General features: G+C 69.5%; 56 protein-coding genes, 1 tRNA gene and 1 riboswitch (2 of these 58 only partly in view). Of the genes, 18 read left to right on the top strand and 39 right to left on the bottom strand.

The window, feature by feature from the left end; genetic code table 11:
• The 11 genes from ABD204_RS08870 to ABD204_RS08820 all read right to left on the bottom strand — a co-directional run.
• On the bottom strand, positions 1–16 hold the 5' end (the start) of the coding sequence (locus ABD204_RS08870; RefSeq protein ID WP_194425149.1) for a F0F1 ATP synthase subunit epsilon. Its footprint begins 245 nt before the window's first position; 16 of the gene's 261 nt are visible here — the first part of the coding sequence; the start codon lies at positions 14–16; its stop codon lies off the left edge, out of view.
• A 2-nt stretch (positions 17–18) separates the two neighbouring features.
• Complete coding sequence (atpD, locus tag ABD204_RS08865) at positions 19–1,467, bottom strand: F0F1 ATP synthase subunit beta (RefSeq protein WP_194425148.1); 1,449 nt, start codon at positions 1,465–1,467, stop codon at positions 19–21.
• A gap of 40 nt (positions 1,468–1,507) precedes the next feature.
• Positions 1,508–2,404: a F0F1 ATP synthase subunit gamma gene (locus ABD204_RS08860; RefSeq protein ID WP_194425147.1), complete on the bottom strand. Its 897-nt coding sequence runs from the start codon at positions 2,402–2,404 to the stop codon at positions 1,508–1,510.
• Between the two features lie 21 nt (positions 2,405–2,425).
• On the bottom strand, positions 2,426–4,063 hold the full coding sequence (atpA, locus tag ABD204_RS08855; protein ID WP_194425146.1) for a F0F1 ATP synthase subunit alpha: 1,638 nt from the start codon (positions 4,061–4,063) through the stop codon (positions 2,426–2,428).
• A 75-nt stretch (positions 4,064–4,138) separates the two neighbouring features.
• On the bottom strand, positions 4,139–4,930 hold the full coding sequence (locus ABD204_RS08850; protein WP_194425145.1) for a F0F1 ATP synthase subunit delta: 792 nt from the start codon (positions 4,928–4,930) through the stop codon (positions 4,139–4,141).
• Positions 4,930–5,481, bottom strand: coding sequence for a F0F1 ATP synthase subunit B (locus ABD204_RS08845; protein ID WP_194425144.1), 552 nt, complete (start codon positions 5,479–5,481; stop codon positions 4,930–4,932). Before ABD204_RS08845 ends, ABD204_RS08850 begins: the two co-directional genes overlap by 1 nt.
• 31 nt (positions 5,482–5,512) lie before the next feature.
• Entirely contained in the window at positions 5,513–5,749 is a 237-nt protein-coding gene (gene atpE / locus ABD204_RS08840) for a F0F1 ATP synthase subunit C (RefSeq protein WP_322597554.1), read from the bottom strand.
• Positions 5,750–5,795: 46 nt separating this feature from the next.
• Positions 5,796–6,608, bottom strand: coding sequence for a F0F1 ATP synthase subunit A (gene atpB / locus ABD204_RS08835; RefSeq protein ID WP_241748080.1), 813 nt, complete (start codon positions 6,606–6,608; stop codon positions 5,796–5,798).
• Positions 6,609–6,713: 105 nt separating this feature from the next.
• On the bottom strand, positions 6,714–7,214 hold the full coding sequence (locus ABD204_RS08830; RefSeq protein ID WP_194425143.1) for a Cg1360 family ATP-synthase-associated protein: 501 nt from the start codon (positions 7,212–7,214) through the stop codon (positions 6,714–6,716).
• Entirely contained in the window at positions 7,211–8,362 is a 1,152-nt protein-coding gene (locus ABD204_RS08825; RefSeq protein ID WP_194425142.1) for an MraY family glycosyltransferase, read from the bottom strand. Before ABD204_RS08825 ends, ABD204_RS08830 begins: the two co-directional genes overlap by 4 nt.
• Positions 8,359–9,075, bottom strand: a complete 717-nt coding sequence (locus ABD204_RS08820) for an L-threonylcarbamoyladenylate synthase (RefSeq protein WP_194425141.1) — start codon at positions 9,073–9,075, stop codon at positions 8,359–8,361. The genes ABD204_RS08825 and ABD204_RS08820 overlap by 4 nt, the downstream gene beginning before the upstream one ends.
• 60 nt (positions 9,076–9,135) lie before the next feature.
• Between ABD204_RS08820 and ABD204_RS08815 the strand changes: the two genes are divergently transcribed.
• The gene (locus tag ABD204_RS08815; protein ID WP_194425140.1) at positions 9,136–9,726 is read left to right on the top strand and encodes a GNAT family N-acetyltransferase; all 591 of its coding nucleotides are present in this window, start codon (positions 9,136–9,138) and stop codon (positions 9,724–9,726) included.
• A 9-nt stretch (positions 9,727–9,735) separates the two neighbouring features.
• On the opposite strand, the gene prmC is transcribed toward ABD204_RS08815, so the two are convergent.
• Complete coding sequence (prmC, locus tag ABD204_RS08810; protein ID WP_194425139.1) at positions 9,736–10,614, bottom strand: peptide chain release factor N(5)-glutamine methyltransferase; 879 nt, start codon at positions 10,612–10,614, stop codon at positions 9,736–9,738.
• Between the two features lie 138 nt (positions 10,615–10,752).
• On the opposite strand from prmC, the gene cysK reads away from it, so the two are divergent.
• Together cysK and epsC are read left to right on the top strand one after the other, a co-directional pair.
• On the top strand, positions 10,753–11,691 hold the full coding sequence (cysK, locus tag ABD204_RS08805) for a cysteine synthase A (protein ID WP_194425138.1): 939 nt from the start codon (positions 10,753–10,755) through the stop codon (positions 11,689–11,691).
• A gap of 4 nt (positions 11,692–11,695) precedes the next feature.
• Positions 11,696–12,265: a serine O-acetyltransferase EpsC gene (epsC, locus tag ABD204_RS08800; protein ID WP_194425137.1), complete on the top strand. Its 570-nt coding sequence runs from the start codon at positions 11,696–11,698 to the stop codon at positions 12,263–12,265.
• Positions 12,266–12,280: 15 nt separating this feature from the next.
• Here epsC and prfA read toward each other — a convergent pair whose 3' ends face one another.
• From prfA to ABD204_RS08750, 10 genes are all read right to left on the bottom strand, one after another.
• Positions 12,281–13,360 carry a peptide chain release factor 1 gene (gene prfA, locus ABD204_RS08795; protein ID WP_194425136.1) on the bottom strand — a complete coding sequence of 360 codons (1,080 nt, stop codon included), beginning with the start codon at positions 13,358–13,360 and terminating at the stop codon, positions 12,281–12,283.
• A gap of 15 nt (positions 13,361–13,375) precedes the next feature.
• The gene (rho, locus tag ABD204_RS08790) at positions 13,376–15,472 is read right to left on the bottom strand and encodes a transcription termination factor Rho (RefSeq protein ID WP_194425135.1); all 2,097 of its coding nucleotides are present in this window, start codon (positions 15,470–15,472) and stop codon (positions 13,376–13,378) included.
• A gap of 159 nt (positions 15,473–15,631) precedes the next feature.
• A complete protein-coding gene (gene thrB / locus ABD204_RS08785; RefSeq protein WP_194425134.1) occupies positions 15,632–16,576 on the bottom strand; it encodes a homoserine kinase in 945 nt (314 codons plus the stop codon).
• Positions 16,573–17,658 carry a threonine synthase gene (thrC, locus tag ABD204_RS08780; RefSeq protein WP_194425133.1) on the bottom strand — a complete coding sequence of 362 codons (1,086 nt, stop codon included), beginning with the start codon at positions 17,656–17,658 and terminating at the stop codon, positions 16,573–16,575. Before thrC ends, thrB begins: the two co-directional genes overlap by 4 nt.
• A gap of 1 nt (position 17,659) precedes the next feature.
• Positions 17,660–19,015 (bottom strand): homoserine dehydrogenase, encoded by a 1,356-nt coding sequence (locus ABD204_RS08775; RefSeq protein ID WP_194425132.1) that lies wholly within the window; start codon positions 19,013–19,015, stop codon positions 17,660–17,662.
• Positions 19,012–20,418, bottom strand: a complete 1,407-nt coding sequence (lysA, locus tag ABD204_RS08770) for a diaminopimelate decarboxylase (protein WP_194425131.1) — start codon at positions 20,416–20,418, stop codon at positions 19,012–19,014. The genes ABD204_RS08775 and lysA overlap by 4 nt, the downstream gene beginning before the upstream one ends.
• A gap of 116 nt (positions 20,419–20,534) precedes the next feature.
• Positions 20,535–21,359 (bottom strand): DUF2993 domain-containing protein, encoded by an 825-nt coding sequence (locus ABD204_RS08765; RefSeq protein WP_194425130.1) that lies wholly within the window; start codon positions 21,357–21,359, stop codon positions 20,535–20,537.
• A 4-nt stretch (positions 21,360–21,363) separates the two neighbouring features.
• Complete coding sequence (gene argS, locus ABD204_RS08760) at positions 21,364–23,025, bottom strand: arginine--tRNA ligase (RefSeq protein WP_194425129.1); 1,662 nt, start codon at positions 23,023–23,025, stop codon at positions 21,364–21,366.
• A 39-nt stretch (positions 23,026–23,064) separates the two neighbouring features.
• Positions 23,065–23,871, bottom strand: coding sequence for a transglutaminase-like domain-containing protein (locus tag ABD204_RS08755; protein ID WP_194425128.1), 807 nt, complete (start codon positions 23,869–23,871; stop codon positions 23,065–23,067).
• A 49-nt stretch (positions 23,872–23,920) separates the two neighbouring features.
• Complete coding sequence (locus tag ABD204_RS08750; protein WP_322597553.1) at positions 23,921–25,852, bottom strand: BCCT family transporter; 1,932 nt, start codon at positions 25,850–25,852, stop codon at positions 23,921–23,923.
• A 216-nt stretch (positions 25,853–26,068) separates the two neighbouring features.
• Here ABD204_RS08750 and ABD204_RS08745 point away from each other — a divergent pair, with 216 nt between their 5' ends.
• Positions 26,069–26,863 (top strand): SGNH/GDSL hydrolase family protein, encoded by a 795-nt coding sequence (locus tag ABD204_RS08745; RefSeq protein ID WP_194425126.1) that lies wholly within the window; start codon positions 26,069–26,071, stop codon positions 26,861–26,863.
• Positions 26,864–26,879: 16 nt separating this feature from the next.
• Positions 26,880–26,955: transfer RNA gene (locus tag ABD204_RS08740), tRNA-Arg, on the top strand.
• Positions 26,956–27,140: 185 nt separating this feature from the next.
• Here ABD204_RS08740 and ABD204_RS08735 read toward each other — a convergent pair.
• From ABD204_RS08735 to ABD204_RS08720, 4 genes are all read right to left on the bottom strand, one after another.
• The gene (locus ABD204_RS08735; RefSeq protein WP_194425125.1) at positions 27,141–27,461 is read right to left on the bottom strand and encodes a DMT family transporter; all 321 of its coding nucleotides are present in this window, start codon (positions 27,459–27,461) and stop codon (positions 27,141–27,143) included.
• 12 nt (positions 27,462–27,473) lie between these two features.
• Positions 27,474–27,539: riboswitch (guanidine-III (ykkC-III) riboswitch) on the bottom strand.
• A 33-nt stretch (positions 27,540–27,572) separates the two neighbouring features.
• Positions 27,573–28,442: a CPBP family intramembrane glutamic endopeptidase gene (locus ABD204_RS08730; RefSeq protein WP_194425124.1), complete on the bottom strand. Its 870-nt coding sequence runs from the start codon at positions 28,440–28,442 to the stop codon at positions 27,573–27,575.
• Between the two features lie 7 nt (positions 28,443–28,449).
• The gene (gene trmB, locus ABD204_RS08725) at positions 28,450–29,184 is read right to left on the bottom strand and encodes a tRNA (guanosine(46)-N7)-methyltransferase TrmB (protein WP_194425123.1); all 735 of its coding nucleotides are present in this window, start codon (positions 29,182–29,184) and stop codon (positions 28,450–28,452) included.
• Between the two features lie 9 nt (positions 29,185–29,193).
• On the bottom strand, positions 29,194–30,048 hold the full coding sequence (locus ABD204_RS08720) for a DUF3097 family protein (protein ID WP_194425122.1): 855 nt from the start codon (positions 30,046–30,048) through the stop codon (positions 29,194–29,196).
• Between the two features lie 149 nt (positions 30,049–30,197).
• On the opposite strand from ABD204_RS08720, the gene ABD204_RS08715 reads away from it, so the two are divergent.
• The 4 genes from ABD204_RS08715 to ABD204_RS08700 all read left to right on the top strand — a co-directional run bounded on the left by ABD204_RS08715 (position 30,198) and on the right by ABD204_RS08700 (position 34,463).
• Positions 30,198–32,156, top strand: coding sequence for a TPM domain-containing protein (locus tag ABD204_RS08715; protein WP_194425121.1), 1,959 nt, complete (start codon positions 30,198–30,200; stop codon positions 32,154–32,156).
• Between the two features lie 79 nt (positions 32,157–32,235).
• Positions 32,236–32,973, top strand: a complete 738-nt coding sequence (locus ABD204_RS08710) for a PspA/IM30 family protein (protein ID WP_194425120.1) — start codon at positions 32,236–32,238, stop codon at positions 32,971–32,973.
• Between the two features lie 267 nt (positions 32,974–33,240).
• Positions 33,241–34,056 carry an arginase family protein gene (locus ABD204_RS08705; protein WP_194425119.1) on the top strand — a complete coding sequence of 272 codons (816 nt, stop codon included), beginning with the start codon at positions 33,241–33,243 and terminating at the stop codon, positions 34,054–34,056.
• Complete coding sequence (locus tag ABD204_RS08700) at positions 34,053–34,463, top strand: Fe-S oxidoreductase (RefSeq protein ID WP_194425118.1); 411 nt, start codon at positions 34,053–34,055, stop codon at positions 34,461–34,463. Before ABD204_RS08705 ends, ABD204_RS08700 begins: the two co-directional genes overlap by 4 nt.
• Before the next feature lie 2 nt (positions 34,464–34,465).
• On the opposite strand, the gene ABD204_RS08695 is transcribed toward ABD204_RS08700, so the two are convergent.
• Genes ABD204_RS08695 through ABD204_RS08685 form a run of 3 tightly spaced genes read right to left on the bottom strand, consistent with a single transcriptional unit; the run spans position 34,466 to position 36,219 of the window.
• A complete protein-coding gene (locus ABD204_RS08695; RefSeq protein ID WP_194425117.1) occupies positions 34,466–34,939 on the bottom strand; it encodes an SIP domain-containing protein in 474 nt (157 codons plus the stop codon).
• A gap of 33 nt (positions 34,940–34,972) precedes the next feature.
• Positions 34,973–35,749 (bottom strand): tyrosine-protein phosphatase, encoded by a 777-nt coding sequence (locus ABD204_RS08690; RefSeq protein WP_194425116.1) that lies wholly within the window; start codon positions 35,747–35,749, stop codon positions 34,973–34,975.
• The gene (locus ABD204_RS08685) at positions 35,746–36,219 is read right to left on the bottom strand and encodes a carboxymuconolactone decarboxylase family protein (protein ID WP_194425115.1); all 474 of its coding nucleotides are present in this window, start codon (positions 36,217–36,219) and stop codon (positions 35,746–35,748) included. The genes ABD204_RS08690 and ABD204_RS08685 overlap by 4 nt, the downstream gene beginning before the upstream one ends.
• A gap of 26 nt (positions 36,220–36,245) precedes the next feature.
• Here ABD204_RS08685 and ABD204_RS08680 point away from each other — a divergent pair, with 26 nt between their 5' ends.
• From ABD204_RS08680 to ABD204_RS08655, 6 genes are all read left to right on the top strand, one after another.
• Complete coding sequence (locus ABD204_RS08680) at positions 36,246–37,202, top strand: alpha/beta fold hydrolase (RefSeq protein WP_194425255.1); 957 nt, start codon at positions 36,246–36,248, stop codon at positions 37,200–37,202.
• 156 nt (positions 37,203–37,358) lie between these two features.
• A complete protein-coding gene (locus ABD204_RS08675) occupies positions 37,359–38,873 on the top strand; it encodes an ABC transporter substrate-binding protein (RefSeq protein WP_194425114.1) in 1,515 nt (504 codons plus the stop codon).
• Complete coding sequence (locus ABD204_RS08670) at positions 38,870–39,820, top strand: ABC transporter permease (protein ID WP_194425113.1); 951 nt, start codon at positions 38,870–38,872, stop codon at positions 39,818–39,820. The genes ABD204_RS08675 and ABD204_RS08670 overlap by 4 nt, the downstream gene beginning before the upstream one ends.
• The gene (locus ABD204_RS08665; protein ID WP_194425112.1) at positions 39,817–40,713 is read left to right on the top strand and encodes an ABC transporter permease; all 897 of its coding nucleotides are present in this window, start codon (positions 39,817–39,819) and stop codon (positions 40,711–40,713) included. Before ABD204_RS08670 ends, ABD204_RS08665 begins: the two co-directional genes overlap by 4 nt.
• The gene (locus ABD204_RS08660; RefSeq protein ID WP_194425111.1) at positions 40,710–41,498 is read left to right on the top strand and encodes an ATP-binding cassette domain-containing protein; all 789 of its coding nucleotides are present in this window, start codon (positions 40,710–40,712) and stop codon (positions 41,496–41,498) included. Before ABD204_RS08665 ends, ABD204_RS08660 begins: the two co-directional genes overlap by 4 nt.
• Positions 41,495–42,295: an ABC transporter ATP-binding protein gene (locus ABD204_RS08655; protein ID WP_194425110.1), complete on the top strand. Its 801-nt coding sequence runs from the start codon at positions 41,495–41,497 to the stop codon at positions 42,293–42,295. The genes ABD204_RS08660 and ABD204_RS08655 overlap by 4 nt, the downstream gene beginning before the upstream one ends.
• 102 nt (positions 42,296–42,397) lie before the next feature.
• Here ABD204_RS08655 and ABD204_RS08650 read toward each other — a convergent pair whose 3' ends face one another.
• From ABD204_RS08650 to ABD204_RS08640, 3 genes are read right to left on the bottom strand one after another with little or no spacing between them, the layout of a single operon-like run.
• A complete protein-coding gene (locus tag ABD204_RS08650) occupies positions 42,398–43,015 on the bottom strand; it encodes a GNAT family N-acetyltransferase (protein ID WP_194425109.1) in 618 nt (205 codons plus the stop codon).
• Positions 43,016–43,024: 9 nt separating this feature from the next.
• Entirely contained in the window at positions 43,025–43,723 is a 699-nt protein-coding gene (locus ABD204_RS08645) for a uracil-DNA glycosylase (RefSeq protein ID WP_194425108.1), read from the bottom strand.
• A 1-nt stretch (position 43,724) separates the two neighbouring features.
• Positions 43,725–44,210: a phosphoribosyltransferase gene (locus ABD204_RS08640; protein WP_194425107.1), complete on the bottom strand. Its 486-nt coding sequence runs from the start codon at positions 44,208–44,210 to the stop codon at positions 43,725–43,727.
• A 74-nt stretch (positions 44,211–44,284) separates the two neighbouring features.
• On the opposite strand from ABD204_RS08640, the gene ABD204_RS08635 reads away from it, so the two are divergent.
• A complete protein-coding gene (locus ABD204_RS08635; protein WP_194425106.1) occupies positions 44,285–45,769 on the top strand; it encodes an MFS transporter in 1,485 nt (494 codons plus the stop codon).
• Here the strand turns inward: ABD204_RS08635 and ABD204_RS08630 are convergent, their stop codons facing one another.
• Positions 45,770–46,555: an SDR family oxidoreductase gene (locus ABD204_RS08630; RefSeq protein ID WP_194425105.1), complete on the bottom strand. Its 786-nt coding sequence runs from the start codon at positions 46,553–46,555 to the stop codon at positions 45,770–45,772.
• Positions 46,556–46,692: 137 nt separating this feature from the next.
• Here ABD204_RS08630 and ABD204_RS08625 point away from each other — a divergent pair, with 137 nt between their 5' ends.
• A complete protein-coding gene (locus ABD204_RS08625; RefSeq protein WP_194425104.1) occupies positions 46,693–48,015 on the top strand; it encodes a bifunctional o-acetylhomoserine/o-acetylserine sulfhydrylase in 1,323 nt (440 codons plus the stop codon).
• A 105-nt stretch (positions 48,016–48,120) separates the two neighbouring features.
• Here ABD204_RS08625 and ABD204_RS08620 read toward each other — a convergent pair whose 3' ends face one another.
• From ABD204_RS08620 to ABD204_RS08610, 3 genes are read right to left on the bottom strand one after another with little or no spacing between them, the layout of a single operon-like run.
• Positions 48,121–49,089 (bottom strand): NAD-dependent epimerase/dehydratase family protein, encoded by a 969-nt coding sequence (locus ABD204_RS08620; protein WP_194425103.1) that lies wholly within the window; start codon positions 49,087–49,089, stop codon positions 48,121–48,123.
• The gene (locus ABD204_RS08615; protein WP_206697540.1) at positions 49,086–51,740 is read right to left on the bottom strand and encodes an alpha/beta fold hydrolase; all 2,655 of its coding nucleotides are present in this window, start codon (positions 51,738–51,740) and stop codon (positions 49,086–49,088) included. Before ABD204_RS08615 ends, ABD204_RS08620 begins: the two co-directional genes overlap by 4 nt.
• A complete protein-coding gene (locus ABD204_RS08610; RefSeq protein ID WP_409263984.1) occupies positions 51,734–52,756 on the bottom strand; it encodes a 3-oxoacyl-ACP synthase III in 1,023 nt (340 codons plus the stop codon). The genes ABD204_RS08615 and ABD204_RS08610 overlap by 7 nt, the downstream gene beginning before the upstream one ends.
• A gap of 191 nt (positions 52,757–52,947) precedes the next feature.
• Between ABD204_RS08610 and metX the strand changes: the two genes are divergently transcribed.
• Entirely contained in the window at positions 52,948–54,150 is a 1,203-nt protein-coding gene (gene metX, locus ABD204_RS08605) for a homoserine O-acetyltransferase MetX (protein WP_194425101.1), read from the top strand.
• Between the two features lie 21 nt (positions 54,151–54,171).
• On the opposite strand, the gene ABD204_RS08600 is transcribed toward metX, so the two are convergent.
• The 3 genes from ABD204_RS08600 to ABD204_RS08590 form a co-directional block, all read right to left on the bottom strand.
• Entirely contained in the window at positions 54,172–55,395 is a 1,224-nt protein-coding gene (locus ABD204_RS08600) for an MFS transporter (RefSeq protein WP_194425100.1), read from the bottom strand.
• A gap of 96 nt (positions 55,396–55,491) precedes the next feature.
• Positions 55,492–55,800, bottom strand: a complete 309-nt coding sequence (locus ABD204_RS08595) for a thiamine-binding protein (protein ID WP_194425099.1) — start codon at positions 55,798–55,800, stop codon at positions 55,492–55,494.
• 12 nt (positions 55,801–55,812) lie between these two features.
• Positions 55,813–56,242 carry the final stretch of a glycosyltransferase 87 family protein gene (locus ABD204_RS08590; RefSeq protein ID WP_194425098.1) on the bottom strand. 779 nt of this gene lie beyond the right edge of the window, so 430 of the gene's 1,209 nt are visible here — the last part of the coding sequence; the start codon falls outside the window, past its right edge; its stop codon occupies positions 55,813–55,815.

The raw sequence follows: 56,242 nt of genomic DNA, 5'->3' as shown, positions 1-56,242 counted from the left end.
TCACCTTCAGCGGCATGATCAGCCGTTCTCCTTCTGGATGCGGGCCCAGTTCTCTTCGACGTCCGAGATGCCGCCGACGTTGAAGAACGCCTGCTCGGCCACGTGGTCGAGGTCGCCCTTGACGATCGCGTCGAACGACTCGATCGTCTCCTTGATCGGGACGGTCGAACCCTCCACGCCGGTGAACTTCTTCGCCATGTAGGTGTTCTGCGAGAGGAACTGCTGGATGCGGCGCGCGCGGGCGACGACGATCTTGTCCTCCTCGGAGAGCTCGTCGACACCGAGGATCGCGATGATCTCCTGCAGTTCCTTGTTCTTCTGCAGGATCTGCTTCACGGCGGTGGCCACCCGGTAGTGGTCCTCACCGATGTAGCGCGGGTCCAGGATGCGACTGCTCGAGGTGAGCGGGTCGACAGCGGGGTACAGACCCTTCGACGCGATCTCACGGGAGAGCTCGGTCGTCGCGTCGAGGTGCGCGAACGTGGTGGCCGGGGCCGGGTCGGTGTAGTCGTCCGCGGGGACGTAGATCGCCTGCAACGAGGTGATCGAGTGGCCGCGGGTCGAGGTGATGCGCTCCTGGAGCACACCCATCTCGTCGGCGAGGTTGGGCTGGTAACCCACCGCCGAGGGCATGCGGCCCAGCAGCGTCGAGACCTCGGAGCCGGCCTGCGTGAAGCGGAAGATGTTGTCGATGAACAGGAGGACGTCCTGCTTCTGGACGTCACGGAAGTACTCCGCCATCGTCAGGGCCGACAGCGCGACACGAAGACGCGTCCCCGGCGGCTCGTCCATCTGGCCGAAGACGAGGGCGGTCTTGTCGAAGACGCCCGCTTCGTCCATCTCGGCGATGAGGTCGTTGCCCTCACGGGTGCGCTCGCCGACACCGGCGAACACCGACACACCACCGTGGTCCTGCGCCACGCGCTGGATCATCTCCTGGATGAGAACCGTCTTGCCGACGCCCGCACCACCGAACAGACCGATCTTCCCACCCTGCACGTACGGGGTGAGGAGGTCGATGACCTTGATGCCCGTCTCGAACATCGTGGTCTTCGACTCGAGCTGGTCGAAACTCGGCGCCTGACGGTGGATGCCCCAGCGCTCGGTGATCTCGATCTGCTCGCCCGGCTCGGCGTTGAGGATCTCGCCGGTCACGTCGAACACCCGGCCCTTGGTGACATCGCCGACGGGAACCGTGATGGGGCCGCCGGTGTCGCGCACCTCCTGGCCGCGGACGATGCCGTCCGTCGGCTTCAGGGCGATCGCACGCACGAGGTCGTCGCCGAGGTGCTGGGCGACCTCGAGGGTGATCTCGGTCGACTCCTCGCCGATCGCGATGGTCGTCTTCAGCGCGTTGTAGATGTCGGGGATCGCGTCGTGCGGGAACTCGATGTCGACGACGGGTCCGGTCACCCGGGCGACACGCCCGACGACCTGCACGTCCGTCTTCTCAGCGGTGAGGCTCATGGCTTCTTCTCTTTCGTGATGGTCTGTTGCGCCGTGCCGGTCACTTGCCCGACGCGAGGGCGTCGGCGCCGCCGACGATCTCGGCGATCTGCTGGGTGATCTCGGCCTGGCGTGCGTTGTTGCGCAGTCGCGTGTAATCGGTGATCAGCTTGTCGGCGTTGTCGCTGGCCGACTTCATCGCCTTCTGGGTCGCGGCGTGCTTGGCCGCCGACGACTGAAGGAGGGCGTTGAAGACACGGCTTTGGATGTACACCGGCAGGAGGGCATCGAGCACCGTCTCGGCGTCGGGCTCGAACTCGTACAGGGGGTACACCTGGGAGTCGGCGCTCTCCTCGGCCTCGACGACCTCGAGCGGAAGCAGACGCACCGTCTCGGGAGACTGGGTGATCATGCTGACGAACCGGTTGTACACGAGATGGATCTCGTCCACTCCCCCGTCTTCCCCGCCTCGGTCGTACGCGTCGAGCAGCGTCGCGGCGATCTCCTCCGCGGTGTGGAAGTGCGGGGTGTCGGTGTCACCCGTCCACTGCGCCGCACTGTCCATCCGACGGAACTGGAAATACCCGACGGCCTTGCGACCGATCAGGTAGAACACCGGCTCGCGTCCCTCGGAGCGCAGCAGCTCGGCCAGTCGCAGGCCCTCGCGGAGGATCTGCGAGTTGAACGCGCCCGCCAGGCCCCGGTCCGAGGCGAAGATCACCACGGCGGATCGCCGGATGTCCTCACGCTCGACGGTCAGCGGGTGATCGACGTTCGAGTGCGTCGCCACGGCGGAGACGGCCCGTGTCACGGCCCGCGCGAAGGGCGAGGAGGCGCGCACACGCCCCATCGCCTTCTGGATGCGCGAAGCCGCGATGAGTTCCATCGCCTTCGTGATCTTCTTCGTGGTCTGAGCAGAATTGATCTTCTGCTTGTAGACCCGCAGTTGTGCGCCCATGGTTCCTGTCCCGGACGCGCCTTAGCGGCGGCCCTTGACGATCTTCTCCTGGTTGACGTCCTCGGCTTCCGCGGCGGCGACCTCTTCGTGGCCGGGCTGGTTGATGGCCTGCCCCTTGCCCGCCTGGAATTCGAGGACGAACTCGTCGGTCTTGGACTCGAGCTCGCTGAGGATCTCGTCCGTGAGGACGTTCTTCTCGCGCAGGTCGTCGAGGATCGACGTGTTGCGTCGGAGGTAGTCCAACAGCTCCCGCTCGAACGCGAGCACGTCCTCGACCTCGATCGTGTCGAGCTTGCCGTTGGTTCCGGCCCAGATCGACACGACCTGCTCCTCCACCGGGTAGGGCGAGTACTGCGGCTGCTTGAGCAGCTCGGTCAGACGCGCACCACGGGCGAGCTGACGACGCGATGCGGCGTCGAGGTCGCTGGCGAACATCGCGAACGCCTCCAGCGAGCGGTACTGCGCCAACTCGAGCTTGAGCGTCCCCGAGACCTTCTTGATCGACTTCACCTGGGCGTCACCACCGACGCGCGACACCGAGATGCCGACGTCGACCGCGGGACGCTGGTTGGCGTTGAACAGGTCGGACTGCAGGAAGATCTGGCCGTCGGTGATCGAGATCACGTTGGTCGGGATGTACGCCGACACGTCGTTGGCCTTCGTCTCGATGATCGGAAGACCGGTCATCGATCCCGCTCCCAGTTCGTCGGAGAGCTTCGCGCAACGCTCCAGCAGACGCGAGTGCAGGTAGAAGACGTCGCCGGGGTAGGCTTCGCGGCCCGGCGGGCGACGCAGCAGCAGCGAGACGGCACGGTAGGCCTCGGCCTGCTTCGACAGGTCGTCGAAGATGATCAGGACGTGCTTGCCGTCGTACATCCAGTGCTGACCGATCGCCGACCCGGTGTAGGGCGCGAGGTACTTGAAGCCGGCCGGGTCCGAGGCCGGGGCGGCGACGATGGTGGTGTACTCCATCGCGCCGGCGTCCTCGAGGGCGCCCTTGACCGAAGCGATGGTCGAGCCCTTCTGGCCGATCGCGACGTAGATGCAGCGGACCTGCTTGTTCGGGTCGCCCGACTCCCAGTTGTCCTTCTGGTTGATGATCGTGTCGATCGCGATGGCCGTCTTACCGGTCTGGCGGTCGCCGATGATGAGCTGACGCTGTCCGCGACCGATCGGGATCATCGCGTCGATGGCCTTGATGCCGGTCTGCATGGGCTCGTGCACGCTCTTACGCGACATGACGCCCGGAGCCTGGAGCTCGAGGGCACGGCGACCGACCGATTCGATGTCGCCGAGGCCGTCGATCGCGTTGCCGAGCGGGTCGACGACGCGTCCGAGGTACCCGTCGCCGACGGGGACCGAGAGCACCTCGCCGGTACGGGTGACCTGCTGACCGGCCTGGACGCCGGCGAAGTCACCGAGCACGACGACACCGATCTCGTGCTCGTCGAGGTTCAACGCGAGGCCCTGCGTGCCGTCTTCGAACACGACCAGTTCGTTGGCCATGACACCCGGCAGGCCCTCGACGTGGGCGATGCCGTCCGCCGCGTCCACGACGGTGCCGACCTCCGTCGCCGCGGCCCCGGTGGGCTCGTAGGCGGCGACGAAGTCCTTCAGCGCGTCACGGATGACGTCGGGGCTGATAGAGAGTTCTGCCATTGTCTTCCCTTTGTACTCACTACTTCTGTGTGGGGCCGTCGGCCCGAAGTCTCCGCCTTGCGGCGGGAAGTCTGGTTATCCGGCGAGTCTGTGCCGGAGATCGGCCAGGCGTGCGGACACGCTGGCGTCGATGACGTCGTTCGCGATCTGCACCCGGACACCGCCGACGACCGTGGGGTCGACGACGGAGTTGATGGAGACCTGGGTGCCATAGCGCGTCGACAACGTCGCGGCCAGGCGCTGAGCCTGTGCCTCGCTGAGCGGCGCGGCCGAGTACACCGTCGCCACGGTCCGACCGCGCTGGTCCGCGACCACCCGCATCGCGTCGGCCAACAGCTGCCGCACGCGACGCTCGCGCGGCTGCTGCACCAGCGACGAGACGATCAGTCGAGCCGCTTCGCTCGCACGCCCGTTCAGCAGCGTGTCGACCAGTGCGCCCTTCGCGGACACGTCGCCGAGGCGGCTGCCCAGTGCCAGTTCGAGGTCTGCGTTCTCGGCGATGGTCCGCGAGAACCAGAACAGCTCGTCCTCGACCGGAGCGGACGGGTCCGCCACAGCAGTGGCACGGACGGCGAGTTCCTCGAGTCCGTCGATCATCTGCGACGCAGACGACCAGCGCTGTTCGACGGCGGTGGTCAGCAGCGACACCGACACGGGGCGCAGCGTCGGGCCGAACACGTCGGCGACGACTTTCGCCCGCGCGGCCGGTGCGGCCGCGGAGTCGGCAAGCGCGCCGCTCAGCGCGGCCGTGTCACCGACCGCCCGGGCCGCGGCGAACAGCTCGCGTGCGACGTCGATGTCGACGCCGGACGCTGAGCTGAGCGCCGCGGTGGTGGCCGAGAGCGCCTGAGTGGTCGCGCTGCCCATTACTGGGCCGCCTTTTCGGATTCGAGGTCGGCGAGGAAGCGGTCCACGACGGCCTGAGCCTTCGCATCGTCGGACAACGTCTCGCCGATCACGCCGCCGGCGAGGTCGAGCGCAAGAGTGCCGACCTCTCCGCGCAGCGAGACGAGAGCGGCCTGGCGCTCCGCCTCGATCTGGGAGTGGGCGGACGCGGTGATGCGCGACGCCTCACTCGTGGCGGAATCCTTCGCCTCGGCGACGATCTTCTTGCCGTCCTCACGGGCGGCGTCGCGGATCTCACCGGCTTCCTTGCGGGCGTCGGCGAGGGCTGCGGTGTACTCCTGCAGCGCGGCCTCGGCCTTGCGCTGCGCCTCGTCCGCCTTGGCGATGTTGCCTTCGATGGCCGCCGAGCGCTCGTCGAGCAGCTTCTTCATCCGGGGCAGTACGACGCGCCAGAAGATGAAGAGGATGACGACGAAGCACACCGCCGACCAGACGATGTCATAGACCGCCGGGATGAGCGGGTTGGGCGCTTCGCCCTCCTCCGCGGCGAGAATGACAAGAGGCTTCAGCATCCTGTCTCCTTACGTGTGCGGGCGGCCTGGATCAGGCGCCGAAGATGAAGCCGGTGGCGATACCGATGAAGGCGAGCGCCTCGGTGAAGGCGATACCGATGAACATCAGGACCTGCAGGCGACCGGCGAGCTCGGGCTGACGAGCCACGCCCTCGATGGTCTTGCCCACGACGATGCCCACGCCGATGGCGGGGCCGATGGCGGCGAGACCGTAGCCGACGCTCGCGATGGAGCCCGTCATCTCGGCGAGAACCGTAGTTGCGTCCACGGGTGTGTTTCCTTTCGGTTGGGTGGGACGGCGTGTGCCGGCCCGCTCAGTGCTCTTCCGCAACCGCGAGCTGGATGTAGACCGCGGTGAGGATCGTGAAGACGTACGCCTGGAGGAAGGCCACCAGGAGTTCGAAGAGGGTGAAGACGAACCCGAAGGCGAGTGTGCCCGCGCCGAGCACGGTCCACAGGCCTCCGAGGGTGAAGACGAAGTACTGGGTGGCGGAGAAGAACAGCACCAGCATGAGGTGCCCGACGATCATGTTCATCAGCAGACGCAGGGTGAGGGTCACCGGTCGGATGATGAAGGTCGACAGGAACTCTAGCGGGATGATGATGACGTACAGCGGCCACGGCACACCCGAGGGCATGAGGGAGTTCTTGAAGAAGTTGCCGGGGTTCTTCTTGATGCCCGCGTAGATGAAGGTGACGTACGACACGACCGCGAGCAGCAACGGCACCGCGATGACGCTCGTGCCGGCGATGTTGATCCCGGGGATGACGCCCGTCAGGTTCATGAACAGGATCATGAAGAACATCGTCGTGAGGATCGGCAGGAATCGCTGCCCGTCCTTCTTACCGAGGAGGTCTTCGGCGATGTTGACGCGGACGAAGTCCAGGCCCATCTCGATGATGTTCTGGAATCGACCGGGGACGATCTTCATCCGGCGCGTTCCGATGAGGAACACGACGATCAGGACGACCGTGGCGAGGAACTGCGCGAGGTTGATGCGCGTGATCTCGAATGCGGTGCCCTCGAAGAAGATTGCCGGAGGGAAGAAGTCCGTGATCGACGGCGGATGGAATTCGTCGTCGGTGGACGTGGCAGTGGCGATCAGTGTCGCAGCTTGAGTGATCAGCGCTGGCTCCAGCTTCGGGGCGACGGTGGGTACCGTGGCGACGATGGTCGGGGAGGGTCATCCGCTGGCACTCATCGAAGAGTGCGCGGGCGCAGGACAACCCTATCAAACTCGCGGAGGCTCTGAGTCCGCCTCCCCCTCCCGGCCGTCCGCGACATCGGATGCCGAGGGGAGCGTGACGTCGCTCACATGCGGGATGCGCATCTTCAACAGCACTGCGACGTCGACCGCCAGCGAGGCGATCACACTGACGACCAGGGCGACGAAGAACACCGTCGGCGCGATCCAGGGCTGATCGCGCAGCACGAGCAGCGCGACGATGAAGACCACGAGCTTGAGGATCCAGCCGCCCAGCACGATGCCGAAGAAGATCGGGACGTACAGGGGGTCTGCGTACCACCGGTTCGCGATGAGGATGCTCGCGGCGGTGATCCCGAGGAAGACCGCCGCGATCAGCACACCCGCCAGGCCGCTCCACAACCCTTCCGTGCCGGCGACCAGGAGGCCGACCAGCGCCGCGGCGAGAGCCAGCACGACGGTGACGCCACCGGACCACACCAGCGCGGTGCGCAGGATGGGGGTGCTGGAGACGGGGTTGGGGCTCATACGGCTTCCTTAGGGGTGGCGTCGGTGCGGCGGGAGGGGAGGAGGGTGACGACAAGGCATGCGACGACCCCGACGACGCCGAAGGCGACGCCGAGCAGGTAGTCCCCGGGCCACTCCTGCGCGGTCCCGATGTACATCAGCAAGAACGCGAGACTGACCACGGCGGTCCACGCGTAGAAGATCAACACGGCGTCACGGTCGCTGTGCCCCATGTCGAGCATGCGATGGTGCAGGTGCTTGCGGTCGGGTGAGAACGGACTGCGCCCCGCCCCCATCCGCCGGATCACGGCGAGTCCGAAATCGAGCAGCGGAAGGATGACGACCACGATCGGCAACAGGATCGGGATGAACGCACCCAGCAGCTGCGAGCGGCCGAAGACGTCGTTGTCCCCGATGATCGCCGGATCGAGCTGGCCGGTGATCGCGATGGCCGAGGTCGCCATGAGCAGCCCCAGCATGAGCGCGCCCGAATCGCCCATGAACATCTTCGCCGGACTCCAGTTCAGCGGCAGGAAGCCGACGCACGCGCCGATGAGGACCGCGGCGATGAACGACGCGAGGTTGAAGTAGCTGCTCGCGCCGGTGTCGCGCACCAGCAGATAGGAGTAGGCGAAGAAGACGCCGTTGGCGATGAGGCAGACCCCCGCGACGAGGCCGTCGAGGCCGTCGATGAAGTTGACGGCGTTCATCACCACGACGATGGCGAAAACCGTGATGGTGAAGCTCACCCAGCCGGACCAGACGGCGATGCCGCCGATCGGCAGTGCGTAGATCTGCAGCTCGCCGAACCACGCGATGATGCCGGCGGCGACGAACTGCGCGCCGAGTTTGATCATCCAGTCGAGGTCCCACAGGTCGTCGGCGACACCGACGAGCACGATGAGGGCGGTGGCGGCCAGGATCGCGTAGACGGGCCGCGGGTCGGCCCAGAAGATCTGGAAGAACGGGTGCTGGGAGGACACCAGGAAGGCGGTGACGACACCCAGGAACATGGCGATCCCGCCCAGCCGTGGCGTCGGGGTTTTGTGCACGTCGCGTTCACGGATGCCGGGGTACAGCTTGAAGCGGAGACTGAGTCGCCACACCGCCCATGAGAGGGCCAGGGTGACGGCTGCCGTGAGCAGCACCGTGAACAGGTACTGCTTCACGAGTCTCCGCCGGACTCCGGTCCGGCCTGGCCTTGCACCTCGTCCGCCGCGTCCGCCTCGAGGAGGTCACCCAGGACCTCGCGCAAGCGGGCACGAGGGATCGCGCCTTCGCGCAACACCCGGACGACCGGCTCGGGCCCCACGACGAGTGACGTGGCGTCGACGATGGTGGATGCCACCCCGGTCGCGCTGGGTCCGTCGTCGAGGTAGGTGGAGACGCTGCCGCCGAGCATGTTCATCGCATCGAGCACCGTCACTGCGGCCGGCTTGCCGGTGAGGTTCGCACTGGAGACCGCCAACGGCCCGGTCTCCTCCAGCAGTTCCAGCGTGAGCCGGTGGGCGGGCATCCGCACGGCGACGGTGCCCCGGGTGTCACCGAGGTCCCACGACAGGGAGGGTTGCGAGGGGAGAACGATGGTCAGCCCACCCGGCCAGAATTCCTCCACGAGGTCTTCGACGGCCGGTGGGACCTCGGAGACGAGAGCGCGGAGGGTGTTGACGCCGGCGACCAGCACCGGCGGCGGCGACTGACGCCCACGCCCCTTGGCCTCCAGCAACCGCTGCACGGCCGACGCCGAGAACGCGTCGGCGGCGATGCCGTACACGGTGTCGGTCGGGACGACGATCAGATCGCCGCGACCGACGGCCTGGCGTGCCTGGCGCATACCGGCCAGCAGCTGGGACTGGTCGCGGCAGTCGAAGAGGGAGGACATGACCAGTCGATTCTAGGTGCAACCCTTGCGCGATCCCCGAATGCGGAGGATCATCCCCCCATGACCATCCTCGCCGACGGGCGACAGGTCGACGTCGTCGCCGCAACCGGCCGATTCGCCGGTTTCTTCGATGTGGTCGGCGTCAAGAAACCCGGCGGGCGCGGCTGCTGGTGCATGGCTTATCGAGACAGTCGTGTGCCCGTCCAGGCGCGTGCCGACCACATGCGTGCCGAGTGCGCGACCTCGCCGGGACCCGGCGTGCTCGCCTACGTCGACGGGCAGGCCGCGGGATGGTGCTCGGTGGCGCCGAGGTCGACCTATCGCCGACTGATGAATTCGCGCACGATTCCCTTCGTCGACGACGCCGACCCGTGGTCCGTGGTGTGCTTCGTCGTCCGGCCCGGCTTCCGTGGCCACGGCCTCATGCACCACCTGCTGGCGGGCGCGATCGCGCACGTCGACCGTGGCGGCGGCGGCGTGATGGAGGGCTATCCCGGAGAGTCCGGGGCACGCATGGACCGGGTGTCGGCCTACATCGGTACGACCGCCCTGTTCGAGCGCGCCGGTTTCGAACGCGTCACCGAGACCGCCTCGCGGGTGGGCGGCCGGAGCCGCTGGCTGATGCGCCGCACGGTCGCCGCTGAAGCGTGAGCCGGTCCGTCAGGGACGGACCGCGGTGGTCGCGCGGTCGCGCATGGTGAGGTCCGGGTGGGTCGCGGCGGCCCGCCACCCGTCGGCTTCCAGGATCCGGCGGATCTCCTCACCCTGCCACTCACCGTGCTCGATGACGATCGAGCCACCGGGGTGGGCCAGACGGAGACCGACGCGACTGAGCACACGTACGACGTCGAGCCCGTCCGGGCCCCCGTACAGCGCCGCCGCCGGGTCGTGGTGGCGCACCTCGGGGTCGCGGGGGATGGCGTCGTCCGGGACGTAGGGCGGGTTCGATGCGACGACCGATACGGTGCCGTCGAGTTCGGGGAACGCGTCGGCGAGGTCGATGAACGCCACGCGCACATTGTCACCGCCGAGGCGCGCGACATTCTCCCTGGCCCACACGAACGCCTCGACGGAATTCTCGGCGGCGTGCACCCGTGCGTGCGGGACCTCGGTGGCCATCGCCAGGGCGATCGCCCCGCTCCCGGTGCCGAGGTCGACCGCGACGGGCGAGGCGGACGCGGAAGCCTTCAACGCGTCGATGGCCAGTTGCGCGACCATTTCGGTCTCGGGTCGGGGCACGAACACCCCCGGGCCGACGGCGAGCTCGAGCGAGCGGAACGGTGCGCACCCGGTCAGATGCTGAAGCGGCATACGGGTCGCGCGCCGTTCGACGAGATCGAGGTAGCGCGCGGACGCGGACTCGGGCAGCTCGTCTCCGCGGATGGCGGCGGCCTGCACGCCGCCGCGTGAGAGGCCGAGGACATGGCCCAAGAGCAACTCCGCGTCGACCGCGGGATCGGCGATCCCGGAGCCGGCGAGGCGTTCCGCGGCACCGCGCAGCGCATGCGAGACCGAGTCGGGTGGGGGCAAGGGGGGCATGACGTCCCAGCTTAGGCGGGCTTTCGCCCCCGCGAACGGGCCCGGCATCCCTGTTGCGACATATTCGGGCTCCTCCCCCGTCACCTCGCCTAGGCTCGAGGTGTTCCGAACGAACCCACCGACCCCGAAAGGCCCGCCATGCCCGGCATCCATTCCGACATCACCTCCGCCTTCGGTGACACCCCCCTCGTCCGGCTCAACCGGGTGGCCGAAGGCACCGAGGCGAACATCCTCGCCAAGCTCGAGTTCTACAACCCCGCCTCCAGCGTCAAGGACCGTCTCGGCATCGCCATCGTCGACGCCGCCGAGGCCTCCGGAGACCTGACCGCCGGGGGGACCATCGTCGAGGCCACCAGCGGCAACACCGGCATCGCCCTGGCGATGGTCGGCGCCGCACGCGGCTACAAGGTCGTCCTCACGATGCCGGCGTCGATGTCGAAGGAGCGCCGCATGCTTCTGAAGGCGTTCGGCGCGGAACTGGTCCTCACCGACCCGGCCAAGGGCATGAAGGGCGCCGTCGAGGAGGCGGAGGCCATCGCCGAGAAGACGCCCGGCGCGATCCTCGCCAAGCAGTTCGCCAATGAGGCCAACCCCGCCATCCATCGCAAGACCACCGCCGAGGAGATCCTGCGCGACACCGATGGGGCGGTTGACTACTTCGTCGCGGGCATCGGCACCGGAGGCACGATCACCGGCGTCGGGCAGGTACTCAAGGAGAAGGTGCCCGGCGCGCAGGTCATCGCCGTCGAGCCGAAGGACTCGCCGCTGCTGACCGAGGGCACGCCCGGCCCCCACAAGATCCAGGGCATCGGCCCGAACTTCGTGCCCGCGATCCTCGACCGTGACGTGATCGACGAGGTCATCGACGTCGAACTCGACGATGCGTTGCGCGTGGCGCGCGAGACCGCCGCCAAGGACGGGATCCTCGTCGGAATGTCCAGCGGCGCGGCGATCTGGGCCGCCCTGCAGGTCGCCGCCCGTCCCGAGGCCGCCGGCAAGAACATCGTGGTCATCATCCCCTCGTTCGGCGAGCGATACCTGTCCACCCCGCTGTACGCCGACCTCGTCGAGGACTGACCGGATGGGCCTGTGGTCAGACGCGCGCGAGGACCTCGCCGCCGCGAAGCTGCGCGACCCCGCGGCGCGCTCGGCGATGGAGATCGCGTTGCTGTACCCCGGGCTCCATGCCGTCTGGGGCCACCGGGTCTGGCATGCCCTGTGGGTGCGGCGGCTTCGCTTCGTCGCGCGCGCCGGCTCGCAGCTGACCCGGTGGCTGACCGGCATCGAAATCCACCCCGGCGCGACGATCGGCCGACGCTTCTTCATCGACCACGGCATGGGAGTGGTCGTGGGTGAGACCGCCGAGGTCGGTGACGACGTGATGCTCTACCACGGCGTCACCCTCGGCGGTCGGCAGCGCTCCGGCGGCAAGCGTCACCCCACGCTGGAGGACGGCGTCGCCGTGGGGGCCGGTGCGAAGATCCTCGGCCCGATCACGGTCGGAGCCGGAAGCGTGGTCGGCGCGAACGCCGTGGTCACCAAAGACGCCCCCGCCGACAGCATCCTGGTGGGGGTGCCCGCCAAGCCACGCCCCCGCTCCGGTGAGATCGACACCCGCGCGCTGCTGGCCGCGCCGGAGTACGTGATCTGACCCGGCGGGGCGCCCTCAGGAGTCGCCGGCGAGAGCGGCCAGGCGCGCCTCCTCGTCGGCGATGATCGCCGACTCGATGACGGGCTCGAGCGCTCCGTCCATGACATGGTCGAGGTTGTAGGCCTTGTACCCGGTGCGGTGGTCGGCGATGCGGTTCTCGGGGAAGTTGTAGGTGCGGATCCTCTCGGAGCGGTCCATACCCCGGATCTGCGACCTGCGGGCGTCGGCCGCCTGCGCGTCCAACTCCTCCTGCTGACGGGCCAGAAGCCGCGCCCGGAGCACGCGCATACCGGCCTCGCGGTTCTGCAGCTGCGACTTCTCGTTCTGCATCGACACCACGATCCCGGTCGGCACGTGGGTGATGCGCACGGCCGAGTCGGTGGTGTTCACCGACTGTCCGCCGGGCCCGGAGGACCGGTAGACGTCGATCTTGAGGTCGTTCGGGTTGATCTGGATCTCGTCCGGCTCATCGACCTCGGGGAACACGAGCACACCGGTGGTGGATGTGTGGATGCGCCCTTGAGACTCGGTCGCGGGCACGCGCTGCACACGGTGGACGCCACCCTCGTACTTCAGGTGCGCCCACACCCCCTGGGCGGGGTCGGATGACGAGCCCTTGATCGCGACCTGCACGTTCTTGTAGCCGCCCAGGTCGGACTCGTCACGCTCGAGCAGTTCGGTCTTCCAGCCCTTCGAGGTCGCGTACTGCACGTACATGCGCAGCAGATCAGCGGCGAACAGTGCGCTCTCGGCACCGCCCTCCCCCGCTTTGATCTCCATGATCACATCACGCGCATCGTCGGGATCGCGCGGGATCAACAGACGCCGGAGCTTCTCCTGCAACCGCGCATGCTCCTCCTCCAACGAGGGGATCTCCTCGGCGAAGGCGTCGTCCTCGCGGGCGAGCTCGCGCGCGGCGGCCAGGTCGTCCGCGGAGGCCGCCCACGCCTCATAGGCGCGAACGATCCGCGACAACTCCGCATACCGACGGTTCACGCGCTTGGCGCGCGTCGCGTCGGCGTGCACGGCCGGATCGGAGAGTTCGCGCTCGACGTCGCGATACTCCTCGATCAGCCCCTGGACGGACTCGAACACGCCGACCTCCGCGGGTCAGCGGATGCTGTTGTCGGACCCGTGCGCGCCGTTGCCGCCGTGGGCGGGTGCGGGGATCGACTTCTGCATCTGCACGAGGAACTCGACGTTCGACTGGGTCTCCTTGAGCTTGCCCAGCACCACCTCGAGGGCCTGCTGCGGTTCGAGGCCGGCGAGGGCGCGGCGCAGCTTCCAGGTGATCTTGACCTCATCGGGCGACAGGAGCATCTCCTCGCGCCGGGTGCTCGACGCGTTGACGTCGACCGCCGGGAAGATCCGCTTGTCGGCAAGCTGGCGGTTCAGGCGCAATTCGCTGTTGCCGGTGCCCTTGAACTCCTCGAAGATGACATCGTCCATCTTCGACCCCGTCTCCACGAGCGCCGTGGCGAGGATCGTGAGCGACCCACCGTTCTCGATGTTGCGGGCGGCACCGAAGAAACGCTTGGGCGGATACAGTGCCGACGCGTCGACACCGCCGGTGAGCACGCGGCCCGAGGTGGGCGCGGAGATGTTGTACGCCCGGCCCAGTCGGGTGATCGAATCGAGGAGCACGACCACGTCGCGGCCGAGCTCGACCAGGCGCTTGGCACGCTCGATGGCCAACTCTGCCACGGTGGTGTGGTCCTCGGCGGGGCGATCGAAGGTCGAGGCGACAACCTCACCCTTCACGCTGCGCTGCATGTCGGTGACCTCTTCGGGGCGCTCGTCGACGAGCACGACCATGAGGTGGACCTCAGGGTTGTTCTGCGCGATCGCGTTCGCAATCTGCTGCAGCACGATCGTCTTGCCCGCTTTGGGCGGTGCGACGATGAGGCCTCGCTGGCCCTTACCGATCGGCGCGACCAGGTCGATGATCCGCTGCGTCAGCTTCTCCGGCGCCGTCTCCAGACGCAACCGGTCCTGCGGGTAGAGCGGGGTGAGCTTGCCGAATTCGACGCGGTCTGCGGCGTCGTCGACCGACAGGCCGTTGATGGCATCGACCTTCACCAGCGCGTTGTACTTCTGGCGGCCCGACTGCTCCCCCTCGCGCGGCTGCTTGATCGCGCCGACGACGGCATCGCCCTTGCGGAGGTTGTACTTCTTGACCTGACCGAGCGAAACGTAGACGTCGCTCTGTCCGGGAAGATAGCCCGTGGTGCGCACGAACGCGTAGTTGTCGAGGACATCAAGGATCCCCGCCACGGGGATCAGGACGTCGTCTTCGCTGATCTCGGTCTCGAACTCGTCGCCGGTGTTCTGGCCGCGGCGCTTGTTACGCTGCCGGCCACGTCCGGAGCCCTGACCGGACTCGTCGTCACCGTCGTTCTGCGCGTTCTGGTTCTGACCGTTCTGCCCGGGGTTCTGGTTCGCGTTGCGGTTGCGGTTCCGGTTCCGGTTGCGGTTGCGACCGCGGCCCGAACCCTCGCCGTCCGAAGAGTCCTGCCCGTTGCCGGACTCGTCGGAGGCCTCCCCGTCGCCGCCGTTGCGGCCGGAGTCGTTCTTTCCGCCCTCGTTCTTTCCGGAGTCGGTCTTCGCAGACTCGGTCGTGGCCGCGTCGTCCTGGGCGGAGGCGTTCTTGGCGGAGGAGTTCCTGTTCGACGCGAGCTTCGAGGCGCCGCTGTTCGGGGCGTCGGCGTCCGAGGCACCCGTCGCCCCGGCATCCGGGGCAACGGCATCCGACGGGGCGGACTCGCCCGCGGCGCCGTCGGTTGCGGATACGTCGTCGGCGGGAGTGGCGGAATCGGTCGGCTCCTCCTTCACCGCGGCCTTGCCGCGACCCTTGCGGGCACGCACGGGCTTCTTCGCCGGCTGCTCGGCGGCGGTGTCACCGTCGCCCGCGTCGGCGGCGGGCGCCGCATCGGCGGCCGGAGCGTCGCCGGAATCGGCGGCGGCCGACTCGTCTGCTTTCGGAGCGTCGGTGCTCTTGGCACGGCGCGGGGCGCGCTTTCGCGGCGCCTTGGCCGGTTTCTGTTCGGCCGGGGCTTCAGCGGACGAGGCGGTCGGCGCGGACTCGGCCTGCACGGACGAGGCCTCGGCCGGGCTCGACGCGCCCTCGGCCGGAGCCGTAGCGGATGCCGACGCCGTATCGGTGGACGCCTCAGCGGCGTCGTTGTGGATCTCGGAGATGGACTCCACGAGTTCTCCCTTGTAAGCGATTGGATAGCGCGACCGCACGCGCGCAGAGAAGGTCCCCGGCTGTCCCCCGAAGGATCGGGTGCCGCGTGCCGATTCAGAGAGCCGGCGTCGTACCGGGGGCTGTGCGGTGATTTCGCAGAAATGCGACGGAGGCCAGATTCACGATGACGTGGAACCCTCCGCGTGGTTCCTCACTGTACCACCCTTGAAATCGACGGCGAGCATCCGCGCGTCCCACGGGGTGTCGACGGCCTCCGCCGCCAGCGCCGCGGCCTCCAGGCGACGCCCCGGACCGTCTGCGAGGACGAGGACGCTGGGGCCCGCGCCGGAGACCACCGCGGCGTACCCGTGCTCGCGCAGGGTTCTGACCAGTCGATCGGTCTCGGGCATCGCCTGCGCACGGTAGTTCTGATGCAGTTTGTCCTCGGTCGCCGCCAGCAGGAGTTCCGGGCTTTGGGTGAGCGCGGCGATCAGAAGCGCCGAGCGTGACACGTTGAACACCGCGTCCTCGCGTGGCACCTGCAACGGCGCGAGAGTGCGCGCGACACGGGTCGACATCGTGAACTCCGGAACGAGCACCAACGGCGCCACCCCGCGGTGGACGAGCAGCTTCTTGTGCTCGGGCACGCCCTCGTCCATCCACGCGATCGTCAGACCGCCGAACAGGGCCGGCGCGACGTTGTCGGGGTGACCTTCGAGTTCGGTCGCCAGACGCAGCATCGTGCTCTCCCCGAACTCGACGTCGCCGCCGAGGAGACCCTTCGCCGCGAGCAGTCCCGCCACCACCGCCGCACCGGAGGATCCCATCCCCCGACCGTGGGGGATGACGTTGCGGGCGTGCAGGCGCACACCGGGCATCCGCCGCCCCATCGCCTCGTAGGCGTAGCGCATCGAGCGCACGACGAGGTGCGACTCATCGCGGGGGACGTCGGCGCCCCCCTCCCCCTCGATCTCGATCTCGATCTCGTCGGTGTCGAGTCGCTCGACGACGAGTTCGTCGTACACGCTCAGTGCAAGCCCGAGCGTGTCGAAGCCGGGACCCAGGTTCGCGCTGGTCGCCGGCACGCGCACCACGACGGCGCGCGACCCGTCGGGTGTCGTCACGCCGACGCCTCCGGGACCAGATCGAGCACCGATGCCACCTCTGCGGTGGTGGCATCCACGACCGTCGGCTCCACCTGCGACCCGTCGGCGTTGCGGAGGGCCCACTGCGGGTCCTTCAGGCCATGCCCGGTCACGGTCAGGACGACGCGGGAACCCGCGGGGATGACGCCGCTCTCGGCCCGGTCGAGCAGACCGGCCACGCTGATGGCCGACGCCGGCTCGACGAAGATGCCCACCTCTGCGGCGAGCAGCTTCTGGGCCGCGAGGATGCCCTCGTCGTCGATGGCACCGAACCAGCCGTCGGTCGCGTCGCGCGCCTCGAGGGCGAGGTCCCACGAAGCGGGGTTTCCGATACGGATGGCGCTGGCGATCGTGTCGGGGTTCTTCACGACCTCGCCGCGCACGAGCGGTGCGCTGCCGGCCGCCTGGAAGCCGAACATGCGAGGGACCCGTGTGGCGACACCGCGTGCGGCCTCCTCACGGTACCCGCGGGAGTAGGCGGTGTAGTTGCCCGCGTTGCCGACGGGGATGAAGTGGAAATCGGGCGCGTCACCGAGGGTCTCCACCACCTCGTAGGCGGCGGTCTTCTGCCCCTCGATCCGATCGGGGTTGACGCTGTTGACCAGGTGGACCGGGTAATGGTCGGCCAGTTCGCGGGCGATCTCGAGGCAGTCGTCGAAGTTCCCGCGGATCTGGATGAGACGGCCGTTGTGGGCGACGGCCTGGCTGAGCTTGCCCATCGCGATCTTGCCCTCGGGCACGAGCACAGCCGCCGTGATGCCGGCATGGGCGGCGTACGCGGCCGCCGACGCCGAGGTGTTGCCCGTGGACGCGCAGATCACGGCCTTCGCGCCGTGCTCGACGGCGCGCGAGAGCGCGACGGTCATCCCGCGGTCCTTGAACGACCCCGTCGGGTTCATCCCCTCGTACTTGACCCACACATCCGCGCCGGTCCGGCTCGACAGCGCGGGGGCGGGCAGCAGCGGCGTGCCCCCCTCCCCGAGGGTCACCACGGTCGAGGCGTCGGTCACACCGAGCCGGTCGGCGTACTCGCGGAGGACTCCGCGCCAGACGTGTGCCATGTCAGTCTCCTTCCACGCGCAGCACCGAGACCACGCGTTCGACGACCCCACTGGAGGCGAGACGCTCGACGGTCTCGCTGAGGTCCTGTTCTCGTGCCGTGTGCGTGCCGATCACCAGACGCGATGTTCCGGTGCCGCGGTACGCGGCCTCCCCGGTGGGGACCGCGAGGGTGTCGGCGTCGCCCATCGGCGTCTGTTCGACGGTCGCGATCGAGACGCGCCCCTCGCTGAGCAGGCCCGCGACCGTCGCGAGCACGCCCGGCTGGTCGTTCACCTCGAGGGTGATCTGATAGCGCGTGGTCATCTGGCCGATGGGCACCACCGGCAGGTTCGCGCGCGTGGACTCCCCCACCCCGACGCCACCGGCGATATGGCGGCGTGCCGCCGAGACCACGTCTCCGAGCACGGCCGACGCGGTTTGCACACCGCCGGCACCGGCGCCGTAGAACATGAGGTTCCCCGCGGCCTCGGCCTGCACGAACACGGCGTTGTTGGCCCCGTGGACGCTGGCCAGCGGATGCTCGCGGTCGACGAGCGCGGGGTAGACACGCACCGAGATGGCGTCGCCGCCGTCCTCCGCCGCGCCGACCAGGCGTTCGCACACCGCCAGGAGTTTGATGACGAATCCGGCGCTGCGGGCGGCGTCCATCATCTGCTTGTCGATGTGTGTGATGCCCTCCCGGTGGACCGCGTCCAACGGGACGGCGGTGTGGAAGGCCAGACTCGCCAGGATCGCCGCCTTCTGCGCGGCGTCGTAGCCTTCGACGTCGGCGGTCGGATCGGCCTCGGCATACCCCAGACGTTGCGCGTCGGCGAGCACGTCGGCGAAGTCGGCACCCTCGCGGTCCATCCGGTCGAGGATGTAGTTGGTGGTGCCGTTGACGATGCCCATGATCCGCTGCACGCGGTCACCGGCGAGCGAGTCGCGCAACGGCCGGATGATCGGGATCGCCCCGGCCGCGGCCGCTTCGTAGTAGACCGAGGCGCCGACCTGGTCTGCGGCGTCGAACAGCTCCGGCCCGTGCGTGGCCAGCAGCGCCTTGTTCGCGGTGACGACATCAGCGCCGGCGCTGATGGCGGTCAGCAGCTGCGTACGGGCCGGCTCGATGCCCCCCATCAGCTCGATGACGATGTCGGATCCGACCAGCAGCGGTTCGGGATCGGTCGTCATCAGCTCGCGGGGCAGTTCGGTGTCGCGGGGCGCGTCGGGGTCGCGCACGGCGATCCCCACGAGCTCCAGGCGCGCACCGGCGCGGTCGGCCAGCTCGTCGCCATGCTGCCGCAGCAGCGCAGCGACCTGCGACCCGACGGCTCCGGCGCCCAGCAGCGCCACCCTCAGTCGGCGGTAGTCGGTCATGCGTTCCCTTCCGTGGTGGCCGGCACTCCGGCGTCTCGGGCGAGGAGATCGTCGATGGTCTCGCCGCGTACGATCACGCGCGCGGCCCCGTCTCCGACGGCGACCACCGGAGGACGCGGGATGTAGTTGTAGTTGCTCGACAGCGAGAAGCAGTAGGCGCCGGTGGCCGGTACGGCCAGCAGATCGCCCGGAGAGACGTCGGATGGGAGCCACTCTGCGTCCACGACGATGTCACCGGCCTCGCAGTGCTTGCCGACGACGCGGGCCAGTGCCGGGCCGGCGTCGCTGCGGCGCGAGACGATGCGCGCCGAGTAGGCCGCACCGTAGAGGGCGGGGCGCGCGTTGTCGCTCATCCCGCCGTCGACGCTGACGTAGAGGCGCTCGAGATCGTCACCGACGGTCACGGGCTTGACCGTGCCCACTTCGTACAACGTCACTCCGGCCCGTCCGACGATCGCACGCCCGGGCTCGAAGGACAGGGCGGGGACGGGGATGCCGTGCGCGTCGCACTCGCGTGCGACGGCCGCGACGATCTCGTCGGCGAGCTCGTCGATCGGAGTGGGGGTGTCCGCCTCGGTGTAGGCGATGCCGAATCCGCCCCCGAGGTTGACGGTGGGCACGTCGCCTCCGGCGAGCAGGCGCGCGTGCAGCGCGATCACGCGTGACGCCGACTCGGCGAATCCCGCCGCGCCGAAGATCTGCGATCCGATGTGGCAGTGCAACCCCACGAAGTTCAGGGAGGGCGACTCGCGGATCCGCGCGACGGCGGACTCGGCCGCCTCGAGGGTGAAGCCGAACTTCTGATCCTCGTGCGCGGTGGCCAAGAAATCGTGCGTCTCGGCATGGACACCGCTGTTGACCCGCACGGAGACGTCCTGGACCGTCCCGTGGCCGGCCGCGATCGCCGCGAGACGTTCGATCTCGATGAGGGAGTCGAGCACGACCGTGCCGACCCCGGCGGTGACAGCGCGGGTCAACTCGACCTCGGATTTGTTGTTGCCATGCAGACCGAGCCTGTCGGCGGGTGCGCCCGCCGCGAGGGCGACGGCCAGCTCACCGCCGGTGGCGACGTCCACATTGAGCCCCTCGGCGGTGACCCACCGCACGGTCTCCGTGCACAGGAACGCCTTGCCTGCGTAGTAGACCCTCGCGCGGGTGCCGTGGCGTTCCGCCGCGGCGTCGAAAGCCTCGCGGACCTCACGCGCCCTGTCCCGTACGGCGTTCTCGTCGAGGACGTACAGCGGCGTTCCGAAGCGGTGTTGCAAGTCGGCGACCGGCACCCCACCCAGGCTGACCGAACCGTCGGTGAGGCGTTCGATGTCCGGGGGCCAGACCTTCTCGGCGAGCGCGTTGACGTCGGCGGGGACCGGTGGTGCGGGAGTCGGGTCAGACGTGGCGGACACGGGTGAAGATGCCAATCGGTGGTTCGGGGAGCGCGCCGAGGCCCACGTGGGTGCTCGGGCGAAGTCGATGCTTGCAGTTTAGGGTACGGCCCGCCCGCGCCCCGCCGTGCGTCGGGTCACGCGCAGGTGCCGGGTTGCTGGAGCGACTCGTCCACGGTGATCGCCCCATCGACGGTCGCGTCCGCCACGATCCGGTCGCCGACCACCGCGATCGCCTCGAGTGTCACCCCCGCGGGAAGGTACTCGGCCACGCAGATCGTCCAGTCCTGGAGCACCGCCGAGGCGATGAGACCGAACTGATCGCGGACCTGGTCGGCAGTCAGCTCCACCCCCGCGACCTCGATGCCTGCGGGGGACAACGCGATCGCGCCTTCGTCGGCGGTCGGGGTGAGGCGCACGGCCACGGGGATCTCGAGACCGAAGACGTCGAAGGCGGTGTCGAACCGGACGTCGGGCTCGGCGAGGGTGATCTCCGCGTCGGGGAAGTCCTCGAGGCCGGCCAGCAGCTGCGCCACCTGGTCACCGTCGAGGGTCAGTCGCGCATCGATCGCGCCGGCCGGGGCGTCCCCGCGCACCGGGACGTCTCGGGCGGTGACGACGACATCACCCGAGAGTGGACCGAGTGCCACGTCGTCACCAGAGATGGTGAGCTCCTCGAGCGTGCCCATGATCAGCTGCGGAAGCACGAGACCGGAGACACCGACATCGATCGCCTGATCGGCCGGCACATCGAGCGCGTCGGCGACCTGGGCGCGCACGGTGCGGGTGACGGTCTCCCGCGCGATCCACTCCCCCGCGATCGCCGCCGCCACCGCGAGGACGACGATGACACCCACACCGACCAGCCACGGCCAGACCCGCCGTCGACGCGGTTCCGGTCGCCCGGTCGGCGACGGCGGGTCGGGAAGCGGGCGGGTCGGTTGCGTGTCGCCGGCGGTCATGTCGCTACATCCGTTCCGGCGCGCTCACGCCGAGCAGGTCGAGACCGTTGCGCAACACCTGGCCGGTCGCGTCGTTGAGCCACAGACGCGTGTGGTGGAGGTCCCCGACTGGATCGTCGCCGAGGGGGATCACCCGGCAGTTGTCGTACCAACGGTGATACAGCCCGGCCAGTTCCTCGAGATAACGCGCGATGCGGTGCGGCTCGCGCAGTTCCGCGGCGAAGGCCACCAGCCGCGGGAACTCCTGCAACGCCCCCAGCAGGGCGCTCTCGGTCGCGTGGTCGAGCAGTTCCGGCGCGAAACGAGACCGGTCCACCCCCGACGAATGCGCGTTGCGCGAGACGTTGTGGGTGCGGGCATGGGCGTACTGTACGTAGAACACGGGGTTGTCGTTCGTGCGCTTGCGGAGGATCTCCGGGTCCAGCGTCAGCGGAGAGTCCGCGGGGTACCGGGCCAGGGAATAGCGCAGCGCGTCAGTGCCGATCCAGTCGCGGAGGTCGTCGAGTTCGATGATGTTGCCGGCACGCTTGCTGAGCTTGGCACCGTTGACCGACACCAGCTGACCGATGAGTACCTCGATGTCGGTGTCGGGATCATCGCCGGCCGCGCCGGCGAGGGCCTTGAGACGGTGGACATACCCGTGGTGGTCGGCGCCCAGCAGGTAGATCTTGTGCGCGAAACCGCGATCGCCCTTGTTGAGGTAGTAGGCGGCGTCCGCGGCGAAGTAGGTGTACTCGCCGTTGGAGCGGCGGATCACGCGGTCCTTGTCGTCGCCGAAATCGGTGGTGCGTACCCACACGGCGTCGTCTTGGTCGAACACGTGCCCCTGTTCGCGGAGTCGGTCCACGGCCTCGTCGACCAGACTCGGCCCCCCGTCGGCCCCCTTCGCGTGCAGCACGCGTTCGGAGAACCACACGTCGAAGTGCACGTTGAACTTCTCCAGCGAGGACTGCAGTTCGCTCAGCTGGAGGCCGTACGCGGCGTCACGGGCGACCCGTTCGGCGTCGTCGGCCTCGAGGAGGTCGGGATGTGCGGCGAGCACCCGCCGCGCCAGCTCGTCGATGTAGGCACCGGCATAGCCGTCCTCGGGGGTGGGCTCGCCCTTCGCCGCCGCGAGGACGGAACGGCCGAACCGGTCCATCTGCGCGCCGGCGTCGTTGATGTAGAACTCGCGCACGAGCGTCGCCCCGCTGGCCAGCAGGAGGCGCGCGATCGCGTCGCCGAGCGCGGCCCACCGGGTGTGACCGATATGCATCGGCCCGGTGGGGTTCGCACTGACGAATTCCAGATTGATGGTGTTGCCGCGCTGGGTGTCGTTGACCCCGAAGGCGGCGCCGGCTTCGACGATGGTCTTCGCGAGTGCACCGGCCGTGGCGGTGTCCAGACGGATGTTGATGAATCCCGGGCCGGCGACCTCGACCTCGGCGATGCCTTCGATCGCCCGGAGCTTGTCGGCGATGACGGCGGCGAGCTCGCGCGGGGGCATGCCGACGGTCTTCGCGAGTTTCAGTGCGGCGTTGGAGGCCCAGTCACCGTGGTCGCGGTTCCGGGGACGTTCGAGGGGCAGGTCGGCGGTGGTGAGCCCGTCGGCGGCGTCGCTTCCCCGCTCCTGCGTGAGCGGGACGATGACCGAGAGCAGCGCGGCGGAGAGGGCTTCAGGATCCATAGGCTCCCCATCCTACGATTCCGCCGCACCCGCACCGTGTCAGCTCAGCTGGACGAGGCTCACGAAATCGTCGACGGTGTCGGTGGCCGACGGGTCGAGGTTCCACGCGTCCACGTGCAGACGGGGTAGTCCGACATCGCCCCCGTGGAAGCTCAGGAACGCGCAGTCTGCCGCATCCCGTCCGGTGGCGATCCGAACCAGGGAGCGTCGGTCGGCCAGACGCGTCGCGTCGATGACATACCACGCACCGTCGTGATACGCCTCGGCGACGGCGTGGAAGTCCATCGGCTCGAGTCCGGGGGCGAAGCACGCGGCGTAGCGGGCCGGCATGTCCATCGCGCGCAGTATCGCGATGACCACATGGGCGTAGTCGCGACACACCCCCTGGCCGGTCGTGAGGGTCGTCACGGCCGAGTCCGTCCCGTTGCTCAGGCCCGGCGTGTAGGCGGTGCTCGTCGACACGAAGTCGGTGACGGCGGCGATCAGTTCGAGCCCCTCGAGTCCGCGGAACCGGCGTCGGGCCTGCGCGAACACCTCGTCGGATTGGCAGTACCGGCTCGGACGCAGATACGTGATGGTCTCGAGGTCGCCGGTCGTCCGGCTCGTGACGGCACCGTCGATCACGGCCGAGTACCGCACTTCGAGCAGGCCCGCAGCGCCGGTGAGGCGGTGGAGTCGGCTGCCGGCGTGGTCGACGATCTCGGTCGGGTTGTACACCCGGTCCCCCTGGGTGAGGGTGAGTTCCTCGGCGACCACGGGCACGCCCTGGGCCGAAGTGATCTGCAGGATGAGATCGACGGCAGACCCCAGTTCGAGGTCGAGTTCGGCGGTCACCTGGCGTTGCACCGGAGTATCCTCGCACGCCGCGAGGACACCCCGGTGCACGCGCCCGGAATCAGTCGTCGGACTCCTGCTCGCGCTCGCGGCGACGAGCGCGGCGGTCCTCGTTCACCGTCAGCGAGTTGTCGCCTGATGCGGTGTGATCGGGACGGTCCGGCCCCTTGTGCTGGATGTGCCCCGGCTCGAGGGTGCGTCGGACGTCCTCGGCGGTGACGGTGCCGATGGGCCCGGTCGTCGCCTCGACGTACCACTCGGTGAGCGCCGGGTCCTCGGAGTCGAACCAGGCGCCTGCGCCGTCACCGGCCGGGACCTCACTGGCACCGAAGACGAAGTCGTCGCCGTGGTCTTCGATGCCCTTGCGGACACCCTCTTGGATGGCCGCGCGGGCGTACTTGCCGCGGAGCACGTACGGATCGGTGCGGAGGTCTTTCGCCCAGGCGATCATGATGCCGATCACCACGAACGAGAACGGCAACGCCGAGACGACCATGATCGACTGCAGACCCGAGAGGGCGTTCTGTCCGCCGGCCAGGAGCAGCGAGGCGGCGACCAGCGCCAGCAGCGAACCCCACAGGATGGTCACCCACGACGAGGGCTCGGGGCGCCCGCGCTGCGACATCGACCCCATGACGATCGAGGCCGAGTCGGCCGAGGTCACGAAGAAGATGACGATCGAGATCATCGCGAACACGCTCGTGACGATGCCGAAGGGCAGCTCGTTCAGCACACCGAAGAGGACTTCCTCGCCACCGCCGGCATCACTGAGCGGCACGCCGCTGGCTTCCATGAACATCGAGGTGCCGCCGAAGACCACGAACCAGGCGAGGCAGACCGCCGAAGGCACGATGATCACGACGGTGACGAACTCGCGGAGGGTGCGACCGCGCGAGATCTTCGCGATGAACATTCCGACGAAGGGCGTCCACGACACCCACCACGCCCAGTAGTAGGTCGTCCAGCTGGACATGAACGCGGCCGCTTCCTCGCCGTCGTTCGCGCTACGGGAGAGCATCGTGCCGAGCTCGTTGAAGAACTCGACCGCGGCGGCGGGGAGGAAATTCAGCAGGAAGATCGTCGGTCCGACGATGAACACGAAGACCGCGAGAAGCCCGGCCAGGACCATGTTGATGTTCGACAGCAGACGGATGCCCCGCTTGATGCCCGAGACCGCCGAGAGGATGAACAGTGCCGCGAGGATCGCGATCGCACTGATGAGGAAGGTGTTGCCGACCGGGCCGACACCGGTGACGACCTCGAACCCGCGACCGATCTGAAGGACGCCGATGCCGAGCGAGATCGCCGTTCCGAAGAGGGTCACGATGATCGCGAAGACGTCGATGATCGCGCCCAGGGGGCCCTCGGTGCGCTTGCCGAAGATGGGCTCGAAGATCGCCGAGATCAGCGGCGCGCGTCCGCGGCGGTATGCGCTGTAGGCGATGGCTCCACCGACCAGGGCGTAGAAGGCCCACGCGATCGGACCCCAGTGCAGCATGGCCTGGGCCATCGCGGTCTTCATCGCCGCGGCCGACTCGGGCGCGACATCGAATCCGCTGGGTGGGTCCATGAAGAACAGCAGCGGCTCGTAGGGGCCGTAGAAGAGCAGCCCGATCCCGATGCCGGCCGAGAAGAGCATCGCGATCCACGAGGTCGTCGAGAATTCCGGCTTCTCGTCGTCGGAGCCCAGACGCACTCCGCCGCTGCGACCGTAGCCGACGACGAGCATGTAGAGGATCACCACGATCGCCAACGCGGAGAACAGCCACGCGAAGTTGGTGCTCACCCAGCCCAGGGCTGCACCGCCGACGGTGCTGATGCTCTCCGGCGCGGCGAAAGCCCAGATGATCACACCGAGGGCGACGACGGCTGCGAAGATGAACACCCCCCAGTTCATGGGGAACGCGCGTCCGGTCTTCTCGACCCCGATTCCGGGGATGAGTGCGGGGTGGACCAAGCCGGGCTTGGTCACCTCCTCGATGACGCGCTTCACGCTGTCGACTCTGGGCGCTTTGGGCTTGCCACCGCCGGGGGGCGGGGTGCTATGGCTACCGTCGTTCGGACTGCTCATATTCGATCAGACTCCCGGGTCGTGCGCCCGCGACCCGGCGGCCGCGTCGACGCTTGTGTGGGTGCAACGATAGCGAGGTCAGCGCGCGGATCTCTCGCTCTGCGCGGATTTGGCGCGGGATCCGTCTAGCCTCTATGTATGCGCGCGAGCGACCCGACGCCCGGCCGACGCTTCCCTCTGGTGGTGCTCGTCCTCGCCTTCACGGTGCTCGCGATCTCCCTCGTGTCGGCCGCGCGCCCGTGGGCCGCTCACCCCTCGGTGGGCGCGGCCGACGAAGGCGCGACCGGCGGCGAGCCTGCCCTGCCGCCCCTGGCCGTCCCGGAGGAGGCGAGGGTCCTGATCTTCGGGGACTCGTGGGTCTACGGGTCGGCCGCGGAGGTGCCGACACTCGGGTTCGCGTACGTCCTGTCCGACATCATGGGCTGGGACGCCACGGTCGACGGGGTACGCGGCAGTGGCTACCTCAAGGCGGGGATCGACGGACCCGACTACGGCACGCGGATCGCCGCCCTGGACCCCTCGCTCGACCCCGATCTCATCATCGTCGAAGGTTCGATCAACGACCGGCGCCTGTATCCCGACGGGTACCGAGAGGCGGTCGGCTCGGCGTGGGACACCCTGGCGGCGACCTTCCCGGAGGCGTCGGTGGTCATTCTGGGTCCGGCACCGCACGTGCTCCCCGTCGGCGCGGCGACCACGGCCATCGACGCCGATCTGGCCACGCTCGCCGTGGCGCGCGGTTGGTGGTACGTCTCCCCCCTCACCGAGGGGTGGATCCGGCCGTCGAACTACTTCGACGTCATCGACACCGGGCCCGGCAACGACCACCCCTCCACGGCCGGCCACGCCTACCTCGCCGAGCGACTCGCTGCGTCTCTGGCGGCCCTGTCGGAGCTACCGGAGGTGTCGGCGGAAGCGCCACTCGGAGGGTGATAGTCTCGATCGGCACGCCTCCGTAGCTCAGGGGATAGAGCGTTGGTTTCCGGTACCAAAGGTCGCAGGTTCGATTCCTGTCGGGGGCACCATTCGGGACAAAGATCGCGGGTCTTCAGGACCCGTGATCTTCTTTCGTGACAACACCGTGACAACACGTGAAGTCGTTGATCGGCTCGGCTGCATCGAGCAAGCGAAGCTTCGTCTGCGCTGCGCTGCGCCTTGCCGCTCCGGTCCGAAGCCGTGCCGCCGATGTCGAGGCCGACCGCGGCGGGTGTCAGTGATCACCGACCAGCTTCAGTCCGACCACGCAGCCGACCAGCCCGAGAATGAGCAGCAGCCGGATCACGGAGAAGGCCTCCTCCCCCGTGACCATGGCGTAGCCGACGGTGAGCGCCGCCCCGATCCCCACCCACACCGCATAGGCCGTGCCGGTCGGGATCTCGCGTAGCGCCCACGCGAGTCCCCCCATGCTGGCGGCGAGCGCGACGAGGAAGACCACCGAGGGCCACAGTCGCGTGAACCCCTCCGACTTGCCGAGGGCGGTGGCCCACACGGCTTCGAGGACTCCGGAGACCACGAGGACGACCCATGACATGACGGACTGCTCCTTGGCCAGTCTTGTCGCGCACCGGGTACTGAACCGTCGTCCGGGGATCGGGCGGGGATCCGCACGACATCCTACCCCTCGAGCCTGGCGTGTCGCCGCTCACACGAGGAAGAGCCCGTCCAGCAACCCCGGGTTGTGGGCGTGGACCAGCACGCCGAACACGACCGCGTCGAACAGCAGATGCACGGTCACCACGTACGCCAGCGAACGCGTCTTGAGGAAGATGAACCCCTGCAGTAGCGCGAACGGGACGGTCAGGAGTGGCCCCCACGCCTGGTAGCCCAGTTCCCACAGGAACGACACGAACACGATCGTCTGCAGCACGTTGGCCTGCCAGAACGTGAAGTGGCGCAACAGCAACGCGAAGCACGTGCAGATGAAGAACAACTCGTCCCAGATGCCCACGGCGCCGACCCCCACGAACAGCCGTGCGATGAGGTCGGGGGTGTCCACGACCGGCCAGTTCAGGTAGACGCCCGAAGTGATGAAGTAATAGGGCAGGATGAGCCAGCCGAGCACGAGGACGGCGACCAGCCACGTCCATTGGAAACGCGTCCAGCGCCCGCCGCCGCGCCACGGGAACCGGATCGCCCGGTCCCGGTAGACGAATCGCGAAACCAGATAGGGCGCCAGCACGGCACCGCCGAGCGCGATGGTGAACCGCAGCATCCCGAGATCGTCCAGCTCGGCTTTGAGGGGGATCGCGCTGACGATCAGCATGCCCAGCGCGATCAGCGACAGGTCGCGCACGAAGGAGGGGAGGCGGCGGCCAGGTTCTTCCTCTCGCGCGGATCCTCGCGAGAGGAACCACCCCGAAAAAAGCCCCGCCGCCAGCAGGGTCCACCCCAGCACGGGCTGCAGGAGTACGAAGAACGCCGGTGCGGCCAGACACACCAGAGCCGCCGGGACCAGGCGCCACGTCCACACCGGACGCTCGAACACATCGGAAGGCGACGCGACACTCGGCATGGACGCGTCAGGTCCCGGTCTCGGCGGCGCGTCGGTAGGTCAGATCACGGATGTCCCGTCCCACGCGCGCACCCTTCCGCTCGAACGCGGTCAGCACACGCCCCTCGAATCGGCACGCCCAGTCGCCGCCGAAATCGCGGGTGAACCCGGACGCGGCATCCATCACCTCGCGCATCTGCACGGCGTAGTCCTCCCAATCGGTGGCCAGGCGCAGCACGCCGCCGGGGCGCAGCGCCGCGGCCGCGATCGGGGGGAACTCGGGCGCGATGAGCCGGCGCTTGGTGTGACGCTTCTTGTGCCAGGGATCGGGGAAGAAGATCCAGATCTCATCGACCGACCCCGCGGGCAACAGGTGTTGGAGCACCTCGGGGGCGTTCGCCTCGACCAGGCGCAGGTTGTCGATGCCTGCACGGTCGGCGTCCAGCATCGTGCGGGCCAGGCCCGCCCGGAAGACCTCCACCGCGAGGAAGTCCACGTCCGGGTCGCTGCCTGCCGCGTGGACGATCGCGTGCCCCTGCCCCGAGCCGATCTCCACGATCAGGCGCGCGTCACGACCGAAGACCTCGGCGGGGTCGATCGTGCTGCCGGGCAGGATGCTGGTGGCGGCCACGTCGCGCTCGACCGGGATCAGGTAGCGCGGGGACAGGTCACTCCAGGCACGCTCCTGGGCTTCGGACATCCGGCCGCTGCGACGCACGAAGGACACCGGGCGCTCGCGGAAGCCGCGGGATGTCTCGGTCATCCCCCCAGACTACGAGTCGCGCTCCTGCGTGACGAAGTCGATGAGCTCCTCGACCCGACCGAGCAGCGCCGGTTCGAGGTCACGGAAGCTGTGGACCCTCCCGAGGATGCGCTGCCATGCGCGTGCGAGGTCGGCCTGATCGCGGGCCGGCCACCCGAACGCGCGGCAGATCCCGACCTTGTATTCGATCCCGCGCGGGATCTGCGGCCACCGCTGGATACCCATCGCCTTCGGGGTGACACACTCCCACACGTCCACGTAGGGGTGGCCGACGATCAGCACGTGCGACCCGTGCGGGCCACGCGCGACGGCCTCCGCGATCCGCGACTCCTTGGAGCCGGGCACGAGATGGTCCACCAGCACGCCATAGCGGCGGGTCGCCGACGGCGGGTGCTCGTCGAGGACATCGGCGAGCACGTCCACACCCTGCAGGTACTCCACCACGACACCCTCGGCGCGCAGGTCGTCACCCCAAACCTTCTCGACGAGTTCCGCATCGTGGCGGCCCTCGACGAGGATCCGGCTCGCGCGGGCCACACGGGCACGCCGGTCCTCCGCGGCGAACGACCCCGACGCGGTCCGGGCGCGGCCACGCTCGGGCACAGCGGCGGGAGGGTCGAGGATGACATCTGCGCCGTCGATGAGGAAGCCGGCACCCAGGGGGAACAACCGGCGCCGTCCCCGCCGGTCTTCGAGTTCGACCAGGCCCTGCGAGACCTTCGTCACGGCTCCGCAGAAGCCGTCGCCGGCGACCTCGACGACCAGGTCATCGGTCGCCTCGACACGCGCGATCTTCTTCGCGGCCCGCTTACGCCATCCGTCCGCGAGCACATCCGTGCCGTACCTGTCCTCACTGAAGTCCATGTCGTCTCCTCGCCAGCGCGACACGCTACCGCCGCACCGGGGCCGACCCCGGCAACGGCACGCACCCTGCGCCGATGACCCGCGCGGTCTACCGCCCCATGTCGCGGCCTGCATAGACTCGTTCCGGGACGGGAGAGAGGGGTAACCGGATGCGTGCTGGATCACTGTGGGCGCTGACCCTGGCCGCCCTCCTGGGCTTTTCGGCCACCTCCTCCCCCGCTTTCGCGACCGACCCGGTCGACCTCGGATCGGGATACATCGTCGACACCGTCGATGTGGTCTCCGGCGAGGAGGAGGCCGCCCTGTTCGATCGGTTGAGCGCTCTGTACGAGGCCACCGGTGTCGACCTGTACGCGGTGTTCGTGGACGAATTCACCAACCCCGCCGACGCGCAGTCCTGGGCGGACGAGGTGGCGTCGGAGAACGGACTCGGTCCGCAGCAGTATCTGCTCGCCGTGGCGGTCGACGGGCGGCAGTATTACATCTCCGCCGACACCAGCGGCCCGCTCACCGACGCGCAGGTCACCGCGATCGAGGCCTCGATCGTGCCCGACCTGCGCGACGGCGACTACGCCGGGGCGGTGGAGACGGCCGCCGACGGGATCCAGGCGGACCTGGACTCGGGGATCTCCATCTGGACGGTGCTGCTGCTGGTGGCCACGGCCATCTCGATCGTCGTCCTGATCTGGCTCGTCGTCCGCAACCGCCGCGCGAAGAAGGCGGCCGGGGCCGGGGCCCTCCCCCGCCGGAGCGTCGCGGAGCTGGAGCGCGAGGCGTCATCGGCGCTGGTCCAGACCGACGACGCGCTGAAGACCAGCGAGCAGGAGCTGGACTTCGCCCGGGCGCAGTTCGGAGACAGGGCCACGACGGAATTCGTCGAGGCCCTGGCGACAGCGCGGAAGCTGCTCGACCAGGCCTTCACGATCAAGCAACGCCTCGACGACGAGACACCGGAAACCGACGAACACAAGCGTGCGGGCAATCAGCAGATCATCGATCTGTGCGCGCAGGCCAATGCCGGTCTCGATGACAAGGCCGAGGCGTTCGACGAGCTGCGACGCCTCGAGCAGGACGCCCCGGAGGCGCTGTCCCGCGCGCAGGACGCCCGACAGCACACCGCCGCGGCGCTCGACGAAGCCGAGGAGCGCCTCGCCTCCCTCCGGCGTGCGTACGCGCCGGAGTCGCTGGCCACCGTCGCAGACAACCCCGCGCAGGCCCGGGAGAGGCTCGCATTCGCCGGTGCGCAACTCGGATCGGCCGAGGCGGCGCTCGCCGCCGGAGAACGGGGCCACGCCGCCGTCGCGATCCGCGCGGCCGAAGACGCGATCGGGCAGGCGGAGCTTCTGGAGCAGGCCGTCCATCGCCTCACCGCGGACTTCGCCGAAGCCGAACGCGCCGCCCAGCAGCTGATCACCGACCTCGACAAGGACATCGCGACCGCATCGACCCTCCCCGACCCCGACGGCCGCATCGCGGGCGTCATCGCGGCGACACGTGCGCAGGTCGAACAAGCACGGGCCGCCCTGACCGGATCGGCGAAACGCCCCCTGATGACCCTCGAAGCCCTCGAAAACGCCGACACGCAGATCGACGGGGTGGTCCAGGCGGTCCGCGACCAGCAGGAGCAGGCCAGACGGGCCCGGCAGGTTCTGGATCAGCAGATGATGCAGGCCCAGGCGCAGGTGTCGGCCGCGGAGGATTACATCACGGCTCGGCGCGGCGCCGTCGGAGCCCAGGCCCGCACCCGCCTGGCCGAGGCCGGCGCCTCCCTCGTCCGCGCCCAGCAACTCCAGGCGGGCGATCCCGCACAGGCGTTGCCGCACGCACAACGGGCCAACCAACTGGCCTCGCAGGCGATCCGCGCGGCGCAGAGCGATGTCGGAGCCTTCTCAGGATCGTCGCAGGGCGCCCGCACAGCCGGCGGCGACATGATGGGTGCCGTGCTCGGCGGCATCGTGATCAACTCGCTCCTCGGCGGCGGTTCGTCCCGCGGACGCCGCGGCGGCGGCTTCGGCGGGCCGCGCGGCGGTTCCTCCCGCGGCGGGTTCCGACCGGCCAGCTTCGGAGGCGGCGGCACGCGCGGCCGCCGGGGCGGAGGCCGTTTCTGACCCCGATCCGCCCGTCGACCCGTCGACCCCCGTCCTTTCCGCATCCCGACCAGACCCATCGACAGGAAGGAACCTCGTGATGGCAAAGCAGTCCATCTTCGGCCGCATCTCCACCCTCATCAAGGCGAACGTCAACGCCCTGATCGACTCCGCCGAAGACCCGCAGAAGATGCTCGACCAGCTGGTGCGCGACTACACCAACAGCATCGCCGACGCCGAGTCGGCGATCGCCGAGACGATCGGAAACCTGCGCCTTCTCGAGCGCGACCACCAGGAGGACCTCCAGGCGGCCGCCGAGTGGGGCAACAAGGCCCTCGCCGCCAGTCGCAAGGCGGACGAGCTGCGCCAGGCCGGCCACACCGCCGACGCGGACAAGTTCGACAACCTCGCCAAGATCGCCCTCCAGCGGCAGATCAGTGAGGAGAGCGAGGCGAAGGCGATCGCGCCGACCATCGCCACGCAGACCGAGGTCGTCGAGAAGCTCAAAGACGGCCTCAACGGCATGAAGCAGAAGCTCGAACAGCTCAAGGCCAAGCGCAGCGAGCTGCTGGCGCGGGCCAAGACCGCCGAGGCCCAGGTCAAGGTCCACGACGCGGTGCGCTCGATCGACGTCCTCGACCCGACCAGCGAGCTCGGACGTTTCGAAGACAAGGTCCGCCGCCAGGAAGCCCTGGCCGCCGGCAAGCAGGAACTGGCCGCGTCGAGTATCGATGCGCAGTTCGAGGCGCTCGAAGACGTGGGCCAGCTGACCGAGGTCGAGGCTCGCCTGGCCGCGCTCAAGACCGGCGGGTCGTCGCAGAGCGCTCTGGGCTCCTGACGGTCGCTCGGAAGGCGCCCGGTCCCGGCCGGGCGCCTTCCGGTGCCGGCTCGAGGGCCGCCGCGCCGGCAGGTGCCGTGACCGTGCCGCACACGAATTCAGGCGGGAAGTCCATTCACACCGCCGGGGACCCCGGAATCCGGCCTCCCGCTCCCGCTCAGCCTGAGTTCGGGCACATCGCGCGCTCGATCGGCGGCGGTGGGCGCAGGCACGCGGCCGCCACGGCGGGCGGATGCGGTGATCGCCTGCGTGCGGGAGGATGAGTCGATGAGCCGTTTCGTCGTGGTGCCGCAGTGGCAGGGGTCGGGGTCGTCGCGGGCGATGCGACTCGTCGACGGTGCGGGAGCGATCGCGGGGGATCTGCCCAGGACCGCGTGCACCCCTCTGGAGGTGCCCCTGGAAGCGGGTGAGTCGCTAGGGAGCGGCATCCGTCGGCTCAGTTCCCTGGTGCGTGTGCGCGACCTGCTCGAGCGTGAACTGGCGGGCGCCGAGGAGCCCGTCCTCGTGGTCGGCGGCGATTGCGGCGTGGCGATCGGTGCCGTCTCGGCCGTCGCCTCCCCTGACCTCGCGCTGGTGTGGTTCGACGCCCATCCCGACCTGCACACCCCGGAGTCCTCGCCCAGCGGCGCCTTCGGCGGCATGGTGCTGCGCGCCATCCTCGGCGATGCGCCCGCTCAGCTGGCCCTTCCCGCCGGGACGATCACCGACGACAGGGTGGTCCTGGCGGCGTCACGCGATGTCGATCCGGCGGAGTCGGCGTTCCTGGCCTCTTCCGCCGTACGCACCGTCCCGGCCGACGCCTTCACGGATCCGGCGGTCTTCGCCGATGCGGTGCGTGCCACCGGTGCGTCCCGCGTGCACATCCACGTCGACCTCGACGTCCTCGACCCCTCCGCGGTGCGCGGGGTGTCGCAGCCGGTGCCGTTCGGCCCGTCGGTCGCGGAACTGGTCGGCGCCATCCGCGCCGTCCGCGAGGTCCTTCCGACCGCAGGGGCGACACTGACCGGTTTCGCGCCCGCGTCACCGGAGGCCGCGGTCGACGATCTCGGCGCCATCCTCCGCATCATCGGAGCCTTGGCGTGACCGATTCGATATCGCGCCGCATCGAGCGACGCCTTCCCCGGTTCCTGCTCGATTCCCCCGTGAGCGCGCTCGGGTACGCCTACGGGACGGCTGTCGGCATGCTGTGGGGGTATGTGTGGAGCACCGGGCGGGTCGAGCGCCGCGGCCGCCTGTGGGTCTTCCGCGGGATGCCCCGGTGGAGCTTCCCCCGCGGGGGCGTGTGCATGGGCGCGTGCTATCTCACCGGCACCCTCCCCGTCGATGCGGGGATCGTCCGCCACGAGAGCATCCACGCGTCGCAATGGCGTCGTTTCGGCTTCCTGATGCCGATCCTCTACACCCTCGAGGGCCGCGACGCCCTCCGGAACCGTTTCGAGATCGACGCGGGTCTCGCCGACGGCCGCTACGTGCCGCGCCGGCACCGCTGATCTCAGCGGGCGGTGGCCAGGCCGAAGCGCTCCGGCGTGCGGATCGACGAGCCGGGGATGCCGCGCACACCGGTGAGGTGATCGACGATGTCGGCGGTTCCGAGATAGCCGCCCATCAGGATGACGCGGGTCTGGTCGTCAGACTCGCACAGCATCTCGTCGGCCCATGCGACGACCGCACGGTGCAGCGCGGCGCCGGGGGCACACGCGCGACCCGTGCCGGGCAGGCCGGAACGTCGAGAACGCGCCAGCCACGTCACGGTCATCCGCGCCGGGGCGCTCACCGTCCCGATCCACGACTCGTCGGGGACCTCGATGAACACGCGACCGGTCGAGCACAGCGGCAGCGTCGCGAGCAGGACCTCGAGCTCACCCAGCGACGACTCGTCGGCGGCGACGAGGTGTTGCACGCGCGAGTGCCGCGGCGCGCGACATGCGGCCGTGCCGTGCTCGGAGGACGGGGTGCGCTCGGTCATGATGCACCCAGTATACCCCGAGGCAAGGCTTGCCTAACCCGAGAATCGAGGGGGCTCCCCACCGCCCGCGACCAGCACGCGCGACAACTCCCGCAGCTCGTCGTCGGTGAGGCCGTTGGCCCGCAGGTAGTCGGCGGCCGATCCGTAGCGGCGCACGATGTCCTCCAGCAGATCCCGCATCACCGGAGCCGGTGACCTCGTCGCGAGGTCTTCCAGGTGCTGCGCCCCGGGGTGCAGCCGTCGCAGATGGGCGACCACCGCCGCGTTGCGCCACTGCGGCAGATGCGCCTCGGTGCGCGCATAGTCGGCGACGACCTCCTCGGTGTCCACCCCCGCCGCCGCCAACGCGACGGCGACGGTCACTCCCGTGCGATCCTTGCCGACGGTGCAATGCACCAGCACGGGCTGATCGACGACGATCCCCCGCACGACGTCCACGACCCGGGATGCGGAGTCGTCCACGAGCAGGCGGTACAACTCGGCGAGGGAGACGTCGCGGGCGAAGAACGACTCCACGGAACCGAGGAACAGCGGCGCGCGCTGCATCTGCAGGTCGAGCGAACCGAGCGGGCTGGGCGCCTGGGAGACCTCGTCGTCGGCGCGAAGATCGATCACGCGTCGGATGCCGAGGGCATCGAACGCCGAGACGCCCGCCTCGTCGAGACGTGCGAGGTTGCCCGAGCGGTAGAGCACACCGTGACGGGTCACCGCGGAGCCTGCCCGGAGCCCCCCGACATCCCGCAGGTTCACCGCACCGGGCACCGCCGGCGCCTGAGCCGGGACGTTCACACCCGAGGACGCACCGCTCATGCGTGGCCGTCCCGGGCAGCCACGGGGTAGCGTCCGGCGATGGCGACACGGTTGAAGGCGTTGATCGACACCAGCAACCAGCTCAACGCGACGTACTCCTCCTCGGCGAGCACGCCGCCGACACGGTCGTACACCTCGTCGGAGACGCCTCCGTCGTGGATGTACACGAAGGACTCCGCGAGTTCGAGTGCGGCACGCTCGCGTTCGGAGAAGACCCCGGATTCACGCCACGTCGGGATCTGCGCGATGGTGTCGGCGTCCAGGCCCACCTTGACCGCGCGGTCGACGTGTACTCGGACGCAATAGGCGCACCCGTTGCGCTGCGACACGTGGATCTGGACGATCTCCGCCATGCGCGGGTCGATTCCGGCCTCCCGCGCCAGTTGCCCGGCGGTCTTCGAGAACGCCGCCAGCGCCTGGTAGGCCGCGGGCGCCGAGCGTGACAGGTGCACGCGACTCTCTTCGCTCATGCGCCCAGGTTAGCCCGGGGTGCATGATGGAGCGCGTGAGCGATCCCGCAGACGAGTTCTCGTTCCTGGCCGAGCAGGCCACCGAAGCCGGCATCCCCGGGCCGTTGCCGCACGTGGAGCGCGTGGCGCTCGACCTACCGGACGGGCGCACCCTCTCCGCTCTGGCGTACGGGTGGGAGGATGCCGCCCCCGGGCCGGTGGTGACGTTCCTGCACGGAGCGGGACTGAACGCACACACGTGGGACACCGTCGTGCTCGCCACCGGCGCGCCGGCACTCGCGGTCGACCTACCCGGGCACGGGGAGTCCTCGTGGCGCGATGATGCGGCCTACGTCGCGCGTGTTCTCGCTCCCGACGTCGCTGCGGCCCTCGAACGGTGGACCGACCGCCCGCAGGTGGTCGTCGGGCACTCGCTGGGCGGCCTGACCGCGGCGGCGTTGGCTGCCTCCCGCCCCGACCTGGTGCGCGAGCTCGTGGTCGTCGACATCACCCCCGGCGTCGACCCGAGCGCGGGACCGTCGGAGCTGCGGGCCTTCTTCGCAGGGCCCACCGATTGGGCCTCGCGCGACGAGCTCGTCGACCGTGCCCTGTCGTTCGGGCTGGGCGGAGGGTCCCGCGAGAAGGCGGCACGAGGGGTCTTCTTCAACTCCCGCGTCCGGCCGGACGGGCGTGTCGAGTGGCGACACCACTTCGCCCACCTGGCCGCCGCGGCCGCCGCCGACCCCGGGGCCGCCACCGCGCCGCAGGGGCAGGACTCCTTCCATGCCCTGCTCGGCGAGTCCGGCTGGGAGGACCTGGCACAGGTCCGCGCGCCGATCACACTCGTCCAAGGCACACGCGGCTTCGTCACCGACGAGGACGCCACCCGCTTCCAGCAGAAGGTGCCGACAGCCGCGGTCGAACGCCTCGCCTCGGGGCACAACGTGCAGGAGGAGGCCCCTCTCGATCTGGCGGCGCTGGTCCGGTCCCACCTGCCGGAATAATCCACACCGTCTAACAACTCTGTTTCAGTACGCGGCATCGGGTGTGCGCCACGCACACGCGTTGCCTAGGCTGTTGTGTCGCACGACGATCCTCGTGCTCGCCGCGGTCGCTCATCACCCCGACACTCCCGCGGATGCCCCTCCGAAAGGACCACCATGCCCCGTCGTCCCCTGCGCGCAGCCGGCGCACTGATCGCCGCCAGCGCCCTCGTGCTGACCGCCTGCACGGCCGGATCCGACGAACCGGCCCCCACCAGCACCGCCGCCGCCGACCCCGACGCGTCGGTCGCCATCCGCCTCGTGCTGGAGCCGGGCAATCTCGACATCCGACAGACGGCGGGCGCCGCGCTGGACCAGATCCTGATCGACAACGTCTACCAGGGCCTGGTCTCGCGTACGGCCGACCAGGAGATCGTCCCCGCCCTGGCGAGCGACTACGAGATCTCGGAAGACGGGCTGACCTACACGTTCGAGCTCCGCGAGGGCGTGAGCTTCCACGACGGTCAGGAACTCACCCCGGAGGACGTCGTCTGGTCGCTGGAGACGCGACGGGACACCCCCGAGTGGCGTGACTCGGGGCGCCTGGCGAACATCGAATCGGTCAGTGCCGAGGGCCAGACCATCACCTTGACCCTGTCCGAGCCCGACTCCACCCTGCTGTGGAACCTCACCGGCCGTGCCGGCATCGTGCTGAAGGAAGGCGACGAGGTCGACTACCAGACCGAGGCGAACGGCACCGGGCCGTTCGTGCTCGACGACTGGTTGCAGGGCGACAGCATCACCCTCGTGCGCAACGACACGTACTGGGGAGAGCCCGCCGGGGTCGCCGAGGTGTACTTCGATTACATCCCCGACAACCAGGCCGCGCTCAACGCCGCGCTGGCCGGCGAGGTCGACGTCGTGACGGGCTTCGACGCGACGCTCGGCGAGCAGATCGAAGCGAACGGCGACTTCGCGCTCGTGCTGGGCGAGTCGACCGACAAGGGCACCCTCGCCTTCAACCAGACCGAGGGCAGTCCGCTGGCGGACCAGCGGGTGCGCCAGGCCATCCGGCAGGCCATCGACCACGACGCCTTCATCGAAGCAGCACAATCCGGTCAGACCCTGTACGGGCCGATCCCCGCCCTGGACCCCGGATACGAGGATCTGTCAGGTCTCGCCCCGTACGACCCGGAGGTCGCCCGACAGCTGCTCGCCGACGCCGACGCCGAAGATCTCGAGCTGACGCTGACGATCCCGAACTTCTACCCCACCACGGTCGCCCAGATCCTGGTGTCGAACCTCAACGAAGTGGGCATCACCCTCGAGGTCGAGTCGGTGGACTTCCCGACATGGCTGAACGACGTCTACACCAACCACGACTACGACCTCAGCTTCGTCCTGCACACCGAGGCGCACGACTTCGAGAACTGGGCCGACCCCGACTACTACTTCACCTACGACAACCCCGAGGTGCAGGAGCTCTACGCGCAGTCCGTGGCGGCGACCGATCCGGCCGAGGCCGAGCAGCTTCTGGCCGAGGCGGCCCGCATCGTCTCCGAAGACGCCGCGGCCGACTGGCTCTACAACGGCGCCTCGGTGCTCGCGGTGGGTACTAACATCTCCCACATGCCCTCGACCAACGTCAACGAGCGCCTCAATCTCGCAGAGATCACCAAGAGCGAGGGGTGATCCGCTACGCGCTGACGCGACTGGCCCTGCTTCTGCTCGGTCTCTTCGTCGCCAGCGTGCTGATCTTCCTCACGCTGCGGGTCCTGCCCGGCGACATCGCCCAGGTGATCGCCGGACAGAACTCCAGCCCTGACCAGGTGGCGACCATCCGCGCGAGCTTGGGTCTGGATGCCCCACTTCCGGCGCAGTACCTGGAGTGGATCGGCGGCCTGTTGCGAGGTGACCTCGGCTCCTCGCTGCTGACGGGGACCCCGGTCGTCGTCGAGCTCGCCGAGAAGGCGCGCGTGACGGTGCCGTTGGGAATCCTCGCGCTCGTGTTCGCGCTGATCATCAGCGTCCCGCTCGGTGTGCTGTCGGCGCTGCGCCGCGGACGCGCCGTGGGAACCGGCTTGAACGTCGGCGCCCAGACCGTCGCGGCGGTGCCGGTGGTGTGGGCCGGCATGATGCTCGTCGTCGTCTTCGCGGTGTGGCTCGGCTGGTTGCCGGCGCAAGGCTTCCCGCGCGCCGGATGGGCGGACCCGGCCGCCGCGATCCGCTCCCTCCTCCTCCCCGCCCTCACCATCGGCGCGGTCGAAGGCGCGATGCTCATGCGCTTCGTGCGCTCGGCGACCCTGCAGGCGATCGGACAGGACTACGTGCGCACCGCCGCGGCCAAGGGACTGACCCGCACCCAGGCGCTGATCCGCCACGGCCTTCCCAACGTCGGACTGTCGGTGATCTCGGTGCTGGGTCTGCAGGTCGCCGGGATCATCGTCGGGGCTGTCGTCATCGAGGAGTTGTTCTCCCTCCCCGGTATCGGTCGGATGCTCGTGGACGACGTGTCCGCCCGCGACCTGCCGATGGTCCAGGGCGAGCTGCTCGCCCTGACCGGTTTCGTGCTCGTCGTCGGCTTCGTCGTCGACCTCACGCACCGGGCGATCGACCCTCGACAGCGGGAGGCCTCATGACCGGCACACCACGTCGCGGGTGGTTCCGCCGCCTGCTGTCGATCTCGACGGGACGGTTCGGGCTCGCCGTGATCCTGCTCGTGCTGCTCACCGCGGCCGTCTCCCTCGTGTGGACTCTGTTCGACCCCCAGCAGGTCGACATCCCCGGCCGGTGGGCGCCGCCCGGATGGCCGCACCTGCTCGGCACGGACGCGTCCGGGCGGGACATCCTCAGCCTGCTGATGGCCGGCGCCCGGACGACGGTGCTCGTGGCGGTCGGCGCGGGGGTCATCGCCACCGTGATCGGCATCGCCCTGGCCGCCCTCGGCGCCCTGACGACCCGCTGGGTGCGTGAGTCGGTGGCCGTGCTGGTGGATGTACTCATCGCCTTCCCCGTGCTCCTGATCGCCATGATGATCTCCTCGGTGTGGGGCGGCTCGCTCGGGGTGGTGATCTGGTCGGTCGGAATCGGATTCGGCGTGAACATCGCCCGCGTCACCCGACCCGAGCTGCGTCGCGTCCTGCACAGCGACTTCGTCCTCGCCGGACGGGCATCGGGACTGACCCCGTTGCAGAACCTCGGCATCCACCTGCTCCCCAACGTCGCACCGGTGTTCATCGTGCAGCTGTCCTGGGCGATGGCAGTGGCCGTGCTCGCCGAGGCGGGGCTGTCGTACCTGGGATTCGGGGCACCCATCACCGAACCCAGCTGGGGTCTGCTGCTGGCCGAGTTGCAGAGCTACATCACCGTCCACCCGTTGTCGGTCCTCTGGCCGGGCCTGGCGATCACCGTCACCGTCCTGGGACTGAACCTGCTCGGTGACGCGCTGCGCGAAGCCACCGATCCGACCCTCGCCCGCCGCGACGGCGCGGCCCGCGAGGCCCGCACGCACGTGCCGGAGGTGGTCGCATGAGCCTCGAGGTGGACGGCCTGCGGGTGGAGATCGACGGCCGCGCCGTCGTCGACGGCGTCAGCTTCGTCGTCCCCGAGGGCGCGCGCCTGGGCCTGATCGGCGAGTCGGGGTCGGGCAAGTCGCTCACGGCGTTGGCCATCTTGGGGCTCCTCCCCGACGGGGCCCGTGCCACCGGCAGCGTCCGCTGGCGCGGCCGCGAGTTGATCGGCCTGACCGATCGGGACCTCGCACGGCTGCGCGGCGACGAGATCGGGATCGTGTTCCAGGAACCGCGCACGGCCCTGAACCCCATCCGCACGATCGGTCGTCAGATCGCCGAGTCCGTGCGCATCCACGAGAGCGCCTCCCGGCCGGAGGCCGCCGCTCGCGCGGTGGACGAAGCGCGGCGCGTGGCACTGGCCGACCCGGAACGCATCGTCGCGCGCTACCCGCACCAGCTCTCCGGTGGGCAGCGTCAGCGCGCCGCGATCGCGATGGCGCTGGCGTGTCGGCCCGACCTGCTGATCGCCGACGAACCCACCACCGCGCTGGATGTCACGATCCAGGCCGAGATCCTCGACCTGCTGCTGTCGCTGGTCGAAGACGACGGGATGTCGCTGGTGTTCATCACCCACGATCTGGCGGTGCTCGCGCAGATCGCCACGCACGGCGTCGTCCTCGAGAACGGGCGGGTCGTGGAGTCCGCACCCGTGGCGGATCTGCTGTCGCACCCCAGCTCCGAGATCACCCGGGGACTGCTGCGCGACGCCACGGCCACGGTGTGGCGGCCGGGAGGAGAAGGATGACCGCGCCGCTGTTGCGTGCCCGCGGCCTCGTGCGCCGGTTCCGCGGCCCGCGCCCCGCGCCCTTCGCCGCCCCCGGCTGGACCACCGCGCTCGACGACGTCGACCTCGACGTCGACGCCGGTGCGCGCGTGGGCGTGATCGGTGAATCCGGGTCGGGCAAGTCCACCCTCGTCCGCGTCCTGCTGGGGTTGGACGCACCCGACGCGGGGACGGTCGAGGTCGACGGCCGTCGCGTCGACGCCCGCGTGCGCGCCCGCGACCTGCACTGGCTGCGCCGTCGCACCGGGATCGTGTTCCAGGATCCGTACGGGTCCCTCGACCCTCGCATGAGCGTGGGTCGGATCATCGGCGAACCGCTGTTCGCTCTCGGGATCGACGGCGACCGTCGGGCCCGCGTCCGCGAGGTACTCGAACAGGTGGGTCTGGAGGCGCGCATGGCGTCGCGGTTCCCCCACGAGTTCTCCGGCGGGCAGCGCCAGCGGATCGCCCTGGCCCGCGCGATCGTTCATCGACCGCAGGTGCTCGTGGGAGACGAGCCGATGAGCGCACTCGATGTCACCGTCCGTGCGCAGATCCTCCGGCTGATCGACGAGTTGCGCCGCGAGGAGGGATTCACCCTGCTGATGGTCTCCCACGACATCGGGGTCGTGCAGAACCTCTGCACGGATGTCATCGTGATGAAAGACGGCCGCGTCGTCGAGGAGGGGCCGACCGAGAAGGTGCTGTTGCAACCGCAGGTCGCCTACACGCGACGTCTCCTCGCATCGATCCCGACGATCGATCCTCCGCGGGCCTGACCCCGGTACGCGTGGGAACGCGCCGGACGCATCTGGTACGACACGCGGTCGGCCCGTGGCGTGCGCTGATCGACGCGGTGCGCGACGCCGCGGGGCACGAGCTCAGCGCGAGAACAGACCCCGTTTGGCCTTCTTGCGCGGGGTGAGCGACTTCTGCAGGTAGATCGTGCCCAGCCAGCGGCCGAACTTGAAGCCGACGCGCCCCATCCGCCCGACCTCTTCAAACCCGAGCTTCTCGTGCAGGGCGACCGATCCCTCGGCGCCCTTGTCGCTGATGACCGCCACGATCTCGCGGATCCCCTGCGCCTCGCACGCCTCGATGAGCGCTTCCAACAGCGCGCGGCCCAGGCCCTTCCCGGAGGCGGCCTGCCCGAGGTAGATCGAGTTCTCGACGGTGTACCGGAACGAGGACTTGCCCGACCACGGCGCGACCAGGGCGTACCCGAGCACCTGCCCGCTGGGTGACTCGGCGACCAAGAAGGGCAGTCCGAGCTTGTTCAGGTAGGCGTATTTCTCCTGCCACTGCTTCAGCGACCACCGCTTCTCGTCGAAGGTGACCACCGAGTTGGTGACGTAGTAGTTGTAGATCTCGCGGATGTCGGGGATGTCGCTCTCGCGCGCCGCGCGGATCTCGTAGCTGAAGGGACGCTCGGGCTCGGCCCGCCGGCGCAGGTGGCGCGGCACGGCACGGCGACTCTTGTCGTATTCCTCCTCCAACATGCGGCCAGCCTACGCCGACGCCGGCAGCCGCCACTGGACCGGCGCGACATCGCCCCGATCGAGCAACTCGTTCGTGCGGGAGAACGGGCGCGACCCGAAGAAGCCGCGACGCGCCGACAACGGCGACGGATGCGGGGAGGCCACCACAGGGGTCTCCCCGAGCATCGGACGCAGATTCCCCGCGTCGCGCCCCCACAGGATGGCCACCAGCGGCGCGTCTCGCTCCACGAGCGTCCGGATGGCGTGCTCGGTGACCTTCTCCCATCCCCAGCCCCGGTGCGACCCCGGGGACCCCGGCGCCACCGTGAGCATGCGGTTCAGCAGCATGACGCCCTGATCACTCCAGGCCGACAGGTCGCCGTGCGGGGCCGGCGAGATCCCGAGGTCGCTCTCCAGCTCCCGGTAGATGTTCCCGAGGCTCCGGGGAAGCGGCCGGACCTGGGCGTCGACCGCGAAGGACAGCCCGATCGGGTGCCCCGGGGTCGGGTACGGGTCCTGCCCGACGATGAGGACTTTGACCTCGGTGAGGGGACGGGCGAAGGCCCGCAGCACGTGGTCGCCGGCCGGCAGGTACGGCCGCCCCGCGGCGACCTCGGCGCGCAGCCGGTCCCCGAGCGCGGCGATGTCCGGCGCGACGGGCGCGAGAGCACGCGCCCACCCCTCGTCGATCAGGCCGTCGGCGGCCAGCTCGTCGAGCGTGCGGGCCACCTCAGGCGGCGTCTTCCTCGAGGACCGAGCCTTGTGCCGACCAGGGGAAGTCGATCCACAACGGGGTGTCCTTCCAGGCGTAGTCGGGCTGGATCACCGTGGACGGCTTGGTGTAGATGGTCACCGACTTCACCTCGGCCCGCTGCTGGGCGAGCAGGTCGACCGCGAGCGCGAGGGTGCGTCCGCTGTCGGCGACGTCGTCGACCAGGAGCACGCGCCGACCTTCCAGGTACTTCATGTCCAGTTCCGGGGGGAGCACCTCGGGTGCATCCAGCACCGTCCCGATGCCCGTGTAGAACTCGACGTTGATCGCGCCGCAGTTCTTCACACCGAGTCCGTAGGCGATCGCCCCGGCGGGCAACAGACCTCCGCGGGCGATGGCCACGACCACCTCCGGCACGAACCCGTCCGCGACGATGCGACGACTCAGCTCCCGGCACGCCTCCCCGAATCCGTCCCACGTCAACGTCTCGCGTTCGATCTCCAACGGGTCTCCCTTCCTCGTGTTTCCAGCTTATTGCCCCGCCGTGTCGCGTCCCGACCGCGGTGTATCCTCGCTCCGTGCCCGACCCCACTCCCGTCCTCCGTCGATCCGCCCTCGGCATCACCGCAGGCCTCATCGGCTGGTTGATCCTCGTCGAGATCACCAGTGGCATCCTGCAGGGGTATTACGTACCGCTGTTCAGCGACATCGTGGTGCACCTGGGGATCACCGACGCCGATGTGAACTGGTTCGAGGCCGCACAGCTGTTGCTGTCTTCGATCGTCGTGCCGGTGCTGGCCAAGCTCGGCGACATGCACGGGCACAAGAAGGTGTTGCTGATCGCGACGGTCCTGACCGCGGGAGCGACGTGGTGGGTGGCATTCGCGGACAACTTCTGGGTCTTCCTGATCGCATGGGCCCTCCAGGGCTTCTACGTGGTGTGGCTGCCGCTGGAGGTCGCGCTCATCTTCGAACGGGGGCGACGCCAGCGACACGGTGTGTCGGCGACCCGCCGGGCCGCGGGCCTGCTGGTGGTGGGGCTGGAGGTGGGCGCCATCCTGGGCGCCCTCGCCGCGGGCCGGATCTTCGCCGCCACTGCCGAGAACCTGACGGTGACACTCATGATCCCCGCGATCGCCGTCACCGCGTGCTTCTTCGTGATCCTCTTCGGCGTCCCCGAGTCCGAGCCGCTGCCGGGACGACGACTCGACACCGGCGGCTTCGTGATCCTCACCGTCGGGCTGCTCCTGGTCACCAGTTCGCTGACATTCCTGCGTCTGAACGGTCCCGGCTTCGTCTGGACCTGGGTGCTGCTGGCGGCCGGCGTCGCGAGCTTGGCGTTCTTCGTCTGGTACGAGTTGCGTCAAGACGACCCCGCCGTCGACATCCGCGTCTTCCGTCGCCCGGAGATGTGGCCGGTGCAGGTCACCGCGTTCCTGGTCGGCATCAGTCTGCTCGGGGCTCAGGGCCCCCTGTCGACCTACGCCGGCACGGACAGCTCCCTCGGCTACGGACTCGGGCTGGACGCCACCGCACGATCGAACCTCATCGGGGTGTACATCGCCTCGCTGGCCGTCGGTGCCATCCTGTTCGCGGTGACCTCGCGCAAGGCCTCGCCGCGCGCCGTGCTCATCGCGGCGGCCGTGTTCGTCGCGGTCGGGTACCTCCTGCTGATCCCCTTCCACAAGGAGCTGTGGCAGGTGGTGGTCACACTGGTGATCGCCGGGATCGGATCGGGCGCGCTGGTCGCGGCGATGCCCGCCGCCGCCGCCGCCGCGGCGCCGCGCGGACAGACCGGCATCGCGTCGGCCCTGACGAACACCACCAAGACCATCGGCGGAACGTTCGCCTCGGCGGTCTTCGGCGTGGTGCTGGCCGCGGGCGCCGGAGCGGTGCTCAGTTCGACCGCGGCCTCCCTCGGGGGCTACATCACGGTGTGGGCGATCTGCGCCGGCGGTGGCGTGCTCGCGGCGGTACTGCTGTTCTTCGTGCCGAAGGTCGCCTTCGCCGACGAACTCCCCGAATCGGCCGAGGCCGTCGCCGGGGAGTCACAGATCATCTGATCAGCTCTCGCGCGACGGACGCACCCGCAGGGGTCCGCGGGCGAGAAGGTGCTGCGCCGACTGCGCCACCGGACGCATGGTGATCAGGTCGAGGTTGACGTGGCCCGGCGTGCCGAGCGCGTAGGCGATGACATCGGCGACGTCCTCGGCGACGAGCGGGTTCTCGACGCCCTCGTACACGCGGTCGGTCGCCAGACGGTCACCGCCGAGCCGGTTGAGCGTGAACTCCTCGGTGTAGACCATCCCCGGCGCGATCTCGACCACGCGGACGGGTTCGCCGTTCAGCTCGAGCCGCAGATCCTGCACGAGCATCGACTCGCCCGCCTTGGCCGCGTTGTACCCGCCCCCGCCGGCGTAGGGGGTCCGCGACGCGGTCGAGGTCACGAAGACGGTGTCCGCGTGTCCGCCCTGCTCCGCCGCCTCGCGGAGCAACGGCAACAGGTGCGCGACCAGGCGCTGCGCCGACAACACGTTGGCCTCGAACATCCAGCGCCAGTCCTCGGGCGATCCGTCTTCGACGCGATCGGTACCGCGCGCACCGCCTGCCACGTGGACGAGGGCGTGCACCGCGCCGGTCTCGGCCACGAACGACGTCAGCGCCGTGATGTCCGCCTCGCGGGTGAGGTCGGCCGCGAACGCCGTCACACCGATCTCCGCCTCGAGCGCCGCGAGTCGCTCGGCGCGTCGGGCGACCGCCACGACGTCCCATCCGGCCGAGCGCAACGCTCTGGCCGTCGCCTCGCCGATCCCCGAACTGGCACCCGTCACCACTGCACGCCTGGTCATCCCCCCACCGTATCGCCGCGGCGGGCCCGAAGATTACGTCACATTTCCCCGGCGTTGTCACACGCGCGGACACTCCGTAGTCTCTGAGGCGGCCCACGACACCCGCCGCGAGCCCCTCACGACCACAGGAGCGAGTCATGTCCGCACCCGAGAACTGGCGCTTCGAGACCAAGCAGGTCCACTCCGGAGCACAGCCCGACCCGACGACGAAGTCGCGCGCGACGCCGATCTACCAGACCACGTCGTACGTGTTCGACAACACCGACCACGCCGCGAACCTGTTCTCGCTGGCCGAGCCGGGCAACATCTACACGCGCATCATGAACCCGACCCAGGACGTCGTCGAGCAGCGCATCGCCGCGCTCGAAGGCGGCACCGGCGCGCTCCTGCTGGCGTCCGGACAGGCGGCGTCGACGTTCGCCATCCTGAACATCGCCGAGGCCGGCGACCACTTCGTGGCGTCGAGTTCGATCTACGGCGGCACCTACAACCTCTTCAAGTACAGCCTCGCCAAGCTCGGCATCGAGGTCACCTTCGTCGAGAACCAGGACGACATCGACGAGTGGCGCCGTGCCGTACGCCCGAACACGAAGCTGTTCTTCGCCGAGACGATCGGCAACCCGAAGATCAACGTGCTCGACATCCGCGGGGTCGCCGACGCCGCCCACGAGGCCGGTGTGCCGTTGATCGTGGACAACACGATCGCGACGCCGTACCTCATCCGCCCGCTCGAGCACGGCGCCGATATCGTCGTGCACTCGGCCACCAAGTTCCTCGGCGGCCACGGCACCGTCATCGGCGGGACCATCGTCGACGGCGGGAGCTTCTCCTGGAGCGACCACGCCGAGAAGTTCCCGGGTCTGACCACCCCCGACCCCTCGTACCACGGCGCCGTCTACACCCAGGCGGTCGGCGACGGCCTGGCTTACATCATCAAGGCGCGCGTCCAGCTGCTGCGCGACCTCGGTGCCGCCATCTCGCCCCAGAGCGCCTGGCAACTCATCCAGGGCATCGAGACCCTGTCGCTGCGCATCGAACGCCACGTACAGAACGCGCAGGAGATCGCCGAGTGGCTGGATGCCCACGCCGACGTCGCCTCGGTGAACTACTCCGGCCTGCCGACCTCGCCGTGGTACGCCGCTGCGAACCGGTACGCGCCCAAGGGGGTCGGGGCGGTGCTCTCCTTCGAGCTGAAGGGCGGCGTCGAAGCGGGGCGCGAGTTCGTCAACTCGCTCGAGCTGTTCAGCCACCTCGCCAACATCGGCGATGTCCGCTCGCTCGTCATCCACCCCGCCTCGACGACCCACTCGCAGCTGAGCCCCGAGCAGCAGCTGTCCGCCGGTGTCACGCCGGGCCTGGTGCGCCTGTCCCTCGGCATCGAGAATGTCGAAGATCTCAAGGCCGACCTCGAGCAGGCGCTGGCCGCCGCCCGCACCGTCTCCGAGGCCGCTCGGGCCTGAGGGTGATTCCGGTGCGCCCGTCCGTTGCGGACGGGCGCACCGTCTTCTGCGCACGACCTCGCGCACCGAAGCCGATCCGACCTCCTGCCCGATCGGCGCCGAGGACTATCGGTCGTAGTACGCGGCGAGCCGCGAGAAGCCTTCGTCGAGGGAGACTTCGGGCGACCAGTCGAGGGCGGCACGGGTCTCCGTGAGATCGAACCAGTGCGCCGTCGAGAGCTGTTCGGCCAGGAACCGCGTCATGGGCGGCTCGTCCGCACCCGGGCGGATGGCCCACACGCGCTCCACGACGCTCCCGGCGCCACGTGCGAGCCACGACGGCACGCTCCAGGCGGGTGGGGCGACCCCGGCCGCGCGGCACATGCTCGCGATGAGCTCACCGACCGGTCGCGGTTCCCCGTTGGTGACGATGTATGCGCGCCCGTGGGCGGTGTCCATCCGATCGGCACCCGCGATGATCGCCGAGACGGCGTTGTCGATATAGGTCGAGTCGATCAGCGCCGTACCGCCGTCGATCAGCGGAAGCCGACCGACTCGAGCACGCGCGACGATGCGCTCGACCAGCTGCGGATCCCCCGGCCCCCAGACCAGGTGCGGGCGGATCGCGAGGACGCGAAGACGGTCGCCGTCGGCGGCGAGGGCGATCACCTCGCCCTCGGCCTTCGTGCGGGCGTACTCACCTCGCGCATGCGCGGGCGAAGCCGGTTCGGCTCCCACACCGGCCAGAGCGACACCGGCGTGGGCGACCGACGGGGAGGAGACGTGCACGAAACGCGTCACACCGGCGTCCGCGGCGGCCTGCAGCAGGGCACGGGTGCCGTCGATGTTGATGCGTTCGAACTCGCGCGGGTCACCGGCGAGAGAGACCTTCGCCGCCAGGTGGATCACCGTGTCCACGCCGGCGAGGGCATCGGAGACCAGGGCGGGGTCGTCGATCGAGCCGAGGTGGTCCTGCACCCCCGTCACGCCGGATGGTCGCCGTTGCAGGGTTCGCACGTCGTCCCCCCGGTGGACGAGCCCCCGCGCGACGGCGGTGCCCAGGAACCCGGACGCGCCGGTGACCAGGACGGTCACGGCGCCACCGGCTTCCCACCGGAGCACACCGCGTCCGCCCACTCCGACAGGCGGACCCGGTCGATCTTGGAATTGTGACGGATGTCGGTGGGGAGCTCGGGGACCACCAGCACCGCCGCCAGCGGAAGGTCGACATCCGCGCGGACCCGCGCAGTCAGGTCGGGATCGGCCAGGCCCGGCTTCGCGGCCCGCTCGATCGTCTCCACCACCGCCACGGGGCGTCGGCGACCGTGGGGCCCGACGCCGACCACGGCGGCACGGCGCACGCCGGCGACGCGCTCGAGCTGTTGTTCCCCACCGACCGGCGCGAGCGGACCCGCCTCGGTGACCAGAACATGGGGCAGTCGTCCTTCCACCCATAGCCTGCCCTGCTCATCCAGGTGTCCGACGTCGCCGGTGCGGTGCCAGCGGGATACTCCGTCGTGGGTCGGCGTGCCGCGCACGGCCTCGGCGTCGGTCAGCGCGAGCCGGTCGTACCGGGTCTTCAGATGCGGAGCGGAGATGACGATCTCACCGAGCACACCCGCCGTCTCCGCCGGCGTGCCGGTCGCCGCACCGTCACCGTCGAGAGCGCTGATACGCACCTGGACGCCATCGATCGGGACACCGACACAGACGCCGTCGTCGGCGGCCTCCGCGGCTTCGCGGATACCCTCCAGGGTCACATCGGTGACCAGCAGGCACTCGGTCATGCCGTATGGGGTGTGGGGCTCGGCGTTCGGGAAGACCCGTTGCGCAGCGGCGAGGAGATCGGCCCCGATGGGCGCGCCGGTGGACAGGAACGTCGTCACCCGGGCGAGGGCGTCTCGGTCGGCTGCGCCGAGGTCGCCGGCGGTGTCGACGACGTTGAGGATCGCGGCGGGCGAGAGGAAGACGATTCGCGCGTCCGCGGCGGCGACGGCGTCGGCGACCGCGCGCGCGGTGAGGGTGCGGGGCGCGGACACGTCCATATCCGGAGTCACCGATCGTGTCCCGAGCGCCGGGCCCAGCAGGGCGAACGGCGCGAACCCGGTCACCAGACCCGACTCCGGGGCGACGGCGAAGTGTCTGCCGAGCACGTCACGCAGCGCCGCCAGCTGGCCGTGGGTGTACACGACGCCCTTGGCCGGTCCGGTCGATCCCGAGGTGAACAGGACGGCGGCGACATCGGCGGGCCCCGGCTCCGGCGGGGTCGCCCCCCCGGCGGCGCCGACCTCGGCGACATCGGCCAGGGCGCAGGAGACACCGAGAGCGGCCGCGGTGATGCGGGGCAGCCGATCGACGGAGATCTTCGTGCCCGGCCAGCCCAGCGCACGGGCCGCGGTCAGAGCGGAGGTCTCTCCGATCAGAAATCGCGGGCTGGCCCCGCGCACGGCACGGGAAAGACCCGCGAGACCGAGTCCGGCGTCGGCGACGACGACGACCGCCCCGATGCGCAGACACGCGTACACCACGGCGGTCAGGGTGGGCCCGGGCCGCACCAGAAGCGACACACGGTCACCGCGCCGCACACCGAGCCGCGACAGGCCAGCCGCGAGCGCGGTGACCCGTTCGTGCAACTGTCGCCAGCTCACGGTGAGCACGGGCGTGCCGGTCATGTCGATCGCGGCGATCGCGGGATCGTCGGCGCGCTCCTCGAGGCGCCGCCACATCGGGGCGAAACCGGCGATGGAGGGCCCGGCCGGCTCGACGCCGACGGCACGTTCGGCGGGGGCGTCGGCCACACGGGCGAGCCAGCCCAACACGGCCTCCGCGTACGGCCGGTCCTCGCCGACGAGGTGCCCGGCTCCTTCGAAGCGGTGCACCTGAGCATGGGGCATCCGCTCGATGAGATCGTCGAGGTATCGTTGCTGGAAGACGGGGTCTCGCGGACCCCACAAGATCAGTGCGGGGACCCGCAATCGGCGCACGCCCTCCGCGATCCGCGTCAGCTCCGGGTGGCTGGGATGCGCCGCGTCGACCGGGATGTCGGCGACGAACTGCCCGATCCCGCAGCGGCGATCGGCGGATCGATACGGCGCGTGATAGGCGGCGCGAACCTCCTCGGAGAGGCGGGTCTCGGCGAGCGCGAGGGTCGTGTCCAGAAACGCGGTCGTGCGCACGGTGGAGGCGGCGAGCATGCCGCGCGCACCGGCCACACGCAGCGGCGCGGGGATCGGAACGCCCTCGGGGTGGTGCACGGCGGTGTTGAGGGTGACGACGCCGGCCAGCAGCTCGGGATGATCGACCGCCCAGCCCAGCGAGATCACGCCTCCCCAGTCGTGGCCGAGCGTGACCACCGGGCCCTCGAGACCCAGCGTGTCGGTGAACGAGCCCAGATCCGCCACCCGCTGCGCCAGAGTGCGCGGGAGGTCCGTGCGCTCGGAGAAGCCCATCTCCAGCTGATCCACCGCCACGACCCGCCATGCCGGCTCACCGCTCTCGGCACGCCGTACCGAAGCATCGGCGATGCGACGCCAGTGGAACGACCACGTCGGGTTGCCGTGGACGGCCAGGATCGTGCCCACCGGCGTGATGCCGAGGTCGGCGAGCACGGGCCCCGTGTCCAGATGATGCCACGTGCGGGTACGTCCGGTGTCGTGGAGCGCCCCGGGCGCGACGAGGGTGCGACGCAACCGCCCGTCGAGTCCGGCGACGGGCGGAAGGACCGTCTCGGTCGGTGAGGTCACCAGGACAGTTCCATCATCGCCGTGTTCAGGCCCGAGCCGACGCCCATGAGCAACACACGGTCGCCGCGGGTAAGGCTCTGCTTCTCCCTGTCGAGAGTGATCGGGATCGACGCGGGGCCCACGTTTCCGTACTCGGGGAAGGTGGTCGGAACCTTCGCACGATCGAGTTTCGCGGCCTTCACGATCGCGTTGGTGTGCACGGACGAGACCTGGTGGGTGATGTAGCGGTCCATCGACGACCAGTTCCAATCGGGCGCGGCCTCTTTCCACGCCGAGACGACCAGTTCCAGGCCGCCGCGCAGCAACGCCTTCGCGTCGGTGAACATGCCGTCCACGCTCCCGACGCACAACTGGTGGAACTGCGTCGCGGCGCGCGTGACGCCGCCGAGGATGCGATGCCCTTCGGGATGTTCGTCGGCGCGTCCGAGCACGGCGGCCGCCGCTCCGGAGCCGAGGGTGAGCGAGGCGAACTCGCTCATGAACGCGTCGCGGCCGATCCCCTCGCCCTTGAGGCGTTCGATGGTGTTGACCTGGATGTCGTCGGCGTCCTCGCCGTTGACGATGATGGCGTAGCGGATCTGCCCGGACTCGATCATGCTCGCGGCGAGGTTCATGCCGCTGACGAACCCGAGACACGCGTTCGCGACATCGAAGTTGACCGCGGAGCTGGGCAGGCCGAGCCCGTGATGCAACGTCACCGCGACCGACGGTTCGAGATGCTTGCGGCTCACCGAGGTGTTGATGAGCAGTCCCACCTCGGACGCATCCACCCCGGCTTCGCGGAGCGCGCGCTTCCCGGCGGCGATGGTCGCGTCATCCGAGGACTCATCCGACGCCCAGTTGCGGCGCTCGAGCACCCCGGCCACGCGCCGTAACAATCCCGGTCGCAACTTCAGTCGCTGCAGCGCCGGGGTCAGGCGCGATTCGATGTCGTCGGAACTGGTCACCCGGGTCGGGAGCACACTGGCCACCGACAGGAGAGACACGTTGGAGAACCGGGTCGTCGCGTTTCCAGCCAACGGCACACTCCTCATCGCGAGCACGGCGGCTCGATCGGTCGAAGGGCAAGTTTATCGCCGGTACATGAAAGGTCGGGCATGTACGCCGCGCGGGCAGCCATGACGGTGTCGTCGTCACACGCATGACCGTGCCGCGCGGAGCGGATACCGTGAGAGGACCGCGCCACCGCGCCGAACGAAGGGACCCGCCGATGGACTGGCAGACTTCCGAAGACACCGTGCCCTCGGCACCGGTGACGGAGGCCGATGCCCGTCTCCTGCTCGGGCGCCCTCCGGCCACCGGCGCATGGCGCGACGGCGATCCGGTCGGTGACCGGCACTTCGCGACCTTCGGCGCGTTCGACACGGAGGGCGGCGCCCGGCTACCCGGCTACCGGCTCGCGTACGAGACGTGGGGCGAGCTGTCCCCGCGCTGCGACAACGCGATCCTGCTTCTGCACGCCCTCACCGGAGACAGCCATGTTCGCGGTCCCGCGGGGCCCGGGCATCCGACGGCCGGGTGGTGGGACGGCATCGTCGGCCCCGGTTCGGCGATCGACACGGACCGCTGGTTCGTCATCGCCCCGAACATGCTGGGAGGGTGCCAGGGCTCCACCGGACCGGCGAGCATCGCCCCGAACGGCCTCGAGTGGGCGGCCCGGTTCCCGTACCTGACCGTGCGCGATCAGGTCGCGGCGATGGTGCGCCTCGCCGACGACCTGGGGATCGAGCGCTGGGCCGCGGTCGTGGGGGGCTCCATGGGCGGGATGCACGCGCTGGAGTGGGGCATCACCCACCCCGAGCGTGTGGAGCGCCTCGCGGTCATCGCGGCACCTCCGGTGAACACCGCCGACCAGATCGCGCTCAACTCCGCGCAGTCGGAGGCCATCCGCATCGATCCGCGGTTCGCCGGGGGCGACTACTACGACGCCGGCGACGGCAACGGGCCGACCCGCGGCCTGTCTCTCGCACGACGCATGGCGTTGCTGAACTATCGGTCGCCGACCGAGCTCAACCAGCGGTTCCAGCGCTCCTGGCAGTCGGGGGTGAGCCCGCTCGGCCACGGCGGCCGCTTCGCGGTGGAGTCGTACCTCGATTTCCACGGCAACAAGTTCACGCGCCGCTTTGACGCCAACAGCTACATCACCCTCGTCGAGGCCATGAACTCCCACGACGTCGGTCGCGATCGCGGAGGCGTCGAGGACGCTCTGGCACGGATCACGGCGAAGACCCTCGTCCTCGGCATCGACAGCGATCGTCTGTTCCCGGTCGAAGGCCAGCACCGGATCGCGGCGGGTATCAGCGACACCCTCGACGGCGATCGCGCCGCCGTGATCACGAGCGACTTCGGCCACGACGGTTTCCTCATCGAGATCCCGGTCGTCGCCGCCCACCTGCGCCGGCTGCTCGGCTGAGGCTCACCCTCGCCGACGGACTCAGGAGGCGACGACCGGTCGCGTGCGCGCGCGATCGGACGCGACGCTGCATCCGGCGACGACGAGGCCGCCTGACGCCAGCGCGACACCGACCCACGCGGGGGCGACGAAGCCCCACCCCGCGGCGATCACGACTCCGCCGAGGAGGGCCCCCAGGCTGTTCCCGAGATTCAGCGCAGAGTGGTTCAGCGCCGCCGCGATCGATTGGTTGTCGCCGGCGACATCCATCAGACGGGTCTGGATGGTGGGACTCAGTGCCGCGGAGACCAGCCCGACGGCGAGGACGAAGAAGGCGAGCGCGTAGATCGACTGCGCCGTCAACGCCAGCAGCACCAGGACCGCGGCGAGCGTCGCGTGGCCGCCGACCAGCGTGCGCGTGAGGTGCACATCGGCCAGATGGCCTCCGATGAGGTTGCCGATGGTCATGCCCACACCCATGACCATGAGGACGACGGGGACGGCCCACTCCGGCGAGCCGGCGACCTCGGTCACGAGTGGGGCGATGTAGCTGTAGACGGCGAAGAACCCGCCGAACCCGATGGCCCCGACCGCGAGCGCGAGCCACACCTGGCCGATGCGGAACACCTTCAGTTCCGCGCGTAGCGTCCGGCCGGGGGAACCGGCGTGCTGCGGCACGAAAACGGTGATGAGCACCGTGGCGATCAGGAAGATCGCCGCGACCAGCATGAAGGCGGCGCGCCAGCCCACCTCCTGCCCGAGAGCGGTGCCCAGGGGCACGCCGACGACGTTCGCGAGGGTGAGTCCGGTGAGCACGAAGGCCACGCCCTTGGCGCGCATGCCGGGCCCGAGCACATCGGCGGCCACGAGCGCCCCGATCCCGAAGTATGCACCGTGGGGCAGTCCCGCGAGGAAGCGTGAGGCCGCGACCAACTCGAAAGTCGGCAGCAGAAACGTCAGCGCATTGAAGAGGGTGAGTGCGGCGGCGAGCGCGACCATCACGCGGTGACGCGGGAAGCGCGCGACCGATCCGGCGATGGTCGGGGCGCCCACCACCACCCCGAGCGCGTAGAGGCTGATCAGCCAGCCCGTCTGGGCGATCGCCGCGTCCGGGTCGCTCGCCCACTCCGACGGGAGGAGTTCCTGCGCGATATCGGGCAGCAGACCCATCACGACGAACTCGGTCATGCCGATCCCGAAACTGCCGACGGCGAGGGACAGCAACGCCCATCGGGCGATGCCCCGGGTGGGGAGGGACGGGATCACCCGCTCATCGTACGCGCGTGCACCGGCCGACGTCGAATCGATTCGAGCACCGGTCGGGGCGTGGCGACACCGATCAGCGTGCGAGCCCGCTCCCCGCTACGACGCGTCGTCGATCGCGGACTCGAGACGGTCGATCTTCGCGTCGATCTCGCCGGTGTACCCCGGGCGGATGTCGGCTTTCAGCACGAGGGAGACCCGCGATCCGAACGGCATGACCGCGTCGGTGGCGGCCTTGACCACCGCCATCACCTCGTCCCACTCCCCCTCGATCTCCGTGAACATCGAGGTCGTGCGATGGGGCAGGCCGCTCCCGCGGACGACCGAGACGGCGGCCGCGACGGCGTCGTGCACCGACCCGTCCGCGTTGCCGGTGCCGCTCGGGGCGACGGAGAAGGCGATGAGCATCAGGACCTCCGATCAAGACGCCGTGGCGGTCACGGCGACGGATGTGCGGACGCGCACCGTGCGCACGACCGCCCAGACGAACAGGACGACAAGCAGGACGTTCCGCAGCGTCAACAACGCCACCGGCAGCGGCTGTGCCACGAGGACCCCGTCGTACACCAGCGGATAGACGACCTGGGTGAGCCCGGCCGCGAGTACCGCGAGCGCGCCGGGGCGCCACCATCGCCGAGGGTCGAGGACCAGGCCGATCACGATCGGCGCGATCACCCACGTGAGGAACTGCGGCGAGCCGACCTTGTTGACGACGATGAGGGCGAGGACCAGGGCGAGCGCCAGCGGCGGGAACAGCGCCGCGAAGGTGGCGCCCCGCCACGCCTTGACCGCCCCCAGGATCACAAGGGCTCCGACCACGAGGACGAGCAGGGGGGTCATGAGTATCGAG

This window comes from Microbacterium aquimaris (genome assembly GCF_039531285.1).
Classification (GTDB): Bacteria; Actinomycetota; Actinomycetes; order Actinomycetales; family Microbacteriaceae; genus Microbacterium; species Microbacterium aquimaris.
Note: the sequence above shows the minus strand (reverse complement) of the source record. Positions and strands in the feature narration are given on the sequence as shown.

What these genes read in the sequence shown, in the direction of transcription:
- atpD (WP_194425148.1), bottom strand. Translation starts at nt 1,467, where the DNA reads ATGAGCCTCACCGCTGAGAAGACGGACGTGCAGGTCGTCGGGCGTGTC.
- ABD204_RS08860 (WP_194425147.1), bottom strand. Translation starts at nt 2,404, where the DNA reads ATGGGCGCACAACTGCGGGTCTACAAGCAGAAGATCAATTCTGCTCAG.
- atpA (WP_194425146.1), bottom strand. Translation starts at nt 4,063, where the DNA reads ATGGCAGAACTCTCTATCAGCCCCGACGTCATCCGTGACGCGCTGAAG.
- ABD204_RS08850 (WP_194425145.1), bottom strand. Translation starts at nt 4,930, where the DNA reads ATGGGCAGCGCGACCACTCAGGCGCTCTCGGCCACCACCGCGGCGCTC.
- ABD204_RS08845 (WP_194425144.1), bottom strand. Translation starts at nt 5,481, where the DNA reads ATGCTGAAGCCTCTTGTCATTCTCGCCGCGGAGGAGGGCGAAGCGCCC.
- ABD204_RS08830 (WP_194425143.1), bottom strand. Translation starts at nt 7,214, where the DNA reads ATGAGCCCCAACCCCGTCTCCAGCACCCCCATCCTGCGCACCGCGCTG.
- ABD204_RS08820 (WP_194425141.1), bottom strand. Translation starts at nt 9,075, where the DNA reads ATGTCCTCCCTCTTCGACTGCCGCGACCAGTCCCAGCTGCTGGCCGGT.
- ABD204_RS08815 (WP_194425140.1), top strand. Translation starts at nt 9,136, where the DNA reads ATGACCATCCTCGCCGACGGGCGACAGGTCGACGTCGTCGCCGCAACC.
- prmC (WP_194425139.1), bottom strand. Translation starts at nt 10,614, where the DNA reads ATGCCCCCCTTGCCCCCACCCGACTCGGTCTCGCATGCGCTGCGCGGT.
- cysK (WP_194425138.1), top strand. Translation starts at nt 10,753, where the DNA reads ATGCCCGGCATCCATTCCGACATCACCTCCGCCTTCGGTGACACCCCC.
- epsC (WP_194425137.1), top strand. Translation starts at nt 11,696, where the DNA reads ATGGGCCTGTGGTCAGACGCGCGCGAGGACCTCGCCGCCGCGAAGCTG.
- thrC (WP_194425133.1), bottom strand. Translation starts at nt 17,658, where the DNA reads ATGGCACACGTCTGGCGCGGAGTCCTCCGCGAGTACGCCGACCGGCTC.
- ABD204_RS08775 (WP_194425132.1), bottom strand. Translation starts at nt 19,015, where the DNA reads ATGACCGACTACCGCCGACTGAGGGTGGCGCTGCTGGGCGCCGGAGCC.
- ABD204_RS08765 (WP_194425130.1), bottom strand. Translation starts at nt 21,359, where the DNA reads ATGACCGCCGGCGACACGCAACCGACCCGCCCGCTTCCCGACCCGCCG.
- argS (WP_194425129.1), bottom strand. Translation starts at nt 23,025, where the DNA reads ATGGATCCTGAAGCCCTCTCCGCCGCGCTGCTCTCGGTCATCGTCCCG.
- ABD204_RS08745 (WP_194425126.1), top strand. Translation starts at nt 26,069, where the DNA reads ATGCGCGCGAGCGACCCGACGCCCGGCCGACGCTTCCCTCTGGTGGTG.
- ABD204_RS08735 (WP_194425125.1), bottom strand. Translation starts at nt 27,461, where the DNA reads ATGTCATGGGTCGTCCTCGTGGTCTCCGGAGTCCTCGAAGCCGTGTGG.
- ABD204_RS08730 (WP_194425124.1), bottom strand. Translation starts at nt 28,442, where the DNA reads ATGCCGAGTGTCGCGTCGCCTTCCGATGTGTTCGAGCGTCCGGTGTGG.
- trmB (WP_194425123.1), bottom strand. Translation starts at nt 29,184, where the DNA reads ATGACCGAGACATCCCGCGGCTTCCGCGAGCGCCCGGTGTCCTTCGTG.
- ABD204_RS08720 (WP_194425122.1), bottom strand. Translation starts at nt 30,048, where the DNA reads ATGGACTTCAGTGAGGACAGGTACGGCACGGATGTGCTCGCGGACGGA.
- ABD204_RS08715 (WP_194425121.1), top strand. Translation starts at nt 30,198, where the DNA reads ATGCGTGCTGGATCACTGTGGGCGCTGACCCTGGCCGCCCTCCTGGGC.
- ABD204_RS08710 (WP_194425120.1), top strand. Translation starts at nt 32,236, where the DNA reads ATGGCAAAGCAGTCCATCTTCGGCCGCATCTCCACCCTCATCAAGGCG.
- ABD204_RS08705 (WP_194425119.1), top strand. Translation starts at nt 33,241, where the DNA reads ATGAGCCGTTTCGTCGTGGTGCCGCAGTGGCAGGGGTCGGGGTCGTCG.
- ABD204_RS08695 (WP_194425117.1), bottom strand. Translation starts at nt 34,939, where the DNA reads ATGACCGAGCGCACCCCGTCCTCCGAGCACGGCACGGCCGCATGTCGC.
- ABD204_RS08690 (WP_194425116.1), bottom strand. Translation starts at nt 35,749, where the DNA reads ATGAGCGGTGCGTCCTCGGGTGTGAACGTCCCGGCTCAGGCGCCGGCG.
- ABD204_RS08685 (WP_194425115.1), bottom strand. Translation starts at nt 36,219, where the DNA reads ATGAGCGAAGAGAGTCGCGTGCACCTGTCACGCTCGGCGCCCGCGGCC.
- ABD204_RS08680 (WP_194425255.1), top strand. Translation starts at nt 36,246, where the DNA reads ATGGAGCGCGTGAGCGATCCCGCAGACGAGTTCTCGTTCCTGGCCGAG.
- ABD204_RS08675 (WP_194425114.1), top strand. Translation starts at nt 37,359, where the DNA reads ATGCCCCGTCGTCCCCTGCGCGCAGCCGGCGCACTGATCGCCGCCAGC.
- ABD204_RS08665 (WP_194425112.1), top strand. Translation starts at nt 39,817, where the DNA reads ATGACCGGCACACCACGTCGCGGGTGGTTCCGCCGCCTGCTGTCGATC.
- ABD204_RS08660 (WP_194425111.1), top strand. Translation starts at nt 40,710, where the DNA reads ATGAGCCTCGAGGTGGACGGCCTGCGGGTGGAGATCGACGGCCGCGCC.
- ABD204_RS08655 (WP_194425110.1), top strand. Translation starts at nt 41,495, where the DNA reads ATGACCGCGCCGCTGTTGCGTGCCCGCGGCCTCGTGCGCCGGTTCCGC.
- ABD204_RS08650 (WP_194425109.1), bottom strand. Translation starts at nt 43,015, where the DNA reads ATGTTGGAGGAGGAATACGACAAGAGTCGCCGTGCCGTGCCGCGCCAC.
- ABD204_RS08630 (WP_194425105.1), bottom strand. Translation starts at nt 46,555, where the DNA reads ATGACCAGGCGTGCAGTGGTGACGGGTGCCAGTTCGGGGATCGGCGAG.
- ABD204_RS08625 (WP_194425104.1), top strand. Translation starts at nt 46,693, where the DNA reads ATGTCCGCACCCGAGAACTGGCGCTTCGAGACCAAGCAGGTCCACTCC.
- metX (WP_194425101.1), top strand. Translation starts at nt 52,948, where the DNA reads ATGGACTGGCAGACTTCCGAAGACACCGTGCCCTCGGCACCGGTGACG.
- ABD204_RS08595 (WP_194425099.1), bottom strand. Translation starts at nt 55,800, where the DNA reads ATGCTCATCGCCTTCTCCGTCGCCCCGAGCGGCACCGGCAACGCGGAC.